Below are 55,371 nucleotides of genomic sequence, written 5' to 3'. Positions count from 1 at the left end.
CTGCGGGCTGCGGGCTGCGGGCTGCGGGCTGCGGGCTGCGGACGGACCGGGCACGGCGGTGGCACGTCGGCCCAGGATCAGCCGCCGGCCGGGGTGCTGGAGCGGGAGGTGGTGGACTGCCGCTCCGCCGAGGCCCGCGGGAGCGGGCTGCAGGAACCGGTCGCACGGGCGCTCCCCGGCAGGCCCCGCCCGGGACGGAGGTCCGGGAGGGGGCCGGAGGAGCCGTCCGACGCCGCCGGGGTGAGGCGTTCACCCGGGCGGCACGCCGGGTGCGCCCCCACGGCCGGGACACGCTGCGCGCCATGAGCGGAGCGGTGCGGAACGACGGGGTGGGCCCGGTCCGCGGCACGGGCTCCTTCGTGCTCGCGGTCGTCGTGTCCGCCGTCAGCGCAGTCCTGTCGATGTGCTGGCTCCTGCTGGCCCTGGCGATCTCTCTGGAGTCCTACGGCCTCGACTCCGGTGCGCCGGGACGACCGCACGGGCATGCCGCGCTCGCCTGGTCCGCGTGCGGCCTGCCGGCCTCCCTCGGGGTCATCTGGCTGCTCGGAGCCTCCCGGAGGGCCGCCGTCCGGCGGGTCGCCGACGGAGTCGTTGCGGCGCGGCTGCTCGCCGTCCTCGTCGTCACCGCGCTTCTCGCCGTCGACCTGCTCGACGGCTGACCCCCACCGGTCCGCGGTGCGCGCCGCGGGCGCCGGGTGCCCGCGAGCCCGCCGGGGACGCACGGAGGGGGCGCCATGGTGCCGTCCTCGCCGTGTCGACGCCCTCCCGGGGCGCCTGTCCCGGAGCGTGTCCCGGAGCCATCGGGACCGTCCTCATGGGGGGCGCGCGCACTCCGGCGACCGTAACTGTGGTGTCCCGCCATATACGCCTCTGATCTGCGCCTTCCTACGGTGTGCGACACGCATTCGTCCCCGTCAGACGCCAGGAAGTGGTGCCGATGTCCTCCCCCGCGACCTCCCCGCCGACGCCCGGGAGCCTGAGGCGCATCGTCGCCGCCTCCCTCATCGGCACCACCATCGAGTGGTACGACTTCTTCCTCTACGGCTCCGCCGCCGCGCTCGTGTTCAACCAGCTGTTCTTCCCCGGCTCCGACCCGCTCGTCGGGACCCTGCTGTCCTTCCTCACCTACGCGGTCGGTTTCGCCGCCCGCCCCCTGGGCGCCCTGGTGTTCGGGCACTTCGGGGACCGGCTGGGCCGCAAGAAGCTCCTGGTCCTGAGCCTGCTGATGATGGGAGGCGCGACCTTCGCCATCGGCCTGCTGCCCACCCACGCGGCCATCGGCAGCGCCGCCCCGGTGCTGCTGACCCTGCTCCGGCTGGTCCAGGGCTTCGCGCTGGGCGGGGAGTGGGGCGGCGCGGTGCTGCTGGTCTCGGAGCACGGGGACGCCCGGCGGCGCGGGTACTGGGCCTCCTGGCCCCAGACCGGCGCGCCCGCAGGGCAGTTGCTCGCCACCGGAGTCCTCGCCGCGCTCACCGCGCTGCTCTCGGAGTCGGCCTTCACCTCCTGGGGCTGGCGGGTGCCCTTCCTCCTCTCCGGGGTGCTGGTCGTCGTCGGACTGTGGATCCGGCTCTCGGTCGACGAGTCCCCGGTGTTCAAGGCCGCGCTGGCCCGGGCCGAACAACGCAGGGCGACGGAGGGCACGGAGGAACGGCTGCCGATCGTGGCCGTCCTGCGCGACCACTGGCGCGATGTCCTGGTCGCGATGGGGGCGCGCATGGCGGAGAACATCAGCTACTACGTCATCACCGCGTTCATCCTCGTCTACGCGACCACGGCCGTGGAGGCGAGCAGGCAGACCGCGCTCAACGCCGTGCTGGTGGCGTCGGCCGTGCACTTCGCGACCATCCCGCTGTGGGGCGCGCTGTCCGACCGGATCGGCCGCAGACCCGTCTACCTGATCGGCGCGGTCGGCGTCGGTGCCTGGATGTTCCCCTTCTTCCTGCTGGTCGACCAGGGGTCCTTCGGGCCCCTGCTGCTGGCCGTCACCGTCGGCCTGGTGCTGCACGGCGCGATGTACGCACCGCAGGCGGCCTTCTTCTCCGAGCTGTTCTCGACCCGGGTGCGGTACTCGGGGGCCTCCATCGGGGCGCAGTTCTCCTCGGTGGCCGCGGGTGCGCCCGCTCCGCTGATCGCCACGGCGCTGCTCGCCTCGTACGGGTCCTCCACCCCGGTGTCGCTGTACGTCCTCGCCGCGGTGCTCCTCACCGTGCTCGCCGTGGTGTGCGCGGCGGAGACCCGCCACCGGGACCTCGGCGACGCCGGTGCGGACGGGGAGCCTGCGTCCGGGGACCGCGGCGCGGTGCCGGGGCGGTCACCGCAGGACGGGCAGCCCGGGGGCTCCGCCGAAGCGGCGGACGTCGCGGCCCGGCCCGTCTGAGTCCCCGCCCGCGCTGTCCGAGTCCCCCGCCCGCCCCGACGCGCCCGCCGCGTCGGGGCGGCGGTGTCGGGGCGGCGGTGTCACGGCCTCCGGGGGGCGGCCGGGGCGGACATCGCGTGGAGCCGGAGGGCCAGGTGGATCTCCAGGGCGCGGGAGGGGTTCTGCCAGTCCTCCCCCAGCAGCCTGCCCACCCGCTCCAACCGCTGGGCCACCGTATTGACGTGCACATGGAGGTGCTCCCTGGTGCGGGCCGGGCTCATCCCGCTCGCGAAGTACGCCGCCAGGGTGCCGACGAGGTCGGTGCCGCGGCGCGCGTCGTAGGCGATGACCTCCCCGAGGGTCCGCTGCACGAAGCCGCCGACGTCCCCCGGGTCGGCGAGGAGCAGTCCGAGGAATCCCAGGTCCTGCGCCCCGGCCCCCTGCCCCCCGCGTCCGAGCAGGGCGAGGGCGTCCAGGCAGCGCCGGGCCTGCTCGTACGCCCCGGCCACCGGGGCCGGGTCGTCGGCGGGGGACGCGACCGGCGAGGACGCGCCCACCGTGACGGGTTCGCGCAGCGCGTCGGAGAGTTGGCGGGCCACCCGGCGGGCCAGCTCCCCGGGGGTGTCGCCCGGCCGCAGGGGAAGGAGCAGCACGGCGCCGCCGTCGCGGGCGGCGGCCAGTCCCGCGCCGGTGGCGGCGAGATGGGAGGCGGCCGACCACAGGCGGCGGCGGTCGGCCCCCTCCCGGGCGGACGGCTCCCCCGGGCCCGCGGGGCCGGCGGGCGAGGCGTCGCTCCGTGCGGCGAGGACCACCTGGGGGCCGTCGAGATCGGCGTCGAGGCGCAGGGCGCGCTCGCGCAGCGGGCCCGGATCGCGGCCGGGGGCGTCGAGCAGGTCGTCCAGCAGCTCGCCCCGGACGCGCCGCTCCGCGTCGTGCGCCGAGCGGCGTGCGAGCAGCAGGAGGGAGGTGACCATGGCGGCGCGTTCCAGCGTGCGCCGGTCCACGGGGTCGAGGCGGGGGCTCCCGTGCAGCACGAGGGCCCCGAGTGCCTCGCCGCCCGCGGACACCTCGGCCACCCAGTCGTCCCCGCGGCGCACGGCGCGCCCGTCCGCCCGGGGTCCGCCGGGCGGTTCGGAGGTGAACGCCACGGTGCCGTCCAGGACTTCGGAGAGCGCGGCGGCCACCTCGTCGACGCCGCCCCCGCGCAGGACGAGTTCGGTGAGCCGGTCGTGGACCTCGGAGGCGCGCTCGATGACGCCGCTGTGCGCCTGGATGATGCCGTTGGCCCGCTCCAGTCCGGTCAGGGCGGAGCGGGTCTCGGCGAGCAGGTTCGCGGTGTCGATGGCGACGGCGGCGTGGGCCGCGAACGAGGCCAGCAGGGCGATCTGCTCGCGCTCGAAGACCCGGGCCCTGCGGTCCGCGGCGAACAGCACCCCGATCACCCGGCTGCCCAGGGTGAGCGGCACGCCGAGGATGGCGGCCAGGCCCTCGTCGCGGACGGCCTCGTCGATCGGCCCGGTGTGCGCGAAGCGGGCGTCGTCGAAGTAGCTCTCGGTGACGTACGGGCGGGCGGTCTGGGCGACCAGGCCGCCGAGCCCCTCTCCCATGCCGAGGCGGACCTGCTGGAAGCGGGCGGAGACCGAGCCCTCGGTGACCTTCATATAGGTGTCCCCGGCGACCGGGTCGTTCAGGCTGAGGTAGGCGACCTCGGTGCCGAGCAGAGAGCGTGCCCGCTGCACGATGGCCCGCAGGACCGCGTCGAGGTCGCGGAGGCCGGCCAGGTCGTGGGCGGTCTCGAAGAGGGCGGACAGTTCCGCCTCCCGTCTGCGGCGCCCTTCGAGCTCGGCCCGGACGCGCAGGGCGAGTTGCTTGGCCTGCTCCAGGGCGGCGAGCGTGCGGGGGTCGGCTCCGCGCTCGCGCGCCTGCAGCACCGGTCCCTCGTAGGACTCGGCGTCGGCGCCGCGGGCCAGGAGCTCCAGGTAGACGGCGTGGTCGTGGGACATGGCCTCAGGAATACCCGTGCCCGGGCGCCGGGCGCCAGCCCTGTGGACAGCGCCCGGGCCCGGCGGGGCGCGGACCGCCCTCGCCCGGTGGGGCGGCCGCGTGGCGCGGTGGGACTGCGGCCGGGCGTGCTCCCGGTCCCCGGCCCGGGGCACGGCCGCGGCGGCAGCGGCAGCGACAGCGGCGGTTCAGTGCGCCGTCCAGCCGCCGTCGAGTGCCACCGAGGTGCCGGTGATGAAGGAGGCGTGCGGGCTGCACAGGTAGGCCACGGCCTCGGCGACCTCCTCCGGTTCGGCGAGCCGTCTGATCGCCGCCTCCCGCAGCATGACCTCGCTCAGCACCCGGTCCTCGGGCAGTCCGTGAGCCGCGGCCTGGTCGGCGAGCTGCCGCTCCACCAGGGGCGTGCGCACATAGCCGGGGTTCACACAGACCGAGGTCACCCCGTGGGGCGCCCCTTCGAGGGCGGCGGTCTTGGACAGCCCCTCCAGGCCGTGTTTGGCGGCCACATAGGCGGACTTGTAGGCCGAGGCGCGGATGCCGTGGACGGAGGAGATGTTGACGATGCGGCCCCAGCCGCGCGCGTACATGTGCGGCAGGGCGCCGCGGATCAGCCGGAACGGGGCCTCCAGCATCACCGTGAGGACGGTGTGGAACGCCTCCGGCGGGAACTCCTGGATGGGGCGGACGAGTTGCAGGCCCGCGTTGTTGACCAGGACGTCCGTACCGGCCGCCGCGGACTCGGCGGCGTCGAGGTCGGTGAGGTCGAGGGTGCGGGTCTCCACGGTGCCGCGGAGCCCCTCCGCCCGGCGGGCCAGGGCGGCGAGGCCGTCGGCGTCCCGGTCCAGGGCCCGGACCTCGGCCCCCGCGGCGGCGAGGCGGAGTGCGCAGGCGCGGCCGATGCCGCCTGCGGCACCCGTGACCAGGGCCGTCCGCCCGCCGAGGTCGAGGGAGACGGAGAGGTCGTGGGGGCCTGGTGGTGTGGGCGCGCTCATGCCTCGCACGCTAGGGAGCAATCAGCGGCGGCCCCATAGGGCCAGGGCCCACAGTTCAGCCGGAATCAGTGGGTTGGAACCATGCCGGTCCCTCGGTCAGGGCGTGCTTGATCCGGAAGAGGGCGTACTCCTGGAGCTCGGGCAGAGCGTCCACGGGGAACCACCCCACCTCCAGGGACTCCTCGTCGTTGACACGTGCCCGGCCGCCCACGGCGCGGCACCGCAGGGTGATGTCCATGTACTGGCAGCGGTCGCCGTTGGGATAGGTGACCGGCCGCGGCAGGGCCTGCACGAGGACCACCCGGTCGGCCACGCACCGCACCGCCGTCTCCTCCATGACCTCGCGCTCGGCCGTGGCGGCGGGCTCCTCCCCCGGCTCGCAGATCCCGCCGATGACCGACCACCGGCCGTTGTCGGCCCGCCGCCCGAGCAGCACCCGCCCGCGGTCGTCGAAGACGACGGCGCTCACTCCGGGCAGGTAGAGCAGCTGGTGGCCCGCGGTGGCCCGGATCTCTCGGATGAAGTCGGGGGTGCCCATGGAAGGGACCTTAGCCCCGGGCGGGGCCGGGGGCCGCCCGGGAAGGCGGCTCCCCGGGAGCAGGCCGTTGCCTGCCCCGGGCCCGGTACGGCCTGACGGGAGCGGGAGCGGCCCGTCAGCGGGCGTCCGCCCCGGCGGACCGGCGGCCGCGCTCCCGCAGGGCGCCGACCGCCACCGCACCGAGCGCGCCCGCGGCGAGCAGGACCACCAGGGCCTCGGGCAGCGCACCCACGCGGGTCGCCGGGGTGAGGGAGGAACGCAGGGGCACCTCGGCGACCAGGGCGTCCGGGGTGAACAGCTCCGTCTGCTGGACGACCCGGCCGTCGGGCATGATCACCGCGCTGACCCCGCTGGTGACCGGCACCACGACCGTCCGGCTGTGCTCCACGGCCCGCACCCGCGACATGGCGAGCTGCTGGTAGGTCATCTCGCTCCGCCCGAAGGTGGCGTTGTTGCTCGGCACGGTGATCATCTGCGCGCCGTGGGTCACGGTGTCCCGGGCGGCCCGGTCGAAGGCCGCCTCGTAGCAGGTCACCAGGCCCACCCGGGTCCCGGCGAGGTCGAAGACGCCGACCTCGTCGCCGGGCCCGAAGTCGCGCCGCACCCGGTCGACGTCGGAGCTGAACAGCCGGACGAAGGAGCGCATCGGAATGTACTCGCCGAACGGCTGCACGATGCGCTTCTCGTAGGTGTCGACGGGGCCCTGCCCGGGCCGCCACTCGATCAGGGTGTTGCGCAGCGGTCCGGTCTCCGGCGTGACCACGGCGCCGACCACCGTGGGGACGCCGATCGCGGCCACGGCCTCGTCGATCACCCGGCGGGCGTCCGCGTTGCGGTACGGGTCGAGGTCGGAGGAGTTCTCGGGCCAGAGCACGAAGTCCGGCCGGGGCTCCCGGCCGGCCGCCACGTCGGCGGCGAGCTGCTCGGTCCGCCGCGCGTGGTTGTCCAGCACCGCCCGGCGCTGGGCGTTGAAGTCGAGACCGAGGCGGGGCACGTTCCCCTGGATCGCGGCCACGGTCGCGGTGCCGTCCTCGGCCGCGGCGTCGACCAGCGGGCGGGCGGCCGCCGCGGCCGCGGGCGGAAGCAGCAGGGCGAGCAGGGCGGCGACGGCCCCGAGGCGGTGCACGGCCGCGCCCGCGCGCCGCGCGCGGGCGGCCTGGCGGACGGTCTCCAGCAGCCCGAAGCCGCACAGGGCGACGGCGAACCCCAGGACGGGCGTGCCGCCGAGGGCGGCCAGAGGCAGGAAGACGCCGTCGGCCTGCCCGAAGGCGATCTTGCCCCAGGGGAAGCCCCCGAAGGGCACCCGTGCGCGCAGGGCCTCCCCCGCGATCCACACGGCCGCGGCCCACAGCGGCCACCCCGGCAGGCGCGACACCGCCGCGATGCCCGTGCAGGTGACGGCGACGAACACGGCTTCCGCGACGGCCAGGGCCAGCCACGGTCCCGGGCCGACCTCCTCTCCCGTCCACTGCAGGAGCGGCAGCATGAAGGCGAGTCCGGCGAGCAGGCCGAGCCCCAGTCCGGCCCGCAGCCGGCGCCCGCGCAGCACCCAGCCGAGGAGGGCGAACGCCGGGACGGCCAGCCACCACAGCGGACGGGGCGGGAAGCTCAGGAAGAGCAGTGCCCCGGCGAGCAGCGCCGCCGCCGGTGGGACGAACCGGCCTGCGAGCGGGCGTCCGCCCGCCTTCGGGGGCCGGGACGGGTCGGCGGGAGCGATGGTCGTGGTCACCTGCCGGAGTCTACGGCGGAAGGGCGTGCGCACGGCAGGGCGGTCCGGGGAGCAGGGCCGGGAGCGGTCGGCAGGGCCCCCGGCGGGCCCGGGGTGCCCGGGTGCCTCCCGGGGCGGGGCAGCACCGCTCCGGGGCGGTGCGGAGGGAGCGGGTCCACCGGGGCGGGGGCGGGAGCGCGGGTGTCAGGACCGGGGCACGGTCCCCGGGCTCATACCGCCGCGTATCCGCTCGCGGATGACCCGTACCGCCAGCTCGGCGTCGTCCACGGTGACGGTGAAGGTCTTGCCGTCGCTGAGCGTGACGACGAGGCCCTCGCCCCGGCGCACCACGACGGCCGTCCCCCTGTCGGGGCGCCAGCGGAAGCCCCAGCCGCCCCACTGGTGCGGGGTGACCCTCGGTTCGAAGTCGGCACCGACCACCTGGTCCAGCGGGATACGCCGGCGGGGCAGCCCGATGTGGCCGCAGCGCACGTCCAGGGCCTCGCGGTCCACCGTGACGTCCACGTGGACGAAGGCCAGCGTGCCGTAGAGCATCATCAGGCCCGCGGCCACGCAGCCGATCACGGCCATGAGCAGGGCGGCGATACCGGTGGTCCAGTTGCCGTCGACGGCCAGCTTGACTCCGAGGGCCAGGCACGCCGCGCCCGCCGCGGCGAGGACCCACTGCATGCGGTTGCTCGCACGTCCGGTCCAGACCTCGGGAAGCGGGGTGCTCCCGGGACCGGTGCGGCGGAAGTGGTGCCTCATGTTGTGGAGGGTACCCACGAACGCGGGGCGGGGCACGGTCCACGCCTGACGCAGCGTGGTCGTCCCAGGCGGGCGCCCCGGCGGGCGGCATCCGGACGGGGCGGGCGGCATCCGGGTGGGCCGGGGCCGGGTGGGCCGGGGCCGCACCTAGGACACGGCGGCCCCCGCACCGAGCAGTCGGCCCTCCGCGTAGGCGAGCGCGGGGGCGGGGAGTTCCGCCTCCCGTCCGCTGAGCAGCACCGACAGCCGCCCGCTCGGCTCGGCGCCCGGCGCGGGTTCGATGCCGCCGCGCCGCAGCGCCTGGGCGGCGACGGCCTCCGCGGAGCCGTACAGCACGGGCGCGGGGCCGGTGCCCGCGACGGCGTCCCTGATCCGCCGTGCGACCAGCTCGTAGTGGGTGCACCCGAGGACGAGCGCCGCCGGGTGGGGCGGGGTCAGCGCGGCCGCCGCGGCGACGGCGCGGTCGATGGCCTGCTCGTCGGCCTTCTCCACGGCGTCGGCGAGCCCGGGGCAGGGCACCTCGGTCACCTCGACGCCCTGGGCGAAGTCCCTGATCAGCCCTCGCTGGTACGGGCTCCCCGTGGTGGCGGGCGTGGCCCAGATGGCGACCGGCCCGCCGCCGGAGGCGGCCGGCTTGATGGCGGGCACCGTCCCGATGACGGGGATGCCGGGCTCCAGCTCGGCGCGGAGCGCGGGCAGGGCGTGCACGCTGGCGGTGTTGCAGGCGACGATCAGCGCGTCGGGCCCCCTGGCGGCCACCGCCCGGGCGACGAGCAGTGCCCGCTCGGTGAGGCTTCGGGGCGTCCGGGGACCCCAGGGCATGCCGTCGGGGTCCGAGGAGAGCAGGAGATCGGCGTCCGGCCGCAGCCGGCGCACGGCGGCGGCCGCCGCGAGCAGCCCGATCCCGGAGTCCATGAGCGCGATCTTCACCCGGTCACCATAGTCGACCGCCCGGGCCGGGCCCCTGCCGTGCGGCAGACTGCGGCCCATGACCGCCCTCGCGTGGACCGCCGCCGCGTCCCTGGCCGCCTGGTGCTGGCTGCTGCTCTTCCAGGGCTTCTTCTGGCGCACGGACCAGCGGCTGCCCCCGCGGCCGGAGGGGGCCGCGGAGCCGGACCGGTGGCCGGATGTCGCGGTCGTGGTGCCGGCCCGGGACGAGGCGGAGGTGCTCGCCCTGTCCCTGCCCTCGCTGCTGGCCCAGAACTATCCGGGCCGGGCGGAGGTGGTGCTCGTCGACGACGGGAGCAGCGACGGGACGGCCGCTCTCGCACGCCGCCTGGGCGAGCGGTGCGGCGGACTGGCCCTGACGGTGGTATCCCCGGGCGAACCGGAGCCCGGCTGGACGGGCAAGCTGTGGGCGCTGCGGCACGGCATGGCGGTCGCCGGGGCCGGCGACCCGGAGTTCTGGCTGCTGACGGACGCGGACATCGCGCACGAGCCGGACAGCCTGCGCCGACTGGTCGAGGCGGCGCTGGGGCCGGGTGCGGGGCCCGCCGGCCCCGGCGGCGCCGCCACGGACCCCGGCGGGGGCTTCGACCTGGTGTCCCAGATGGCGCGGCTGAGGGTCGAGGGCCGCTGGGAGCGCCTGGTGGTCCCCGCCTTCGTCTACTTCTTCGCGCAGCTGTACCCGTTCCGGCGGGTGAACCGCGCCTCGGGGCGCACCGCCGCGGCTGCCGGGGGCTGTGTGCTGCTCCGGGCGGCGACGGCCCGCGCCGCCGGGGTGCCCGCCGCGATCCGGCAGGCGGTGATCGACGACGTGTCGCTGGCCCGTGCCGTGCGGGGCCGCGGCGGGAGGATCTGGCTGGGGCTCGCGGACCGGGTGCGCAGCGTGCGCCCGTACCCGGGTCTGGGCGGGCTGTGGGACATGGTGGCCCGCAGCGCCTACGCCCAGCTGCGGCACAGCCCGGTGCTCCTGGCGGGGACGGTGGCCGGGCTGCTGCTGGTGTACCTCGTCCCTCCGGTCGCGCTCGTCGCGGGGTGCTGCACCGGGGACACTGCGGCAGCAGCGGCCGGGGGCCTCGCCTGGACGGTGATGTCGGGGACGTACGCGCCGATGCTGCGCTACTACGGGCTTCCGGTGGCGGGGGCGCCGCTGCTGCCGTTCACCGCCGTGCTGTACCTGCTGATGACGGTGGACTCGGCGGTGCGGCACCACCGGGGCCGGGGTGCGGCCTGGAAGGGGCGCACCTATGCGCGCCCCGAGGCCGCACCGGGCGGGCGGTGAGCCGCCCGCCCGGTGCGGCCCCGGGTGCGCCCGGCGGTCACTTCCGGCCGGGCGTCCAGTTCATGCCCCAGCCGTAGGCGTGGTCGACGGTGCGCTGCGGGCTGACGCCGCGGTCGGGCACCAGGAAGTTGGCCTCCCGCTGGACGACGAGGTCGGAGCCGGTGTTGGTGATGAGGGCGAGGGCGCAGACCGTGGACGGGACGGTGCACTCGCCGAGCGAGAAGTCCACCGGCGCGCCGTGCTGCGGCTGGAGGGTGACGGTCGCGTCGAGGTCGGCGAAGCTCCGGGCTCCTTCGTAGATCGTGACGAAGACGAGGATGCGGCGCAGGGCCGCGGTGTGGTCCAGATTGACCGTCAGGTTCTCCCCGGAGGTGCCTCCGGTGCGGTCGTCGCCGTCGAGGTGGACGTAGGGCGGCTGGTGCAGGGAGCCGAAGGCATTGCCGAGCGCCTGGACGACGCCCTTGCGGCCGTCGGTCAGTTCGTAGAGGGCGCACAGGTCGAGGTCGAGGTCGCCGTGCATGGCCATCGCCCTGCCCAGTTTGGCGCCCCAGCCCTGGAACTGCTTGCGGACCTGCCAGCTGAGGTTCACGCGCAGGGTGCCGGAGGTACCGCCCTGCTTGACGAGGGAGACCGCGGGGGCCTCCTTGGTCAGGGTGACCTTGGTGAGGCGGACCGGCGCGGCGGGCGCGGGAGCCGCGGGCGCGGCGGGCGCGGGCGGGGCCTGGGGGGCGGTGGGCTGCGCCGCGGGGGCCGGTGCCTGCTGCGGCTCGTCGACCGTGATGCCGAAGTCCGTGGCGAGCCCTTCCAGCCCGGTGCCGTAGCCCTGCCCGACGGCGCGGAACTTCCAGGCGCCCTGGCGGAGGTAGAGCTCGCCGAGGACGAAGGCGGTCTCCACCGTGGCGTCCTGGCTGTCGTAGCGCGCCAGTTCCTCACCGGAGTCGGCGTCGAGCAGCCGGACGTGGAGTCCCGGGGCCTGGCCGAAGGTGCCGCCGTCGGCGGAGGCGGCGAGCACGATCCGCTCGATCGCCGGCTCGACGCGGTCCAGGTCGACGGTGAGGGTGTCCGCGGCGCCGCCCGCACCGGAGCCCTTGCCGTCGTGGCGGACGGCGCCGGAGGAGTGCGCGGGCTGGTTGTAGAAGACGAAGTCGGCGTCGGAGCGCACCCGGCCGTCCGCGAGCAGCAGGGCCGAGGCGTCGATGTCCGGCACTCCGGGCCCGGCGCGCCATCCGGTCTCCACACGGATCCGCCGCGCCCGGAGCGGGGTGTTGCCTCCCTTAACGAGCTGCACGGCGGCCCCCGTCCCGACGCGGCGCGCCCGGAAGCTCCGTTGTCGTCGACGTACGGTGCATACGTCCCCCTCCTCGGCCCCGACCCATCGGTAACCCTCTCTACGCTTGTCCTTTACACGATCACACCATGCCGCAGCGACCGATTTTCTCCAGTTCGCTCACATTGGGGATCCACGGTCACTCAGAGCTGCCGAAACAACCCACTTATCGGGCTCCCCAACCGGCACATCGTGGGCTTAACTTATGTGCCATGACCTCCCCCCGCGCCACCTATGGCGGCGGTTACTACTCCGCGCCGTCGTTCCCCGACACCCCGATCTACGACTCCCTGGTCGCGGAGCGGGGCACGCCTCAGATCGCCCCGATCCGAGTGCCCTCCGCCTACGACACCGGCAGCAGCCACCTGCCGGCGCTCCCCTCGGCCCTGCCCGCCCTCCCGGCGGCGCCCTCCCCGTCCGCCCCCGCCTACGGGTACCCGCAGCAGATGCCGCAGCCGGTACCGCTCCAGCAGGCCCCCGCGCCCTACATCCCCCAGCAGCCGGCCCCGCCGCGCGGCTACCCGGCGCCGCAGTACCAGGGCCAGCAGCCGCCCCGGCCCGCGGTCGGCGGCTACGAGTCCATGCGCCCGGCCGCCCGCCCGGCGCCCGCCCCGTACGAGGACCAGTACCACCGCCCGTATCCGGGCCGGGGGTACTGAGCCCGCACCCGCGGCCCGGACCGGTGCTCGGCAGCGCCGGTCCGCCGCGGTACGAGGTCGTACACGGCCGCGCGCCGGCGTGCGGCGGCGGCGCGCCGTCCGCCGTGCGGGGGGCGGCGCACGGCGGTGACGCCCTGTCGGCAGCGGTCGCCAGGTGCCCCGGCGCGGGGGCACCGGCGCGCCGCCGCCGCGCGGTCCGCCCGGACCGCTGCTCCCCTCGCCCGGCCGGAGGCTCCGGCCGGATTTCCGCACGTGCTGCGTGCTGCCCCGCCCTCTCCGTCCTCCCCGGCACCGGGCGCACCGGACCGGCCTGCCACATCCCGTCAACTCCGGCCCGCTCCGCGCGCTACGGTGGTGCGACGCCCTCTTCTGACGGGCGCGGAGGGCGCCCCCGTCGGCGCGCCCCGGTGCACGACACGGACCACGAGGTGGGGGCAGAGCAGCACGATGGCACAGGGCACGGTCCAGGTGACGCACACCGGCACATCGCGGTGGCGGCGCCGCACGGGCGAGTACCCCTCTCTCGCCGCCGCCCTGGAGGCCGCCGGGGACGGCGACGTCCTCAGCGTGGCCCCCGGCACCTACCGCGAGAACCTCGTGCTCGGACGCGCGGTCACCCTGCGGGGAGCCGACGGGGCGGCCGGTTCGGTGCGCATCGCGCCCGCCGACGGGGTGGCGCTCGTGGTGCGGGCGTCGGCGACGGTGCAGGACCTCCATGTGGAGGGCCAGGACGCGGCCGCTCCGGCGCTCCTGGTGGAGGACGGCGCCCCGGAGCTGACGGGGCTGCGGATCGTGACCCGGTCCGCCGCCGGGCTGGAGGTGCGCGGCGCCGCCCGCCCCACGGTGCGCCGCGTGAGCGTCGACAACCCGGCGGGGGTCGGCATCGCCGTGCTGGACGGCGCCGGCGGGGTGTTCGAGGAGTGCGAGGTGGTGTCGGCGGGCCAGTCCGGGGTGTCCGTGCGCGGCGGGGCGCGCCCCCGGCTGGAGCGGTGCCGGGTCCACCACGCCTCGGGGGCGGGGCTGTCGGTCACCGGTGAGGGCAGCGGCCTGGAGGCCCTCGGCTGCGAGGTCTACGAGATCAAGGGCGCGGGCGTGCAGATCTCCTCACGGGCGACGGCGCACCTGACCGACTCCTCGGTGCACCGCACCTCCTCCGACGGGGTCACCCTGGACACCGACGCCGTGCTGACCCTGTCGGACTGCGACATCCACGACGTCCCGGAGAACGGGATCGACCTCCGTTCCCGCGCGGTGCTGACGCTCACGCGGTCCTCGGTGCGCCGGTTCGGCCGCAACGGGCTGTCGGTGTGGGACCCGGGCACCCGGGTGGACGCCAACCGGTGCGAGATCCACGACAGCACCGGCGACTACCCGGCGGTCTGGGTCAGCGACGGCGCGACCGCCGTGCTGGACTCCTGCCGGGTGCACGACGTGCCGGACGCCCTGTTCGTGCTCGACCGCGGCTCCCGGGCCGACGTCGTGGACAGCGACATCTCCCAGGTGCGCAACACGGCCGTGTCGGTGAGCGACGGGGCGACCGCCCAACTGGACGACTGCCGGGTCCGCGAGGTCTCGACCGGCGCCTGGTTCCGCGACCACGGCAGCGGCGGCACCCTCAGCGGCTGCACCGTGGACGGGGCGCAGACCGGTGTCATCGTGACCAAGGGGGCCGATCCGCTGATCGAGCGGTGCACCGTCACCTCCCCCGCCGAGGCCGGCTTCTACGTCTCCGCCCAGGGGCGCGGCACCTTCCGCGGCTGCACGGTGTCGGGCAGCGGGGGCTACGGCTTCCATGTGATGGACGGCTGCCGCACCCTGCTGTCCCGGTGCCGCACCGAGCGCTGCGCGCGCGGCGGCTACGAGTTCGGGGAGAACGACGGTCCGGTCGCCGAGGAGTGCACCAGCGACGAGAGCGGGACGGTGCGCACGGCGGGCGCCGAGCGCACGGCGGCTCCCCCGCCGTCCGCGCCCGCGACGGTGGGTCTGCTGTCGGCCGTGCCCGTGCAGAGCCCGGCGCAGTCCCCGGTACCGCCGCGGGCCGCGGGCCCCGGGGCGCCGGACGCTCCCTCCCCCGCCCCGGACGCGCGCGGCGCCGACGAGGTGCTCGGCGAACTCGACGCCCTGGTCGGCCTCGACAGCGTCAAGCGGGAGGTCCGCACCCTCACCAACATGATCGAGGTGGGGCGGCGCCGCGTCGAGGCCGGACTCAAGGCGGCCTCCGTCCGCCGCCACCTGGTGTTCACCGGGTCGCCCGGCACCGGCAAGACCACCGTGGCGCGGCTGTACGGGGAGATCCTGGCCTCCCTGGGCGTGCTGGAGCGCGGCCATCTCGTCGAGGTCTCCCGGGTCGACCTGGTGGGCGAGCACATCGGCTCGACCGCCATCCGTACCCAGGAGGCGTTCGAACGGGCCCGCGGCGGGGTGCTGTTCATCGACGAGGCGTACGCCCTCTCCCCCGAGGACTCCGGCCGGGACTTCGGCAAGGAGGCCATCGACACCCTGGTGAAGCTGATGGAGGACCACCGGGAGGCGGTGGTGGTGATCGTGGCCGGGTACACCGCGGAGATGGAGCGGTTCCTGACCGTCAACCCGGGTGTCGCCTCCCGGTTCTCACGGACCATCACCTTCCGCGACTACCGGCCCGGAGAACTGCTGCGGATCGTGGAGCAGCAGGCCGAGGAGCACGAGTACCGGCTCGCGCCGGGGGCCGCGGAGTCCTTGCTGAGGTACTTCACCGCGCTGCCGAAGGGGCCCGCCTTCGGCAACGGCCGCACGGCCCGCCAGACCTTCGAGTCGATGGTCGAGCGGCACGCGGTGCGGGTGGCGGCGCTGCCGGAGGCGGGCACCGAGGAGCTGACCCTGCTCTACCCGGAGGACCTGCCCGAACTGCCCTGAGCCCCGCCGTCCGCCCTGGTGCCGCCGGAGGCGGGGCCCTGCCGGGGCAGGGGCGGTGCGAGGCGGGCGAGGAGCCGGGCGCGCTCCTCGGCGAACGCGGGGTCCGCCCGGTAGTCGGAGTGCCCGAGGATCGGCTCGGGCAGCGGGTAGCGGTCGCAGCGCCCGTAGACCAGCGGGTCGGCGAGGGCCGGCCGGTCGACCTCGCGACCGCGGCCCTGCGCGGGGAGCATCACCGGCCCGCCGATGGGGTCGGTGGGCCGCCACAGGTTCCGCCAGCAGTCGAGTTCCTCGTGGAGCCCGGCGAGCGCGGCCGGTCCGAAGTAGGCGGGGAACCAGCGCCCGTAGAGCCGCTCCAGCGGGGAGCCGTAGGTCAGCAGCGCCACCCGGCGGCGCGCCGCGGACGGCAGCTGCCACACCGCGGCGGCGGCCAGCACACTGCCCTGCGAGTGGCCGGAGATCACGAGCCGTCCCCCGGTGCGGTCCGTCCAGGTGCACATCCTCCAGGTGAGGTCGGGAACGGCGCGCTCCGCGTAGCAGGGCGGGGCGAAGGGATGGGCGGCGCGCGGCCAGAAGGTGCCCACGTCCCACAGGATGCCGACGGTACGGCGGGCGGAGGCGTCCCGGTAGGCGCGGCGCCCCATGGCGACGAAGAGGACGAAGCCCAGGCCGACCAGCCAGGAGCCGAGCGCCTGGGCCGCCTCGGCGGCCGTCGCGAGCAGCGGGCCGGAGTCGGCCAGGGTCCGGGCGGGAGGGCGGCCGCTCCTCCAGGCCCCGACGACCGCGGCGGCACCGAGCAGCAGGGTGGTCGCGGAGACCACGCCCACGATCACGGGGGCCGCGTCGGTGAGCCGCGCCCGCGCCCGGGTGCCGGCGATCCGCCGGGAGCGGGCGGCGTCGGGGCGGGCGGCGCCGTACTCCCGTTCGACGGCAGGGGCGAGGCGGCGGGCGGTGCGCCAGGTCCGCAGGGCGAGCCAGAGCGCGGGGACGAGCAGGACCGCGAGGAGGGCGGGGATGACCGAGGCCTGCCAGCTCAGCAGGACCGGCGGGCCGGGGATGACGCCGGGCCCGCCGAGCCAGTCGGCGACGCGCTGGGCGACGCCCCCGGTCATGACGCCGCCGAGTGCGCAGGCCAGCATCGCGACGGCCGGCCCGCCGAGGCCGCCCAGCACGGCCCGCGGATGCCGGGCCCTGCGGTGGAGGCGGCGGGCGGTGGCGGCGAGGGCCACCACCAGGGCCCCCTGGGCGAGGACGATCACGCGGAAGGACTCCTCTCCCGGCAGGCTGCCGGCGGAGACCCAGCCGGGACGGGACCAGCAGGCGTAGCCGAGGCCCGCGGCGAGCAGCAGGGCGGCCGCGCCGGGGAGCAGGCGCACCGCGGCGCGGTCGAGGCGGGCGTCGAGGCGGCGTTCGCTGCGGCCGCGCCGCAGGACGACGTAGAGCACGGCGCACCCGGCGAGCGCCAGGGCGGCCTCCAGGACCGCCCCGTACACCGCGGGTGCCGTGGCGCCCGCGGCGCGGTCGTGGCGGGCCGCGGCCCCGGTGACGGCCGCCGCCACGGTGAGCAGGCCCGCCGCGGTGTGCGCGGCGCGCAGCCGGGCGACGAGCCGGCGGCCGTACCAGAAGCCCGTGCGGCCGAGCGCCGGCCGGTGCGGGCCCTCGCCCTCGCCCTCGTCGCCGTCGCCGTCATCCTCCCCGCCGTCCGTGTCGGCACCGCCGTCCGCGGCGGCACGGGGGCCGGCCGGCGGGCGCTGGGACTCGTAGGCGCTCCATGTCCGGTTGGAGAGGTACCACAGCAGGGCCACCAGGGCGGTCGGGACGGCGGCCGCGAGGGCCAGGCGCCTGCCCGGCTGGGACCACCAGCCCCCGTGGGCGGGAGCCAGGAACTCCGGCCGGCCGCGTGCGCCGCCGCAGGCGTGGGTGCCCGCGCACTGCCAGGCCACCAGGTCGAGGGCGACCTCGCAGGCGGCCGCGGTCAGCAGCACGGTGAGGCTGAGGGCGACGAGGCGGACCAGCGCTCCGTAGACGCGGGTGGTGCGCCGGCTGCCGACCGCCCCGGGCCGCATCCAGTGCGCCAGGTTGGCCACCATGAAGGGCAGGAGCAGCAGCCACAGCGCGCGGGCCCCGTTCCCCGAGGTCAGGTTGGACCAGCAGTAGGCCTCGGGGACGGGCCGGCCGGCGTAGCGCTCGGGGTGGAGTTCGGCCTGCGCGTCCTCGGTGCGCCGGAAGACGGCGGCCTTCCCGTCGCCGGTGATGCGCACCGTACGGGGGTCCCCGAGGACCCCCTGGGCGGTGGCGCCGCCGACTCCGTGGACGAGCAGTTCGAGCGCGGGTCCCTCACCGCGCGGTGCCGGGTTCGCAGGGGTCACCGGTGACTCACTCCCTCCGTGGGCGGGCGGGCGTTCGGTGCGGTGCGGGGACGGGCCCGCCGGGCGGTGCGGGGCGCACGGCGACCCGTCCGGTGTGCGGCGGGTGACCGCGGGGCGGCGTTGCGTGACCAGGATCGCCGATGGCGGGGTGGCCGCGCACCGGATCCGGCCGGATCCGCACCGGATCTGGTCCAGACCTCGGCCGGGGCAGCGTGGGAGGATGGGGACCCTGTCAGCGGACGCGGTGCGGCTGGGCACGGTGTCGACACGGGAAGGGGCCGGCCGGGCGGTGGCGGACAACCGGAATCTGCTCGCGGAGCAGCGGCGCGCGCTCATCCTCGACGAGGTCCGCCGCCGTGGCGGGGTACGGGTCAACGAGCTCACCCGCAGGCTCAACGTGTCCGACATGACCGTGCGGCGGGATCTGGACGTGCTGGCGCGGCTGGGGATGGTGGCGAAGGTGCACGGCGGGGCGGTCCCGGTCGTCGAGGCGAGCGGCCACGAGCCCGGGTTCGAGGTGAAGTCCTCGCTGGAGCCGACCGCCAAGGAGGAGATCGGACGTGCGGCGGCCCGGCTCGCCGCGCCGGGGAGCGCCGTGGCCCTGTCCGGCGGCACCACGACCTGCGCTCTGGCCCGTCACCTGCTGGAGGTGCCCGACCTGACGGTGGTGACCAACTCGCTGCGTGTGGCGGACGTGTTCCACACGGCCCGGCAGGCGGCCGCGGCCGAGGGGCGGCCCGGCCCGGCCCCCGCGGTGCTCACCGGGGGGATCCGCACGCCCTCCGACGCGCTGGTGGGACCGGTGGCCGACCACGCCATCCGCTCCCTCCACGTCGACGTGGTCTTCGTCGGTGTGCACGGCGTCTCCGTGGAGGCGGGGCTCACGACGCCCAACCTGGCGGAGGCGGAGACCAACCGGCGGCTGCTGGAGGCGGCCCGGCGCGTGGTGGTGGTCGCCGACCACACCAAGTGGGGCACGGTGGGGTTGAGTTCCTTCGCCGGCCTGGAGGAGGTGGACACCCTGGTGACCGACTCCGGGCTGCCCGCCGGGGCCCGCTCCGAGATCGCCGAGCATCTTCCGGGCCTGGTGGTGGCCGGGGAGACCGGCGGCGGCGGACGGGACTGAGACGATGGCCGTGTTCCGTATCGGGCGCACGACGGCCCTGCCCGCCCCGGAGTGCTGGCGGCGGGTCACCGACTGGGAGGCGCACGGCGCCGGGGTCCCGGCGACCTCGGTGTCGGTGCGGGGCCCGCTGCCGGTGGGCGAGGGCAGCACCGTGGTGGCGCGCACCGGGCTCGGGGGCCGCCTGGGGTTCGACGACCCGATGGAGATCGTGCGCTGGAGCCCGCCGTCCCCCGGCCGCGCCGGGGTGTGCCGCCTGGAGAAGCGGGGGCGGGTGGTGACGGGGTGGGCGTCGATCGAGGTGCACCCGACCTGGAGCGGTTCGGTGGTGCTCTGGGTCGAGGGACTGCGGGTCAGGGGCGTGCCCGGGCTGCTGGACCCGCTGGTCGCGCACGCGGGCAGGGCGGTCTTCGGGCGGGCGCTCGACCGGCTGCTGGCCTCGCCGCGGCGGCCGGCGCCGGAGTGAGGCGCCGGGGGCCCCGCGCCCCCGGTGCCCCCGGGCGGTCAGGCGCCCAGGCGGGCGGTCCTGAGGAACCCGTCGATCGCGGCGCTGTAGGGGCCGATGTCCAGGCCCTGCTCCGCCAGCCACGCGTCCGAGTAGTACTTGTCCAGGTAGCGCTCCCCCCCGTCGCAGATCAGGGTGACGACGCTGCCCCGCTCGCCCCGCTCGACCATCTCCGCGACGATCCGGAACGCGCTCCACAGCCCGGTCCCCGTGGAGCCGCCCGCCTTGCGGCCGATGGCCCGCTCCAGCGCCCGTACCGCGGCGACCGACGCGGCGTCCGGCACCTTCATCATCCGGTCGATGGCCCCGGGGACGAAGCTGGGCTCCATCCGGGGGCGCCCGATCCCCTCGATGCGGGATCCGCAGTCGCTGCTCGCGTCCGGGTCGGCGTGCGTCCAGCCGTCGAAGAAGCAGGAGTTCTCCGGGTCGGGCACGCAGATGCGGGTGTCGTGCTGCATGTAGTGCACGTACCGGGCGATGGTGGCCGAGGTGCCGCCCGTCCCGGCGGTCGCGACGATCCACGCGGGTTCGGGGTAGCGCTCCCGTCGCAGCTGCTGGTAGACGGACTCGGCGATGTTGTTGTTGCCGCGCCAGTCGGTCGCCCGCTCGGCGTAGGTGAACTGGTCCATGTAGTGGCCGCCGGTGCGTTCGGCGAGCGTGGCGGACTCCTCGTACATGGTCCGCGGGTCGTCGACGAAGTGGCAGCGTCCGCCGTGGAACTCGATCAGCCGGATCTTCTCCGGGCTCGTGGTGCGCGGCATCACGGCGACGAAGGGGACGCCGATCAGCTTCGCGAAGTACGCCTCGGAGACGGCCGTGGAGCCGCTGGACGCCTCGATGACCGGCTTGCCGGGGCGGATCCACCCGTTGCACAGGCCGTAGAGGAACAGCGAGCGAGCCAGGCGGTGCTTGAGGCTGCCGGTGGGGTGCGTGGACTCGTCCTTGAGGTAGAGGTCGATCCCCCACTCCTCGGGCAGCGGGAAGAGCAGGAGATGCGTGTCGGCGGACCGGTTGGCGTCCGCCTGGACCTTGCGAACGGCGTCTTTCAGCCATGCGCGGTAGGCGGAGTCGCTGCGGTCGACGTCCGCCGTGGCCTGCGGGACCTCCGTCCGCGGCCTCACCCGGACGGCGGACGGCGCGCGTCCGCCGCCCTCCTCCTCGCTCCCGGCCCCGGGGCCCACGGCTTCCCCACTCGTCCTCATCGGTACCGCCCGCCGTTCTCTCCGTGCCGCCGTCCCGTCCGGCGCCTGCCTCCACAGTAAGCCCCTCACCTGCATAAACGTTCACTTTGGGGTTCCATAGGCCTGCCTTGTGGCCGGTCCTGGCGCCGGCTACTGGTGCACGGCGGGGCGAGTGTGCAGACTTCCGGTAGGAGCCATCGAGAAGGGGGCGGAGCCATGGCGGCGACGGAGTCGGACTTCAGTGCCACGGGCGTGCGGATCGAGCGCTGGCCCCGGTCCCTGACCCGGGCCGGGCAGGTGAGGATCAAGGACGGCCGGCTGGCCCTGATGACGAGCTACGGACGGGTCATCGACAGCGCGCCGGTGCGGGCCGTGACCGCGGGGCGGCCGTGGTTCGCCGGCGAGGACAGCACAGTGGCCACCGTCAACGGCAGGCGGTACCGGCTCACCATGGGGCAGCGGGGGGGCAGGCCGGACGCCAAGGGGCTGGCCGGGCGCTTCCTGGAGGCCGTGCGCGGTGCTTCCGGCGCGGGCGAGGAGGCTGCCGCGGGCGACGGCGCGGCGGGCTGAGAACGGGCGCGGCGCGGGCGCGAGTTGCGGTGCCCCGGGTGGTGGTTCACTCTGGTCCCACATCACTCAGGGTTCCCCGGCGGTCACACGGAGATCCATCCGCTCCGCCGGGCTCGTCCGGCGGGCACCGTCTGCCGGACACCGCTTGACTCGTCTTCTTCCGGACCTCATTTCGGGGAGTCGCAGCCGTGATCAGCCAGCCCAGCAGGCACTGCACGGTGGAGCTCCAGGCCCTGCCGTCGCGGATCTGTCAGGTCCGCAGAATCATCTCGGCGCAGCTGCGCTACTGGCATCTCGATCCCCTGATCGACCAGGCAGCGCTGGGTGTCACCGAGTTGCTCACCAACGTCCACCGGCACGCCCGGCCGGACAAGACGTGCACCGTGGACGTGGAGCTGCTGCTCGACCGCCTCACGGTATCCGTCCACGACCGCGACCCGCGGCTGCCCACGGTGTGCGAGGCCGACGCCTCGGCGACCCACGGGCGCGGGCTCGCGCTGATCGCCGCCGTCAGCGAGAGCTGGGGCGTGCGTCCTCGGGGGGAGGCGGGCAAGGTCGTCTGGTTCACGCTCCCCGCCTCGTCGCCCGCGGGCACGCTGCGGGCGTATCCCGCGTCGACCGTGTACGGCGCGACCACGACGGGGCCGTTCACCGACTCACCGCGGATCGTGATCGACTCCTCGGCGAAGCCCCGTTCGGCGGTGGCGGGCTGACCGTGGCGGGCTGACCGTGGCGGGCTGACCGTGGCGGGCTGACGGTGCCGCCCGGTGCGGCGCCGGGCGGCTCGTCGGCGGGGCGCAGGTGCGGCCCTGTGCGCCCGCGGGGCGGCGGCGCGCCCGGGGCGCCGGGCGGTGCGCCGGTGCACGGGGTGCGCCCGGCACCGCCGCGCACGTCCGGCCCCTGCGCCGCCCGCCGTCAGAGGGAGTCCTCCCGCAGCAGCCGCTCCACCCGCCGCCGGGTGCGCTCCTCGTGCGCGATCCGGCCGACCAGTGCACCGCCGTAGACGACGAAACCGGCGCCGACCAGCCAGGACTGCACGACGAGGACGGTGCCGAACGGCCCGTAGGTCACGGTGTTGGTCGCGATCAGCGGTGAGAACACCAGCTGGGAGAAGACCCTCAGTCCCAGCATGCCGAGCGTGGTGGCCACCGCACCGGGCACCAGGGCGCGCCACCGCACCCTGCCGCACACCAGCACCCGCTGCGAGGCCCAGAAGAACAGGAAGGTCCCGGCGAGGTCCCCCAGCGCACCGGCAAGGGCGACCAGCCCGGACTCCTGCTCGACGGGGATATTGGTGAACACCAGCAGGAACAGCACGAGCATGGCGAGCCACACCACATGGCGCCACATCGTGTGCCATCGGGCTGTCGGCAGGTCCCACACCTTCTCGTACCCGGTCTGCACGGCGGAACCGAAGGTCAGGCCGAAGACGGCGAGGGCGGCGAGCCCGAAGGCCGTGGTGCGCTGGAGTGCCTGGCCCGGCACGCCGAAGAGCTGCTCGACCTCCTGCTGGGAGGCGGCCGAGACCCCGAGCGCCTGACCGAGCCACCGGGCGAAGCCCTCGGCGCTGACCGGGTCGGCCGCCGCCACGACGACGAGCAGGGGCACCAGGGTGAGGAAGCCGAGGGCCGCGAACCCCATGGCACGGTGCATCAGCTCCATGGAGCGCCCGCGGTTCCACGCGAGACCGACCGGCGACTCGGCCACCCTGCGGCGCACCTCGTCGAAGCGGCGCGGGCCGCGCGGCCGGGAGGGCGTGTCGGTCATATGGCGTCGACTACCCGGAGCCGGGCCCGTCCCCCGCCGGCGCTGCGCCGGACGGGTGGCCGGGGGGCCGTTCGGGTGCGGTCGGCCACCCCGCCGCGGGCCCGCGGCGGGGTCAGACGAGAACCGTCAGGGGGTCGTCCAGGATGGGCTGCCAGGCCAGCTCGGCGGCGCCCACCAGGCTGTTGTGGTCCAGGGTGCACGGCAGGATGGGCACACCGCCGCTGCGGCCCCACAGGCTGCGGTCGGCGACCACGGCGCGCAGCCGGTCGGGGTCGGCCTGGAGCAGCTCCCGGTGGAGGCCTCCGAGGATGATGCGGTCCGGGTTGAGGATGTTGACCAGGCCCGCGAGTCCGAGGCCGAGGCGGTCGATGAGCCGCTCGGCCGCGGAGCGGACGGCCGGCTCCCCGAACTCGCCGCGGAGCATGTCCCGGGACTGCTGGAGCAGGGAGACCTCCGGGCCCGGGTCGCGCCCGGCCGCGGTCAGGAAGGCCAGCGGGTCGGCCTCGACGTCCAGGCAGCCGCGGCTGCCGCAGTGGCAGGGCCGCCCCTCGGGGTTCACGGTGAGGTGGCCGACCTCCAGGGCCAGGCCGGCGCTGCCGCTGTGGAGCCGTCCGTCCAGGACCAGCGCCCCGCCGACACCGCGGTGCCCGGTGGCGACGCAGAGCAGGTGCTGCGCCCCGCGGCCCGCCCCGTGGCGGTGCTCGGCGAGCGCGGCGAGGTTGACGTCGTTGCCGGTGAACGCGGGGCCGGCGATCCCCGCCTCGGCGACCTGCTCGGCGAAGATGCCGCGCACGGGCGCTCCGGGCTGCCAGGCCAGATGCAGCGGGTTCAGCGCGGTGCCCTCGGGTTCCGCGACGGCGGAGGGGACGGCGAGTCCGGCTCCCACGCAGCGCCGCCCCGTCTCGCGCAGGAGTTGCGCACCGGCGGCGACGACCTCCCCGAGCACCTGCGCGGGGTCGGCCTGGACGGTCGTGCAGCCGGGTGCCGTGGCAACGGTCCGGCCTCCGAGGCCGATGAGCGAGGCGCGGAAGCCGTCCGCGTGGATCTGGGCGGCCAGCACCACGGGGCCGCTCTCGTCGACGGCGAGCCGGTGCGAGGGCCTGCCCTGCGAACCGGCGGCCGCGCCGGGGCGGGAGTCGACGCGGATGAGGCCGAGCGCTTCGAGCTCGGCGGCGACGGCACCCGCGGTCGCCCGGGTGACGCCCAGTTCGGCGGTGAGCACGGCGCGCGTGGGCGCCCTACCGGTGTGAACCAGTTCGAGGGCCGGACCGAGAGCGCTGCGGCCCCTGTCCAGTCGCGTCCGGGTCGTCGTCGCCTTGCCGTTCATAGGGGCGAGTCTCCCATGGTCCTGCGGGGCGCCCGCCGTTGATCCCCGACGCCGGACGGGCCGGCGGCGGTCTCCCCGTCCCGGAGGGGGCCGCCGCGTTGTGCGGGACGGGGCCGACCCTCTACCCTTCTTTTGTGCCGCTACTAAACAAACCAACCCCGGCCGATCCGGAAGGGGCGGGCACCACCAGCGCCCGCAGCCCCCTGTCCCGCGTCCGTACCGCCCTGACCGTGTTCTTCGCCCTCGACGGCCTGCTCTTCGCCGGCTGGGTCGTCCGCATCCCCGCGATCAAGGAGCAGACCGGCGCCTCGGCGAGCGACCTCGGGATGGCGCTCCTGGGCGTCTCCGCGGGTGCCGTCGCCACCATGGCCCTCACCGGCCGCCTGTGCAGGCGGTACGGATCCCCCGCCGTGACCGTGGCCTGCGCCGCCGTGCTGTCGCTGAGCATGGCGCTGCCGCCGCTGGCCCACTCGGCCACGGCACTGGGGCTGGTGCTCCTCGTCTTCGGCGCGGGGTACGGCGGCATCAACGTGGCCATGAACAGCGTGGCCGTGGACCTCGTGGCCGCGCTGCGGCGCCCGGTCATGCCGAGCTTCCACGCCGCCTTCAGCCTCGGGGGCATGCTCGGCGCCGGACTCGGCGGGCTCGCCGCCGGAAGCGTTCCGCCGTCCGTGCACCTGCCGGCCCTCGGCCTGCTCGGGCTGGCCGCCACCGCGGCGGCGGGCCCCGCGCTGCTCCGCGCCCCCTCGGCACCGGCCCGACCCGCGGACACCGTCCGCAGCACCGCGCCCGCGGCCGGGAACCGCACGACCGGGAACCGCACGCGTGTGCCCGTGCTCCTGCTGGGCCTGATCGCCCTGTGCACCGCCTACGGGGAAGGCGCCATGGCCGACTGGAGCGCCCTGCACCTGCAGCAGGACCTGCACGCACCGCCCGGTGTGGCCGCGGCGGCGTACGCGTTGTTCGCGCTGGCCATGACGGCGGGCCGGCTGACCGGGGCCCGCCTGCTGGAGCGGTGGGGGCAGACCCGCACCCTGGTCGCGGGGGGCGCCGCAGCCGCGGCGGGCATGCTCCTCGGGGCACTCGCCCCGAACGCCTGGCTCGCCCTGGCGGGCTTCGCGGCGGCCGGGCTGGGACTGGCCAACATCTTCCCGGTGGCGGTCGGCCGGGCCGGGGAGCTGGCGGGACCCGGCGGCGTGGCGACGGCGTCCACCCTGGGGTACGGCGGCATGCTCGTCGGGCCGCCCGCGATCGGCTTCCTGGCGGAGTGGTCGACGCTGCCGACGGCCCTGACCACGGTGGCGGCCCTGGCCGCCGGCGCGGCGGTGCTGGCCTACGCCACGCGGAACGCGTCGGCGCCACCCGCCCCGCGGGCACCGGAGGGCGCGACACGGCGGAGCGGCGCCGCCTCTGTCGCCGCGGGCGCGCCGGGGGCGACGGGGCCCTAGCCAGCTGCTGAGACACCCCAGGAGGGCCCGACCGCCGGTCGGGCCCTCCCCTCCTCACGTCCTACCGCCCTGCCGTGTCCTGCTGCCCTGCCGTGTCCTGCTGCTGCGGGGCGTCCGCGGGGAGGGTGCAGTGGGCCGCCTCGTGGGCCCGCTCCGCGGCGATCTCGGCGAGGCGGCGGAGGTCGTCGAGACGATCGGCGGGGGCGGGGGCGCGGAGCTGGACGTAGGTGCTGAGGCCGGAGTCACCGTAGGGGACACAGGCGGAGAAGACCGCTCCGACCCGGAGGATCTCCGGGGTTGTGGAGAAGGCCCAGCGTCCGGCGTCGAAGGGCGTCGGCCGCCGCCCGTTGGTGTTGCCGAGCACCTCGTCCCGCCAGCTCTTCTCATTGCTCCAGCCGCCCATCTCCGTGCGCACGAGAAGCAGGCGCCGGCCGTCACCACTGATGGTGCAGCCAGACAGGTGGTGGAGGTCGGTGGGGCTCGGGCTGCGGGGGGTGCCCCCTTCCCGGGAGATCCGGTAACTGGTCGCGTAGGGCAGAAGCCGGTTCAGAATTCCCGCCACCTCCGGCGAGTTCCCGAAAGACGGACAGAGTTCGGCCACCTCGACGGTCCCCTTCGGCTTCTTGAAGGGCGGAGTGTTGGTGGCGTAACTGATGCCCGCCCAGGCGGCGACCAGCGCAAGGCACACCGAGAGCGCGATGATGGCCCGCTTCCTCGTCAGCTTCATGATCACTGGTCCTTCTCCAGTGCCTTCGGCACACCCACGCCGTCGACGAAGTCCCTGATCCTGTCCTGCGCGCCGCCGAACCCGATCTCGGCTTCGCGGCCGACCAGGGCCACGATGTGCGGCGAGGGCGTCCCAGCCTGGTCGCCGGCCGCCTGTGCGGCCTTCTCCACGAGGCGGAAGGTGGAGTCGCGGGTCGCCTGGATCTCCTCGCCGTTGCGGTAGATGACCTCGTCCGAGCTGTCGCGCATCAGCCCCTCGGTGAGGCTGCCGATGATCTCGCCCGCCACCGTTTCCGCCACGCCGCCCGCGACGACCGCGCCCGGGCCGACGGCCGACGCCGTGGCGGCGCCGACGCCGATGCCCACGAGGGACTCGCCGAGTTCACCCGCCTTCGTGATGGCGTCGTTGAACTCGGCGTCCTTGTTGCCCGCGTCCAGTTCGGCCGCGTATGCCCTGCCCGCGCCCAGCGTTCCCTGGATCTCACCCGCGTTCCGGGCGATGTCCAGGATGGCAATCTCCATGTTCTGGGTGGGCGAGTAACGGGAATCCCTCACGAAAGCCTCAGGATGAGCGAAGTGGTACTCCATCGCCGATGCTGTGTAGGCATGCTGACCCACGGTGAGTGCCGCGTACCCCTCGGGGTTCTGCCCGACCACGTACATGAAGCGGGTGAGGTCCTGTTCGCCGAGCTTGGCAGCCGCCCCCTGTACCGGGTAGAGCAGGTCCTCGTTCTTGTCGGCAGGGCGCAGCCCCCGATGGATGTCCGCCATGTACTCCGCCGAGATCTGGCCGAGGCTGTCCGACATGAAGCCGTTGTCGGTGAGGCGGGAGGGGACCTCCGAGACGGACTTGACGATCTCGCTGTAGAGCTTGGCCTGGTCCTCGGTGTGGGCGGCGGTCGCGGGGGTAGGGAGTTCGCCAGCCGGATGACCGGTGGTGGCCGCCTCCAGGGCTGCGGCGAGGTAGTTCTTGCCGGCGATGCTGTCCTCGCCCTCGGAGTCCTGGTCCGGCATCCAGTTCCGTTCCTCGAAGAGGTACTGGAAGTTGGAGAGACCGATGTGACCCTTCAGGCCATCGCCGTCCGTGTCGCGCTTGAAGGGGTTGTTCTCGGTGTCCTTGCCGATGAACTCGGCGTTGAAGAACGCGGTCGCGGCGTCCGGGCTGTTGGAGAGGGCCTTCATGTAGCCGGTCATCGGATCGAAGCCGAAGTCGGTGCCGGTGGAGTTCAGGTGGGGCCAGAGGCCGCCGCCGTGGTAGCCCCAGATCTGCTCGGGCCGGCGCCCGTCACGTACGCCCTCTTGCTCCCTGGCGAGCATGTTGCGGCCGTAGCTCTCGAGGAAGTCGTCCTCGTAGTCGCCGGCGCGCATGAGGTTGCTCATCACGACGTAGCCCAAGACGCCGGTGCCGGGGCCGATCGGCTTCTCCACGGCCCGGAGCATCTCGAACTCCCAGCGCGCCATGTCGGGGCTCGCGCTCTGCGTGGCGTTGGCGAGGGTCAGGCTCAGGTGCTTCTGGAGGTCCTTGTACTGGTCGAGGCGCTTGCCGTCGGCCGGCTGGTCCCGGCTGTTCGCGTCGTTGAGGCCGGCCCAGAAGTCGAGGGTGCCCTGGGCGCCGAGCCGGTGGGCGAAGGTGGAGGAGAAGAGGTCGTCGCCGTGATATTTGGTGAGGCCGGCGAGCAGCGTGTCGAACTCGGCCGCCGTCAGCTTGCCCGGGTCCCTCTTCGCCAGGGCCGCGAGGTTCTCGGCGGTCCTCATGGCGTCGGCGGCCTGGTCGCGGTCGGCGTACGCGGCGTCGCCGAAGCCCTTGTCCGTCTGGTCGACGAGGGCGCGCAGGACCTTGGCTGCAGAGCTGTCGCTCTCGGCGGCGGCGGCGATGATCCGGTCGATCCGGTCACGGACGCCGTCGACGGTCCTCTGCTCGACCTCCTTGCCGACGTCGCCGTCCATGGCCTTGGCGATGAAGCTCTTCCCGGAGGGGACGACGGAGACCAGCTGGAGCCGGGCCGTGGCGATGGCTCCGTCCAGGTCGTTCTTGGCCTTCTTCAGCTCGCCGAGAGTGTCGCGAAGGATGTTGCGGATGGAGGTGGCCTGGGTGTGCGCGTCGGCGAACTCTCCTGCCGTCTTGTCGATGAACTTCCGCCCGACCTGCGAGTTCACGCCCTGCCAGTCCGCCTTGCCGGCGGCGCCCTTCAGGCCCTCGGTCGCGTCCTTCTCCAGCTTCTCCAGGTTGGTGACGAGGGTGTTCCAGTCGGTCAGCGCCGCGTCGAGCGTGCCGAACTTCGCGTGCAGCAGGGTGTCGAAGTCCATCACTCGCCGTCCTTCTTGCCGCCCTTGCCGTCTTTCTCGCCGTACACCTCGTTCGGCTTGCCGGGTTCGGACGCCCGCTCGTCGAAGCCGGCGTCGAGCGTCGCGATGCCGCTCATGCGCCGTTCGATGAAGATCTCGTCGCCGGCGTGGGCGTTCTTCGTGTAGTCCATGTGGTTCGAGATGTGCGCGCAGGCGTCCATGAGGTCCGCCAGCGCGGACTCCCACCTGACGGAGACGCGGCCGAGCGCGCCGCCCAGGTCGAAGCCCTGGCCGGAGAGGTCGGAGGCGGCGGAGTCGGTGGCGGCCGCGGCGACCCGGGCCTCGCGCCACAGCCGGTTGTAGAGCCCGAAGGCGTGGTCGCCGATCTTGGCGAGGTGCTCGTTGACGACCTTGAGGTCGCCCTGACGGTTGGTGGACAGCGTCTTGCCGTCCGGTTCGTCCGGTACGCGGTTCAGCTGCGTCCGGGGCGAGGAGGCTCCGACGGCCTCCGCCTTGAGTTGGCCCCATTCGTCCCATGCCATGCCGGCTCCTCCCCTTCGAACCGCCGGATCGCCCAACCGCCGATGCGGTAGCAACACCACCCGTCACCCTAGTACTCCAACAGCAGTTCGCGGCCTGACCTGGGGAAACGAGCGGGTGGGTGTGGCGGGCGGAGTGCTGTCACGGACGGCTTCCACCCGCCCGCCCCTCGAAGGAGTGCCCGCGGTGACGATGTCGCCCGGGCCGGGGAAGCCTCGGGTCGTGATCACCGAACAGGCCGAGACCTGGGACCGCGACCTGGACCACCTCTTCACCACCATCGGGCACCGTTTCGGCCGCGTCGAACCTCGTCGCCGCATGCGGGATTACGTGCGCGCGCTGCTCGCCCCGGATAGCCCGCCAGAACAGCTGGCAGCTCGCCGAACACGCCAGCCACTCCACTCCCGACGGTCTGCAGCACCTGCTCTCCTGCGTCCGTTGGAACCCCGACAACATCCGCGATGACCTGCAGGCCTACATCGCCGAAGCGGCGACGCATCGAAGTTGGCGGCAGGGTAGTGAAGTCGGGTTCCTGGCCTTGCGAGCTGAACTCAGGTGAGGTCGAAGGTGATGCTCACGGAGCCGTCCCAGTCCGGTGCCTCCACGAGCGAAAGGGTTCCATCCTCGGCCTCGACGACTCGCACCGTGATCCCGCCGCGGTCCTCACCGGGAAACGCAATGGAGAAGTGGGGATCCATCTCCATGAGGAAGTCCCAGCCCTCGCGTTGGGTCGCGTCAAGGGCGTTGGCATGCCGACCGGTTGCCCGCCAGTTACCGACCGCGTCGACAGTGACAGTGCTGTCGATGTCGTACGTTTCGAGGCAAGTCGACCGGTTGGCCCACCATTCGAGGCGGCCCTGACCCACGAATCGATCCATGAGCACACTATGCAACTGTGCAGGCCGACCGGGCGAGCCTGCACGGCCGTCGGCCGTCGTGGGGCAGGCCGCGAGACAGGACTGCGCGACGCCTCAGCAGGTGCGTATCGTCTGGCTGTCGGGGACCTGTCCGAAGACGGTGGCGTCGTTGACGTTGCCGGGCGTGACCACCTGTCGGTGATCACGCCACGGACGACCACGCCCATCCACCCGAGGCAGCAGGGACCCTGCTCGCTCCCGCGCCGCACCCGTCAAGTCACCTCGATCTACCACAAGATCAATGATCAGAGTGCTCGTGCTCGGACTCCTGCGCGGGGTCCGTCACGAAACGGCTCAGCCGGTAGGTGGTCGGCTGCCCCTGTCGCCCGCACAGCCTGTCGATCCGGATCATCGACCCGTCGAATCCTGCCTCCCGAAGACGGCGCAGCCGCGTACGCATCTCCGCCTGGTCCGGTGTCTCAACGACTGCTTCCCAGTGTCCCGCGTCCGGCGCGACGCGAGGAGCAAGCCGCTGCCGTGCGTCGTCATGCCTCCGCCTTCTCTTCCCCTGCCCTGGCACCCGCCCAGAATCACTCACCGACATCAGAACGGGCAAGGCAGTCGGACCGGGCACGTACATAGGCACTCAGCGATCATTTGCCAGACAGACCTTGCTCGGGCCGCGGAGTGCGGTTCTGCGTCCGGGTTGGTGCGTGACCCGCCACGCCGCGGACCCACAGTCTCCCGATGCTTCCCGCCCCGCCCGGTGCCGCCGGTCCGCCCGGTCGTCGCCGGGCCTCCTGTCCCCACCGGGACACCCACGCGCGCCCACCCGCGCCTCCCTTCCGTGGTAGCCGCGCCAGTCACGGCGTCATCGTCCGTCCGGGGGATTGTGACGTCCGGTCAGCTTCGATGCCGTTGGTGCGGAATACGATCAGGGGATGCGAGCTTCAGGAACGTTCACCGTTGCCGACTTCACGCCTGCGCAGGTACCCGGCCCGCAGATCGAGACTGCGGTGCCCGTGGGGGTGTCCACGATGGAGAAGAAGTTCGAAGGCGAGGTGACCGGGCGTTCGACGACGCTGTTCACCGCTGCCTTCGACCAGTTCACCGCGACGGGCACGTATCTCGCGATGGAGTCCTTCGAAGGGACACTCCGCGGCCGGGCGGGCTCCTTCAACTTCGCTCATGCCGCGACCACCCTGGGCGACGGTGGCCGTACGGACGAGTTCTTCGTCGTCGCTCCGGGCAGCGGTACGGGTGAACTGGCCGGGATCTCCGGCACCGGGGGTATGAAGGTCGAGGCGGACGGCACGCACCGGATCTGGTTCGACTACGACCTCGGCCAGTAGCGCTGCACGTCAAGCACCCACGGTGCACGGCCGAAGTCGCCCGCCGACCTGAGGCGGTGGTGCACCTGCTGCGCCGGGTTCCAGGGCAAGAGCGAGCCCAGCGCCGCCCCGGGTCGTCGGGAGCGGGGCGACCGGTCTCCGCACGGACCGGTCGCGGTCGTCCGCGGCCCTCGCGGCGCTCCGGTGCCGGGGGGTGCCCGCCCGGCGGGCGGCGGCGCCCCGGAGGCGTCAGTCGGGGGGTGCCACCGGTTCGAGCAGGCCGATCTCCGCACCGAGGCGCCCGGCGGCGTGGGCGAAGAACACCTCGCGCTCCTCGACGAGCCGGTGGAACTGGCCGAAGAGCTCGAACGAGATCAGGCCGAAGAGCTGGGCCCAGGCGGCGACGAGGGCGTTGACGACGGCGGGCGGCAGGTCGGGGGCGAGTTCGCCGCCGATCCTGCGGGCCTCGTCCGAGAGCGTGCCGGGCAGTCGCGGCGGGGCCAGGCCCTCGCCGCGGTGGGCGTCCTGCGCGATGGTGATCAGGACGCGCCCGACCCGTGACGCGGGTCCGATGGTGTCGGCGGGGGCGGAGTACCCGGGCACCGGGGACCCGTAGATGAGGGCGTACTCGTGGGGATGTGCGAGGGCCCACCGTCGGACGGCCGTGCAGACGGCGGTCCAGCGCCGCAGTTGGAGGCCCCGCGCCGGCCCCGCGGCGGAAGCGGGCTCCACCCGCAGGTCTGCCGCGGCCTGCTCCGCCGCGGCGCCGATCGCGTCGTAGGCGTCGATGATCAGTGCGGTGAGGAGGTCGTCGCGGCTCGGGAAGTAGCGGTAGAGGGCCGAGGAGACCATGCCCAGTTCGCGGGCGACGGCTCGCAGGGACAGCTTGGCGGCGCCCTCCGCGCCAAGTCGTCGGCGCGCCTCCTCCTTGATGGCTGCGGTCACTTCGATACGGGCCCGCTCCCGGGCCCCGCGGACGGTGGTCATGCGAGACAGGCTCTCACGTTTCAGAGCAATGACCCAAAAGGAGAGCACCGCTCTTGCTTTGGAGCACTCGACTCGTGCACACTGCTCACAAGCGAGAGCACTGCTCTCGAATCGGAGCAGATCGAGGTGGGCCACCCATGTCGCAGCAGCAGCCGTACTACCGCGAGGCCGGAGCCGTCGCCCGCCGCTTCAACCGGGCCGTCGGCTGGCTGGCACGCCATGGGATCAGCCTCCTCGGCACCGCCGAACTCTCGGTCCGGGGCCGCAAGAGCGGCACCATGCAGCGCGTCCCCGTCAACCAGCACATCCACGAGGGCGTCCCGTACCTGGTGTCGGCCCGGGGGCACTCGCAGTGGGTCCGCAACATGCGTGCCGCGGGCGGGGGCGAACTCCGCGTCGGCCGCACGGTCCGGAGCTTCACCGCCGTGGAGGTGGGCGACGACGAGAAGCCCGCGATCCTGCGTGCCTACCTGAAGAAGTGGGGCTGGGAGGTCGAGCAGTACTTCCAGGGCATCACGGCGGCCTCGTCCGACGAGGACATGCGTGCGGCCGCGCCCGACCACCCGGTCTTCCGGCTCACGGTCAGGGGGTGAGGCCCTGCGGGCGCCCACGACCCGGCCGGGCGGCAGCAGGGCAGGGCCGCGCCGACCGCTGCCCCGGCCCGGCGCGGGCGCGGCGTCCGACCCGGCGCCGCCCCGGCGGGTGACCCGGCTGGTGACCCGGCGGGGGACGCCCATGGACGGCCGACCGCGGAAGGGGACGGCCGGGGGGCCGCGCATACCGCGCTGCCGGTCACCCGGCACACCGACCGGCAGGGCCCACGTTCGGCGCCGTTGGCCCCGGCGCTCCTGACACTCCCGGCACCCCTGGCGGTGCGGGGACACACGGGTCGGGCCGCACCGCCTGCCCCCGCACCGCCCTCCGTTCGACCTCGACCGCACCCGGTTGGACGTGCCAGGTGCCGGGGTGCCCGCGGGCATCGCGGCGCGGGGCGGGCCGCCCTCCGCGGCCTGCACGGACTCCGAACGCACAGCCGACCGCGCACGTCGGCCGGCACCGAGCCCCCTCGCCTGGCAGGCCGCCGCATCCACGGGGCACCTGGCACCCCCGCGCCCTCCCCTACCGCCACGGGCAGGGACGGCCGGGCGGCGGCTCCGCCCGACGGCCCGCCACGGATCACCGCGGATCGCTGCGGCTCCGCCCAACGGCCCACCGCGGCCCACCACCGCCCACCGCAGATCACCGCGGGGTCCGCCGGCCGCGGGGCGTGACCCGCAGGACGGCCCCCCTATCCGCGCCTGCCGTCCAGCAGGTCCAGGGCACGCCGCGCCAGGGGACGGGTGCGCACCAGGCCCGCGAGGGTGGTCGTGCCGCGGGTGATGTCCGCGAAGGCCGTCCAGGCCGGCCGGAAGCCGGTGAGCACCGCGTGCAGCAGCCCCGGCCGGCGTTCGAAGAGGGCCAGCATCCGCCGTCCCACGGCCATCTCCACCCCGAGCCCCGCCTTGATCGCGAAGGCGTAGTTGAGCGCCTGCCGACGCGCGTCGACGGCGTCGTGCGCCTCCGCGATGCGGACCGCCCACTCCCCCGCGAGGCGCCCCGAGCGCAGGGCGAAGGAGATCCCCTCCCTGGTCCAGGGCTCCAGCAGCCCCGCGGCGTCGCCGCAGACCAGCACGCGGCCCCGCGAGAGCGGGGAGTCGTCGCTGCGGCAGCGCGTCAGATGCCCCGAGGAGACGGACGGTTCGAAGCCCGCGAGGCCCAGACGGGCCACGAAGTCCTCCAGGTAGCGCTTGGTCGCGGCGCCCTCGCCGCGGGCCGAGATCACGCCGACCGTCAGGGTGCGCCCCTTGGGGAACACCCAGCCGTAACTGCCGGGCAGCGGCCCCCAGTCGATGAGGACCCGGCCGGCCCAGTCCTCCGCGACGGTCTCGGGGACGGGGATCTCCCATTCGAGGCCCAGGTCCACCTGGTCGAGCTTGACGCCCACATGGGCGCCTATGCGGCTGGCGCTGCCGTCGGCGCCGACCACGGCCCGCGCCAGGACCCTCTCCTCGCGCTCCTTGCCCTCTCCGGCCCGGGCCAGCACCACGGCGACCGTCCGCCGGTCCGGCACGCCCGGCCCGTGCTGCTCCACACGGGAGACGGCGACGCCCGTGCGGACGACGGCCCCCGCCTTCTCCGCGTGCTGGACGAGCTGCGCGTCGAACTCCGGCCGGTTGATCAGCCCGAAGAGCATCCGCCGCGAGCGCCTGGTGCGCGCCATACGGCCGCCCAGCGAGAAGGTGACGGCATGGACCCTGTCCTGGAGCGGCAGTTCGAAGCCGGGCGGGAGGCTGTCGCGGGAGGGACCGATGATGCCTCCACCGCAGGTCTTGTACCGGGGCAGTTCGGCCTTCTCCAGCAGCAGGACCCGCCGTCCGGCCACCGCCGCCGCATAGGCCGCCGAGGCTCCCGCCGGGCCCGCGCCGACCACGACGACGTCCCACACCGAGCTGTCGTCAAGCTCATCTGCCGCCGCTGCTCCGGTGGCATCGTTCTCGCTGCTCACGATGTACTTCTGCTCCCGATCCGACCTGTGGCCCTAGCTCTCGACGGCATCCTACGGCGCGGTACACCCCTACCCCCTGTGGGAGGATCGACCACACATTCGCTGTACACACATCGCACAACGTCGCACCCACAAGGAGCGTGCCCATGACCGCGAACCCGATCGCCGAGAGCGTCGCCTCCCTGATGCCCCGCGCCCGCGCGGAGCTCGCCGAGCTGGTGGCCTTCGAGTCGGTCGCGGACGAGGCGGTGGCCCCGCGCAGCGAGTGCGAGGCAGCCGCCCGCTGGGTGGCGGACGCCCTGCGTGCGGAGGACTTCCGGGAGGTGGCCCTGCTGGACACCCCGGACGGCTCCCAGTCGGTGTACGGCGTGCTGCCGGGCCCGGCGGGCGCCCCGACGGTGCTCCTCTACGCCCACTACGACGTGCAGCCGAAGCTGAACGAGGCCGCCTGGCTCAGCCCGCCGTTCGAGCTGACCGAGCGCGACGGGCGCTGGTACGGGCGGGGTGCGGCGGACTGCAAGGGCGGGTTCATCATGCACCTGCTGGCCCTGCGTGCGCTGAAGGCGAACGGCGGGGTGCCGGTGACGGTCAAGGTGATCGTGGAGGGATCCGAGGAGCAGGGCACCGGAGGGCTGGAGCGCTACGCCGAGGCGCACCCGGAGCTGCTGGCGGCTGACGCGATCGTCATCGGCGACACCGGCAACTTCCGGGTGGGCCTGCCGACGGTGACCGCGACGCTGCGCGGCATGACCATGATCCGCGTCCAGGTCGACACCCTGGAGGGCAACCTGCACTCCGGGCAGTTCGGGGGTGCGGCGCCGGACGCGCTCGCGGCGCTGATCCGCGTACTGGACTCGCTGCGGGACGAGCACGGCTCGACGGTGGTCGACGGCCTGCCGGCCCGTGCGGAGTGGGAGGGTCTGCAGTACCCGGAGGAGGACTTCCGGCGGGACGCCCGTGTGCTGGACGGTGTCGCCCTGCCGGGCTCCGGCACGGTGGCCGACCGGATCTGGGCACGTCCCGCGGTGACCGTGGTCGGGATCGACTGCCACCCGGTGGCGGGCGCGACGCCGTCGATCCCAGCCACCGCCCGTGCGCAGATCAGCCTGCGCGTGCCGCCGGGCCAGGACGCCGCCGAGGCCACCGAGCTGCTGTACGCCCACCTCCAGAAGCACACCCCGTGGAACGCGCGGGTGACGATGGAGCAGGTGGGCCAGGGGCAGGCGTTCCAGGCGGACGTCACCAGCCCGGCGTACACCTCGATGGCCGAGGCCATGCGGGTGGCGTACCCGGGTGAGGAGATGCAGAGCTCCGGCATGGGCGGCTCGATCCCGCTGTGCAGCACGCTGGCCGCGCTGTACCCGCAGGCGGAGATCCTGCTGATCGGGCTGAGTGAGCCGGAGGCCCAGATCCACGCGGTGAACGAGAGCGTGTCCCCCGAGGAGCTGGAGCGGCTGTCGGTCGCGGAGGCGCTGTTCCTGGGCAACTACGCCCGCTCGCGGCACGCCTGACGCCCCGCGGGCCCTCCCGGCACCGGAGCGCAGGCGGCCGCACCGCCGGTGCCGGGAGGGGCCCGTGGGCGACGCTCCCCCGCGCCCCGCGTCGCGTGACCGGCCCGGCACGCGGTGCGGGGCGCCGTACGGGACCGGACGGCCGCCCGGCCCCGTACGGCGTGCGCCGGGGCCTATCCCGGAAGGACGTCCTTCAGGAACAGGATGCCGTCGGCGCCGGACAGGCCCTCCGGGTCGAGCGGGGCGTAGCCGAACCAGGGCGAGCTGCGGGGCCGGAGCCGGGCGGGGCCGAGGGCGGCGGCGAGCCGCGGGGTGCCGGCCAGGCAGCGCTCCTCCGGGAGTGCGTAGAGCAGTCCTTCGAGGGTGTCCGGCGGCGGGGTGTCCACACCCCGGTGGCGGATCGTGCCGAGGGCGGTCGCGAGGAAGGCGTACTCCTCGCCGAGCCGGGCGCTCACCAGCGCGCCGGCGCTCCACCACTCCAGGGGCCGCCCGCCCATGTTCATGCTGCTCTTCTCCCGCTGGAGATGGGAGTTGTGGGCGTGGACGAGCGCAGGGCCCCGGGCCGCGAGGGCGAGAAGGTTGCGGGCCATCATGCGGTCGCGCAGGCCCACCAGCCGCGTCATGCGGGCGGGTGAGGTGTCGGCCATCCAGTGGTGGTAGCGCAGCAGGCCGGTGGCGGTGCGGCCGTACAGCCGCGCCCGGTCCCAGTCCTCGCGGGAGGTGGCCGCGAGCAGGTGCGGCGTCTGCTCGTCGAGCAGCGCCACCAGGTCGTCGGCGAGCACCTGGAGGCGGACGGCCTCGGCCGAACGGCCCACGGACCGGGCGGGGTCGGTCATCGCCGCGGGCTCGGTCCACCGCTCGTCGGGGCCGAGCAGGGAGGCGAGTTCCCCGCCGGTGCAGGGGAGCAGATCCGCCTCCACCCGGGCGGCGAGGTAGCCGTGGAGTGCGGCGAGGGCCCATCCGGGGCTCGCGGCCCCGGTCATCTCCAGAGGGCCGTCGACACCGGCGAAGCGGACCCGTTCGGGGGCGGGTCGGCCGTGGTTGCGGGCCCGCATCCAGCGCACGAGGTCCCGGTTGGCCGCGGAGGCCCCCCAGCCGTGGCTGAATCCGTGCTCCATGGCCCGGTCCAGGGTGCCGGTCCCCGTGGTGACGTAGTCGTCCACGACGAGAGCGCGCAGGCAGTCGCTCTCGACGGCGATCGTCCGGTAGCCCTCCTCCTCGACGAGGTGCCGGAAGAGTTCGTTGCGCAGGTCGAGCAGCGCCTCCTCACCGTGGGTGGGCTCGCCCAGGGCGAGCAGCCGCGGCCGTACGGGGAGCAGCCCCAGGGCCGCGGTCGCCTCGAAGGCGTGGACGAGGTGTGTGACGCCGATTGCCATGCCTCAACGGTATCGTTGAACATTCGGTTGAGACTTTTCCCGAAGAGCGGCGGCTTCATGGGGCGAAACCTTCAAACGGGCGGACGGCTCAGGCCGATCGATCTGGCGCGTGGTCACGGCCTGTCCACACAGGCGGTCAGGAACTACGAGGAGGCCGGAGTCCTTCCGGCCGCCGCCCGAACGGCCCACGGACACCGGATCTACACCCCGCTGCACGCGGCGGCGCTGCGCGCGTTCCTCGCCCTGCTGCCGGGCCACGGCCACTCCGCCGCGGCGTCGATCATGCGGGCCGTCCACGGGGGCGCGACCGGCGAGGCGTTCCGGCTGATCGACGAAGGGCACGCCCGGCTGCTGGAGGACCGCAGGACCCTGGACGCCGTGGAGAGGGCGCTGCGCGACCTGGACTCCTCCGGGCGCGGTGCGCAGGACCGTGCCGGTGGACCGCCCGGGCACGGCGGGGTGTTCATCGGGCCGCTGGCCGGGAGCCTCGGTGTGCGGCCGGCGACGCTGCGCGTATGGGAGCGTGCCGGGCTGGTGCAGCCCCGCCGGGAGCCGCGGACGGGCTACCGCGTCTACGACGAGGCCGCTGTGCGCGACGCCCGGCTCGTCCACCAACTCCGGCGGGGCGGCTACCTGCTGGAGCAGATCGCACCGCTGATCGCCCGGGTGCGGACGGCCGGGGGTCTGGAGCCCCTGAGGGGTGCGCTGGACGACTGGCGCGCCCGCCTCGCGGGCCGGGGACGGGCGCTGCTGGCCGGGGCCGCCGAACTGGACGCGTACCTGCGCGAGCGCGGATGAGCGCCGCCGGCCCGGGCGGCCGCCCGACGGCCCGGCCGGGGCAGGGCTCAGCCCACGGGGACGCCCGCCTCCAGGTTGAACACGATGCCCTGCTCCCGGGCCCGCAGGGCCCAGCGCAGGCGCTCGTAGCGCCCGGGCGGGAGGAGGCCGGCGGCCTCGTCCTCGCCGACGAAGCGCCAGGCGCGCAGTTCCGGCCCGGGGAGACGGACGCGGGCGGCCTCCGGGGCCGGGAGCAGTCCGCCGTCGAAGAGGAGCCGCAGGCCGCCGAAGCGGGGCGGGACCGGCGCTTCCCAGTCGACCACCAGCAGGCGCGGTGGCCGGGGCAGTTCGATGCCGAGTTCCTCCGCCACCTCGCGCACCCCGGCGCGGGCGGGCGCCTCGCCGCGCTCCACGACGCCGCCGGGGAACTCCCAACCGGGTTTGTAGGTCGGGTCCACGAGCAGCACGCGGCCCGCCTCGTCGAAGAGCAGGACCCCGGCCGCGAGGGTCTCGGCGGTGGGTTCGGGCGTCTGGACGATGTCGCAGGGTGCGGCGCGCCCGGTGCTGACCGCCTGCGCGATGCGCTCCGCGGCCTGGCGCGGCGAGATCCGGCCGGTGTCGACGACGTGGGCGTCGGCGGTCAGCCAGGGCAGCGCCGCCCGGTAGGGCTCGATGTGGTCGTAGGCCCACCGGCGGATCCGCTGCTCCCCGTCGGGGGTGCCGGACACGTCGCGTGCGGCGATCCGTGCACGCAGGATCGTTTCATCAGGGGCCAGGAGCACATGCCGCACGGTGATCCGGCGGGCGGCGAGCGCGCCGAACACCTCGTCGCGGTACTCCTGCCGCAGCAGGGTCATCGGGACGACGAGGACACCGCCCAGCTCCGCGAGCAGCGCGGCCGCCGTGTCGACCACCAGGCGGCGCCAGATGGGCAGTTCCTGGACGTCGGGGACCTCCTCCCACCGCTTCTCGGGCAGCAGGTGCCGCAGGGCACCACCGACGAGTTCCGGGTCGAACAACGTGCTGTTCGGGATCAGATCGATCAGTTCGCGCGCGGTGCTGGTCTTGCCCGCTCCGAATGAACCGTTGATCCAGACGATCACGAGTCCCCCTCATCACTAGCCCGTACCGGCCCGTAGTGGTTGCCCGCACCACCCTGCCACGGAAACCCGCCATCGGAACCGGATGGCCGGACCGTGGCCAAGTGTGGCCGGGAGCGGCGCGCGCCGCCGCCGCGTCCCGTGACACCCGGGGCGCGGCGTCGTTGAGCGGGAGAGACAAGGGGGTGCGCCCATGCGCCGCACGGTGTTGGAGAAGTTCCCGGCGGGAGACCCGCGGGGAAGCCGGCAGGCAGAGGAGTACGCCCGGCACCGCCGGAGCGAGGGCCTGGCGGCGGAGGTGGTGATGGACCTGGACTCCGACGCCTTCCTCGTCGTCGTCCCGCAGCAGCAGACCGGGGAGCGCCCCTGGTGAGACCGGCCGGCGCACGGGCTCGGGCAGCGCGCGGCCGGCCCCGTCCCGCCCGCGCCCCGTCCCTCCCGCGCCCCGGCGCCGCGCCCCGGTCCGCCGCGCCAACGCCCCCGCCGGGACGCCGTCTCAGCGGGGGCAGGCGTGCCCGTCGGTGCGGTGCCCCATCCACACGGCCACGTCGCAGACCCGCAGCGCGCTCACCGTGTCCGGCAGCCCTGCCGCCTCCCGCAGCTCCAGGAGCCGGTGGTGGAGGGCACCGCCGCCGTGGCCCAGCGCCGCCCTGAGCGTCGACCAGAAGGACGGGGGGCGGCCCAGGGCGCAGCGCACCACCGTGTCGTAGACCGGGAGGAGCCTGGGGCGCTTGCGGGCGAGCGTCTTGCCGGCGATCACCCAGCCCACGCCCTGCTGCTCGGTCAGCAGCTTCCACGCCCGGGCCGCCGGCGAACCGTCGGCCACTGCCTGTGCAGGGGCGTCCGCCAGGTCGACACCGCTCGGCACCTCCCGCAGCAGGGCCGACAGCCGCTCCCCCACCGGCCCCTCCAGCAGGTCGAGTTTCAGTTCGACGGGGATCCTCACCGAGAGCGTCTCGACCGCGACCAGATCGGTGGCGGTGACGGTGTCGGCGGTGCCCGCGCCCTCCCCTCCGCCACCGAGGTGCTCGAAGCGGGCGCCGGAGAACGCCTCCTGCCCCGGGCGGAGGCCGATTCCGAAGTAGCGCCGCAGGTCGTCGATGGGCCGCGGGCCGGTGAGACGTTCGTCCAGTCGCTGCACCAGCACGGCGACGTCGTCGGGGCGGGGTGCCTGCATCGGGTGTTCCGTTCTGCTCGGGGTCGGGCGGACGGGCCACGGATACCGAAGGACCACGGTCCGCGCAAGTACCGGGCGCCCCAGGGGACTCCGCACCCTGGCGGCGCACGGCGCGCACCCCGGGGCGCGGGCGGCGATCGGGCCGTCGGCCCGGCGCACGGCGGTCGTTGTGCGCGCCGGAGGCGCCCCTGCGCGGGGACGTCGGACGTCCGCAGCACCGCGCCCCGGTCAACCCGCCGCTGCGGAACCCGTCCCGTGCACGCGGGGAACACGGGATCCGGCAGGGCCGACCCGGTCCCCGGACCACGGAGCCACCCGAGGCGCCCCGGGGACCGCCGCCCGCTCGGGGGACCCGCCCTCGCTCCGCGGGGCGGGCCGGGGTCCGGAAGCCGGCGCGGGCCGGGCGCCCGGGGCCCCGCCCTGCGGGAAGCCCGGCTCCCTGGCCCCCGGGAGCGACAGGAGTTCCAGCTGCTCGGCTCCCCGGCTTCCGGGCGGCGCGGTGAACCACAGCAGGCGCTGGCGTCCGTCCTCGCTGAGAAGGTTGTGGCAGTCGAGCGCGATGGCACCGAGGACCGGGTGGACGATCCTCTTGTGGTCCATACGGCGGACCGCGACCTCGTGGGCGTCCCAGAGGGTTGCGAACTCAGCGCTGCGGCGGCGCAGCACGGCGACCATCGCCGCGACCTCCGTGTCCCGGCCGCGCCGGGCGACCGCCGCCTGGAGGTCGGACACGAAGACCCGGGAGTGGTGCGGGTGGTCCTCGGGCGGGTGGATCCCGCGGGTCCGCGGGTCGGTGAACCAGCGGTACACGAAGCTCGCCGCCGGGCCGCGGTCGGCCGGGGAGCCGCCGAGCAGGGCCCGGGCCAGGTCGTTCTCCGCCAGGGTTGCGTGCAGGTCGGTGATGACGCGCGCGGGAGTGCCGGACAGCCGGTCCAGGAGTCCGAGGAGCTCGGGCCGCACCGGGGCCGACGGTCCGTCAGCGGACGGCGGGACGGGCCGGTCGGCGAGGTGGAACAGGTGGTCGCGCTCGTCGCCGTGCAGGCGCAGGGCACGGGCGAGGGCCGCCAGGGTCTGGGCCGAGGGCTGCACGCCGTTCTTCACGCTGCCGCGTTCCAGCTCCGTGTAGTAGTCGGCCGACAGACCGGCCAGGTGGGCGACCTCCTCGCGGCGGAGTCCCGGCACGCGTCGGCGGGTGCCGGGGGGCAGGCCGGCCTCGGCGGGGCGGATCCGGTCGCGGCGTGTCCTGAGGAAGGCACCGAGTTCTGGGAGGTTCACCGCTCCATGGTCGCCCGCGCACCGGCGCCCATCCAGGGGGTGGCGCCCCCCGGGTCGGCGCAGCCCTGGCAGCGGACGCCGGACCGGCCGATCGTGGAGGCTCGGCAGGGCGGCGGCGCGGACGCGGCCCGCCCTGCATCCACCGCAGGAGACTCCACCACAGGAGCCGGAGGAAGGACCAGCCATGCCCTTCGCGAACTTCAAGGTCCCCGAGAAGACCCTGACCCCGCGGCAGAAGGAGGAGATCGTCACCCGCACCACCGAGCTGTACGTCGAGATCTACGGCGAACGCGCCCGCGGCACCACCCTGGTACTGGTCGAGGAGGTCGCCGACGGCGGCTGGGGCGTCTCCGGCGAGGTGCTGACGCTCGCCGCGCTCGGCGGGGCGGCACCGGCCGGCACCGGCGACGCCTGACCGCACGGTGGCCGTCCGGGGCAGGGCGGCCGTCCGAGGCAGGGCGGCACCGCGCACGCGCCCCTGCCCGGCGGCCGGCCTCGTGCCCGGCGAGAGGGACCGCCCGGAGCCGCCGCCGGCCGGGGCGGGGCGCCGCCTCGGCCGGGGCCCGGTGCGGGCCTGACTACACCGGGGCCCGGTGCGGCCGCGGGGCCGTCAGGGCCGCGGAGGCGGCTCCGATGAGGCCGGCGTCCGTCCCCGTCCGGGCCGGGGCCACCGTGAGTCCGCGGACGAAGGAGAGCGTCGCGTAGCGGTGCAGCGCCCGCCGCAGCGGCGCGAACAGCACCTCGCCCGCCCCGGCCACGCCGCCGCCCACGACGGCGATGTCGATCTCGACCAGGGTCGCCGTGGCGGCGATCCCGGCCGCAAGCGCCTGGGCCGCGCGCTCGAAGGAGGCCACCGCCGCGGGGTCCCCCTCGCGGGCGGCGGCGGCCACCGCGGCGGCCGAGGCGTCGGCGCCGGGGCCCGGGCGCCAGCCGTTCTCGGCGGCCCGGCGGGCGATGTTGGGGCCGCTCGCGATCCGTTCGACGCAGCCGCGTGCTCCGCAGGGGCAGGCGTCGCCGTCCAGGTCGACACTGATGTGGCCGATGTGGCCGGCGTTCCCGGTGGGGCCGGTGTGCAGGCGGCCGTCCAGCACCAGGCCGCCGCCGACTCCGGTGGAGACGACCATGCAGAGCGCGTTCCGGTGGCCGCGGGCGGCTCCGCGCCAGTGCTCGGCGGCCGTGACGGCCACTCCGTCGCCGACGAGTTCCACCGGAAGCCCGCCGGCCGCCTCCGAGACCCGGGAGACGAGCGGGAAGCCGCGCCAGGCCGGGATGTTGACCGGGCTGACCGTGCCCACCGAGCGGTCCACCGGCCCGGCGCTGCCGATGCCCACCGCCGTGACGGCGGGCCACAGGGGCGAGGCCGCGAGGTCGGCAAGGACCTCCGCGACCGCCGCCATCACGGTGTCGGCGTCCTCCCGCGCGGGCGTCGGGCGCCGGCTGCGCAGCAGCAGCGCCCCCTCGCCGTCCACCAGCGCTCCGGCGATCTTGGTGCCGCCGATGTCGAGCGCGGCGACGAGGCTGGTCTGCATCGGTGTGCGATCCCCCGGGAGGCTGTCGGACGTGGAGCTCTGCGCCCAGTCTCCCCCGGCATGACAACGTTGTCCAGGCACTATGCCGGATGTCCCAGCTTCCCATACCATCGGTAGCCGTCCGCCCGCCCCCGACCCGAAGGCGCATCGTGGCCGATCCGACCCGCCCGCTCCCGTCAGCAGGCAGCCCCAGGGGCCCCGAACCGCGGTACGGGAACCGGCCGACGATGAAGGACGTCGCGGCGCATGCCGGTGTCGGGCTGAAGACCGTCTCACGGGTGGTCAACGGGGAGCCGGGCGTCACCCCGGACACCGAGCGCCGGGTCCAGGAGTCGATCGAGTCGCTCGGATTCCGCCGCAACGACAGCGCGCGGGTGCTCAGGAAGGGCCGCACGGCCTCCGTCGGACTGGTGCTGGAGGATCTGGCCGACCCGTTCTACGGACCGCTCAGCCGCGCGGTGGAGGAGGTCGCCCGGGCCCACGGGGCGCTGCTGATCAACGGTTCCAGCGCGGAGGACCCGGGCCGCGAGCAGGAGTTGGCCCTGGCCCTGTGCGCGCGGCGGGTCGACGGGCTGATCGTGATCCCGGCGGGTGACGACCACCGGTATCTGGAGCCGGAGATCCGGGCGGGCGTGGCCACGGTCTTCGTCGACCGCCCCGCCGGGCGCATCGAGGCGGACGCGGTGCTCTCCGACAGCTTCGGCGGTGCCCGCGCGGGCACCGCGCACCTCCTCGCCCACGGCCACCGCCGCATCGCCTTCATCGGCGACCAGCCGCGGATCCACACGGCCGCCGAGCGTCTGCGCGGCTACCGTGCGGCGATGGAGGACGCCGGAGCGCGGATCGACGACTCCTGGGTGTCGCTCGGCTCGACGGCACCGGAGCGGGTCCGCGGGGCGCTCGCCGCGATGCTGGACGCGGCCGAGCCGGTGACGGCGGTCCTCGCGGGCAACAACCGGGTGACGGTCACCGTGGTCAGGCATCTCGCCGCGCGCGACCGCCCGGTGGCGCTCGTGGGCTTCGACGACATCGAACTGGCGGACCTGCTCGGGATCACGGTGATCGCCCAGGACGCGGCGGCGCTGGGGCGCACGGCGGCGGAGCGGCTGTTCCGCCGCCTGGACGGGGTCAGGGAGGCCCCGGCTCGGGTGACGCTGGAGACGCGGCTGATCCCGCGCGGCTCCGGGGAGCTGGCCCCCGCCGACTGAGGGCGCCGCCGGGGCCCGCCGAGGGGCCCCGCAGCCCGCCGGAGGGCTCGGGGCCCCGGTCCGGGCGGGACCGGGACCCCGAGCGGTCCACAAGCCGATGCGGTGGCCCCTTCCGGGCACCCGGAGCGGCCGCGGCAGGGTGACACCGGGGCGACGGGGCGACGGGGCGACGGGCACAGAACCGGACCACGCAACAGCGCGAACACCGGGGCGCCCGCGGACCCGTGGCTCGCGCTCGACCGCCTGGCCCTGCCTACAGCCGGTCCCCCCTGCCGGGCGGTTCCGGAGGATGCATCCCGCCACCGTCCTTGACGTCCCTTTCACAGGTGGGGCGGTCGTAGGACTGGTCGTTGGGGATCAGCAACACTCCGGCAACCTGCTCGGGGCGGTCGACGGCGAGCCAGTGGTCGCCGGTGAGGGGATCGTCGGCCGGCCCGAAGGCCTCGGAGGAGGAAACCGTCTGACACCCCAGCACCACACGCCTCCTGTCGACCGCGCAGGCGTCCACTGCGGGGTCGGAGGAGTATGCGTCGGCGCCGTCGAAGCGGAAGCGGAAGTGGACCCGGTCGCCTTCGGCGGGCACCTGCGGGTGGGGCTCGAGGCGCCAGTCGACGACCGAGGCCGTGACGCGGAGAGGCTGCCCGTACGTGTCAACGACCTGCACCCGGACAGCGGCCTTGCCGCGCTCCGCCGTCGTGTCGGTGCAGACCCAGGACGAGCAGCCGGACAGGGCGAGAACCGCCAGAGCCGGCGGGGCGAGGGCGAACGCCCTTGCAGACAACACCGAGAGGACCTCCGGTCGGGGTGGGGCGGGGCAGCGTATCCCGGGGTCCGGCAGCTGCCGGTGACGGCGGCGAGCGCCCGCGGGGGCGAAGCCGACGCGCGGAGGAACCCGGTGAACCGGGCGGGTGGCCAGGGATACGCAGCGGCCTCCGGCAGGCGCCCTTCTCAGCGGGAGGTGGCGGTGAGGTCGCCGCGGCGCGGGGCGGCGAAGGCGTCCAGCTGGGCGCGGGTGAGCCCGGTGGCCCGGGCGACCTCCGGGGCGTCCAGGGCACCGCAGTCGATGCCCCGCAGCAGGTAGGAGCCGAGGGCCTTGGCGGTGGCCGGCTCGTCCATCACGTCGCCGCCCGCGCGCCCCGCGTACGCCGACAGCCGTGCGGCGGCCTGCTCGAAGCCCTCGCGGTAGAAGGCGAAGACGGCGGCGTAGCGCGTGGGCAGGTGCCCGGGGTGCATGTCCCAGCCCTGGTAGTAGGCGCGGGCCAGGGCGCGGCGGGTGAGCCCGTAGTGGAGCCGCCAGGCCTCGTGCACGCGCTCGGTCGGGCCCACCGGCAGCACGTTGGTGGAGCCGTCGCTCACGCGCACCCCGGTACCGGCGGCGGCGACCTGCATCACGGCCTTGGCGTGGTCGGCGGCGGGATGGTCGCCGGCCTGGTGGGCGGCGCTGACACCGAGGCAGGCGCTGTAGTCGAAGGTGCCGTAGTGGAGTCCGGTGGCCCGGCCCTCGGCCGCGTCGATCATGCGGGCGACCGTGGCGGTGCCGTCCGGGCCGAGGATCGCCTGGCTGGTCTCGATCTGGATCTCGAACCCGATCCGCCCGGCGGGCAGGCCGCGGGCCTTCTCGAACTCCTCGACGAGCCGCACCATCGCGGTGACCTGCTCGGTGTAGGTGACCTTGGGCAGGGTGAGGACCAGCCCGTCGGGAAGGCCGCCCGCGTCCATGAGACCGGTGAGGAACACGTCGAGGGTGCGGATGCCCCGCTCCCGGACCGCGGCCTCCATGCACTTCATGCGGATGCCCGCGTAGGGCGGGGCGGTGCCGTCCGCCCATGCCCTTGCCAGCAGGCGGGCGGCGCGGGCGGCGTCGCGGTCCTCGTCCGTGCCTCCGTAGCCGTCCTCGAAGTCGATGCGCAGATCCTCGACGGGCTCGCGTTCGAGCTTGGCGCGGACCCGCGCGTGGACGGGCTCGGCGAGATGGCCGGGGAGGCCCAGGACGCGGGCGAGGGCGGCGGCGTCGGGGGCGTGCTCGTCGAGGGCGGCGAGCGCCGACTCCCCCCATGTGCGGACGGTGTCGGCGGCGAAGGACTCGGCCGGGACGTAGACGGTGTGGACGGGCTGGCGGGTACCGGGGTCCCCGGGGTAGCGGCGTGCGAGTTCGGCGTCCACCGCCGCGAGGGAGGCGCCGACGCCCTCGACGACCGCACCGGCGAGACTCGTCGCCACCGTCTCCTGCTGACCCATTCCCGCACCCTCCGCACATCCGCGACCTCCGGAAGAGGTCGTTTTCCGCTGACCGGAATCGAGATTCCATTGCAACATTCTGTTGAATGAAGGTAGTCCGCGGCCGCGACCTGCGTCAATGGTGTCCCGCAACCGGCAGGGGCCGCACGGTGGATCTCCACCGTGCGGCCCCTGCGCGGGAGGATGCGGTCAGCCCTTGCGGGTCCTGACCTCCTCGGTCAGCTGCGGGACGACGTCGAACAGGTCGCCGACCACGCCGTAGTCGACCAGCTCGAAGATCGGGGCCTCGGCGTCCTTGTTGATGGCGACGATGGTCTTCGAGGTCTGCATGCCGGCGCGGTGCTGGATGGCGCCGGAGATGCCGGACGCGATGTACAGCTGCGGCGACACGGACTTGCCGGTCTGACCGACCTGGTTGGTGTGCGGGTACCAGCCGGCGTCGACGGCGGCGCGGGAGGCGCCGACGGCGGCACCGAGGGAGTCGGCGAGCGCCTCGATGACCGCGAAGTTCTCGGCGCCGTTGACACCGCGGCCGCCGGAGACGACGATCGCGGCCTCGGTCAGCTCCGGGCGGCCCGTGGACTCACGGGGGGTGCGGGAGACGATCCGGGTGCCGGTGGCCTTCTCGGAGAAGGACACGGACAGCGCCTCCACGGCGCCGGCGGCGGGAGCAGCCTCGACGGCGGCCGAGTTGGGCTTCACCGTGATGACCGGAGTGCCCCTGCTCACCCGCGACTTGGTGGTGAAGGACGCGGCGAAGACGGACTGGGTGGCGACCGGGCCCTCGTCACCGGCCTCCAGGTCCACGGCGTCGGTGATGATGCCGGAACCGATGCGGACCGCGAGACGGGCGGCGATCTCCTTGCCCTCGGCGGAGGAGGGGACCAGCACGGCAGCCGGGGAGACGGCCTCGTGGGCGGCCTGGAGCGCGTCCACCTTCGGGACGACGAGGTACTCGGCGAACTCCGGGGCGTCGGCGGTGAGCACCCTGACCGCACCGTGCTCGGCGAGCGTGGCGGCGGTGTCGGCGGCACCGGCGCCCAGGGCGACGGCGACCGGCTCGCCGATACGGCGGGCCAGCGTCAGCAGCTCCAGGGTGGGCTTGCGAACGGCGCCGTCCACGTGGTCGACGTAGACGAGAACTTCAGCCATGGGACTTCTTCTCTCCTGCTTGCGAGGTTGAAGGGGGCGGTGGGTGGCCGAAGCCTCAGATGAACTTCTGGCTCGCGAGGAACTCGGCGAGCTGCTTGCCGCCCTCACCCTCGTCCTTGACGATCGTGCCGGCGGTGCGGGCCGGACGCTCGGCGGCCGAGTCGACCGCGGTCCAGGCGCCGCCGAGGCCGACCTCCTCGGCCTCGATGTCCAGGTCGGACAGGTCCAGGGACTCGACCGGCTTCTTCTTGGCGGCCATGATGCCCTTGAAGGACGGGTAGCGGGCCTCGCCCGACTGGTCCGTCACGGACACGACGGCCGGCAGGGACGCCTCCAGCTGCTCGCTGGCCGTGTCGCCGTCGCGGCGCCCGGTCACCTTGCCGTCCTCGACCGAGACCTCGGACAGCAGCGTGACCTGCGGAACGCCCAGACGCTCGGCGAGGAGGGCGGGCAGCACGCCCATGGTGCCGTCGGTGGAGGCCATGCCGGCGATGACCAGGTCGTAGCCGGTCTTCTCGATCGCCTTGGCCAGGACCAGCGAGGTACCGAGCGCGTCGGTGCCGTGCAGGTCGTCGTCCTCGACGTGGACGGCCTTGTCCGCGCCCATGGACAGCGCCTTGCGCAGGGCGTCCTTGGCGTCCTCGGGGCCGACGGTGAGCACGGTGACCTCGGCGTCGTCCGCGTCCTCGGCGATCTGGAGCGCCTGCTCGACCGCGTACTCGTCCAGCTCCGACAGCAGGCCGTCGACGTCGTCGCGGTCGACGGTCAGGTCATCGGCGAAGTGCCGGTCGCCGGTGGCGTCGGGCACGTACTTCACACAGACAACGATCCTCAGGCTCACGCCGGCTCTCCTACTGCATCGTCTCTACTGGAATGCCTTGTGAACGCAGCATAGGCGTCCGAAGGGGCGGATCCCGGTCGGGGCGGGCCTGCGCTCCGACCAAAATATTACTCGCCAGTACACCCGTTCCGTTACCGCTAAGCAAGCGCTTGGGCTGTGATCTCGGCAACGGAACACCTGGTCAGTCCCGCAGGGCGGTGAAGCGGCCCTGGTGGTAGACCAGGGGGCGCAGCCCGCTGTGCCCGACGTCCCCGGCGAGGACCTCGGCCAGCACCACACGGTGGTCCCCGGCCGGGACGCGCGCCGTGATGCGGCAGACGAGGAAGCCCATGGCCCCCTCCAGGAGCGGCACGCCCTGCGGCCCCCTGCGCCAGCGGGTGGGCGGGGCGAAGCGGTCGGCCCCGCTGCGGGCGAAGGTGGCGGCGAGCTCCTCCTGGCCCTCGGCGAGGAGGTGCACCCCCACGTGCCCGGCCTCGGCCAGGACCGGCCAGCTGGAGGAGCCGGTGCCGACACCGAAGGAGATCATCGGGGGCTCGGCGGAGACGGAGGTCACCGAGGTGGCGGTGAACCCGACGGGGCGCTCCCCGCGGGCCGTGATCACCGCGACCCCGGCCGCGTGGCGGCGGAAGACGGAGCGGAGCAGCTCCGGCCCGCCGGATACGGGGGCGCCGGTGGCGGAGCGCTGGGGCGTGATGGCGGCGGGTGCGGTGCGCGGGACGGAACGGAGGTCGGCCGACGCGGTCATGGAGGTGTCCTTCTGCGGTGGAGGCGAACTAGGCGGCAGCGGCGGCAGCCTGACAGAGCGCGCTCGCGACACGGCGGAGGTCGACATGAACCCGGCCGTGGAGAAGGATTTCCTGGTGCACGGGGATCAGCCTGACGATGATTGCGGTGTGCAGTCAAGCGCGCACCGGGCAATGGGACCCACCTCACGGCGCGTCACAGGATCCGCCCGAGCGCGGCGATGACGTCCGCGGTACGCGGGGCTCCGGCGGCGCGGGCGGCGACACGCCCCCGGGCGTCCAGCACGAGGACCGTCGGCGTGCGCTCGATCCCGAGGCGGCGGACCAGGTGCAGCCGCGACTCGGCGTCGATCTCCACATGCGCCACGCCGTCGACCATGGCCGCGACGGAGGCCAGGGTGCGGCGGGTGGCACGGCACGGCTGGCAGAACGCCGTGGAGAACTGCACCAGGGTGGCGCGCGCACCCCGCGGGGCGCCGAGTTCCGCCTCCCCGAGCGCGCCCACCGGTGCTCCGGGGGCGTGCTCCCGGCGTGCGCCGCGCGCGCCGGCGGCGCCGTGCGGGAGCCCGCCCGCCCCGGTCCCGTCCGCGGGCCGGGGCCCGCTGCCTTCCTGGTCGGCCACCGTGCGATCCTCTTCCTGTCGTGTCCGGGCACCCCCGTCAACCACGAGCGGGCGGGTGGGGATTCCCGGCAGCGTGATCCCTCGGCGGCGGAACGTGACGAGAATCTCGCCGGGCCGCGCCCCGGGGGCTGGTCTGCGGCCCGCTCATGGGGCACGATCGGCCAGACGGCCAAAACCTACGGCCGCGTAACTTCTACCGGGAGACCCCTCCCCGGGTACGACGAAAGGGTCCTCCCCAGATGGCAGAGCTCGTCTATCGGCCGGTCGTCGGCGCCGCCCTCACGATGTTCAAGGCGCTCGACCTGAAGATCGACACTCAGGGTTCCGAGCACATCCCCCGCACCGGGGGCGCCGTCCTGGTGAGCAACCACATCAGCTACCTGGACTTCATCTTCACCGGCCTCGCCGCACTGCCGCAGAAGCGCCTGGTGCGCTTCATGGCGAAGGACTCGGTCTTCCGCCACAAGGTCTCGGGACCGCTGATGCGCGGCATGAAGCACATCCCGGTGGACCGCAAGCAGGGCGAGGCCGCGTACCGGCACGCCCTCGACGCGCTGCGTGCGGGGGAGATCGTGGGCGTCTTCCCCGAGGCGACGATCTCGCAGTCCTTCACCCTGAAGTCCTTCAAGTCGGGCGCCGCCCGCCTCGCCCAGGAGGCGGGGGTGCCGCTGATCCCCATGGCCCTGTGGGGGACCCAGCGCCTGTGGACCAAGGGGCGCCCGCGGAACTTCAAGCGCTCCCACATCCCGGTGACCATCCGCGTCGGCGAGCCGCTGGAGGCCCCGGCGGACCAGTACGCGGGGGCGATCACGCGCCGGCTGCGCGAGCGGGTGCAGGAGCTGCTGGAGGCCGCGCAGCGCGCCTACCCCGTCCGCACGAAGGACGCCACCGACACCTGGTGGATCCCCGCCCATCTCGGCGGCACCGCGCCCACCCCGGCCGAGGTGCGCGAGAGCCGCTGAGGACGCCGCGGGCGGTGCGGAGCACCGCCCGCGCACCCGGGCCGCGACCGCCGGGCGGGACGGCACGTCAGGAGGCCGGGCCCGCGAGGGTGATCCGGGCGCCCGGGCTGAGGCGCTCCAGGTGCCCGGCGAGCTCCTCGGCGGCGGCCTGCAGCGCCCCGTCGGCCGGGGACATCCCCTCCAGCAGGAAGAGCGCGTTCCCCGACTCCGCGGTGAGGCGGGTGCGCACGCCCTGGCGCCAGTTCCAGCGCCGGCAGGTCACGCCCCGGTCGTCGCACCAGACGACCTCGCCGGGCTCGGGCCGCTCCTCGACGGGCCTGCCCTCCGCGGTGGTGGCGAAGGGCTCGTCCCCGCGGGCGCGGACCAGGCGCATGCCGCCCTCGATGCGGTCGGCGTCCTCGCCGCCCAACGGAACGAGGTGGGCGACGCTGACGGCGTTGTAGAGGTCCACCAGCGGGTTGATCCGCGGGAGCCCGCCGTCCGCGAGCGCGCGCCGGGCGAGCGCCTCGGCGGAGTTGCGGGTCCGGGAGGGCTTGGCACCGAACGCGCTGTACGCCCGGCGCCAGGCGGCCATGTGCGGGTCCTCGTGGGGCGGGCGGCCGCCGAGGCGGTCGGCGAGCCTCCGTGCGGCGTCGTCGAGGAGGGCGGCGGTCGCGTCCCCGCCCCCGAGGGTGCCGTCGAGGCCGCGGGCCTCGACGGCCACGTACAGGAAGCCGGGCGCGAGCGCCCGCACCTCGTCGGCGACGGTGAGCGAGAGGGGCATGGCAAGCCGTTCGGTCGTAAGGAGGGCGGCCCACCGGGCGGGACGCACCACGGGGCCGGGCGGTCGGGTTCGGCGGGCGGAGCCCGCGGACCGCCCCCTCATAGTGCCATACAAAGAACCATCCAGTGCAGTTCGTTGGACTCCCGCGGTGGGGGCCCCGCCCCCCGGCGGCTCCGCACCCGCCGGGGGGCGGGGCACCCGATGCGCTGCGTGCCGCTGGGAGGCGGGCAGGCCGGGCGCCTCCTCGGTGCCGACGGCCGGGCGGGCGCCCCGGGGCCGCCGGCACCGCCCGCGGCGGGCCCGGCACAGGCCCGGCGGGCGCACCGGAGTGCCTCCACACGCCCGTGCGCCCGGTGGGACGTCGATCGACGTCCCACCGGGCGCACGGTCCGGGCGGTGGTGCGTACGCGCGACCACCGCGTGGCGCTCAGGCGGCCGACTCCTCCTTGAGGGCCTGGACGAAGGCGTCCACGTCCCCCTCGGTGGTGTCGAAGGAGCACATCCAGCGCACGTCCCCGGCCGCCTCGTCCCAGAAGTAGAAGCGGAAGCGCTTCTGCAGGCGGCGGGTCACCTCCTGGGGAAGGCGCGCGAAGACCGCGTTGGCCTGCACGGGGTAGAGGATCTCCACACCGTCCACCCCGCGCACGCCCTCGGCCAGCCGCTGCGCCATGGCGTTGGCGTGGCGCGCGTTGCGCAGCCAGAGGTCCTTGGCGAGCAGGGCCTCGAACTGCACCGACAGGAAGCGCATCTTGGAGGCGAGCTGCATGGACATCTTGCGCACGTGCTTCATGTGGCTGACCGCGTCCGGGTTCAGCACCACCACGGCCTCGCCGAACAGCATGCCGTTCTTGGTGCCGCCGAGGGTGAGCACGTCCACGCCGGCCGCGTTGGTGAAGGCCCGCATGGGCACGTCCAGCGAGGCCGCGGCGTTGGCTATGCGGGCGCCGTCGAGGTGCACCTTCATACCGAGTCCGTGGGCGTGCTCGACCAGGGCGCGGACCTCGTCCACCGTGTAGACGGTGCCCAGCTCGGTGTTCTGGGTGAGCGAGACCACCTGGGGCATGGCCCGGTGCTCGTCCTCCCAGCCCCAGGCCTGGCGGTCGACGAGCTCGGGGGTGAGCTTGCCGTCGGGCGTCGGCACGGTGAGCAGCTTCAGGCCGCCCATGCGCTCCGGCGCCCCGCCCTCGTCCACGTTGATGTGCGCGGACTCGGCGCAGACCACGGCGCCCCAGCGGTCGGTGAGCGCCTGGAGGGCGGTCACGTTGGCGCCGGTGCCGTTGAAGACGGGGAACACCTGCGCGGAGGAGCCGAAGTGGCTGTGCATGATCCGCTGGAGGTGCTCGGTGTACTCGTCCTCGCCGTAGGCGACCTGGTGCCCCTCGTTGGCTACCGCGAGGGCCGCCAGGACCTCGGGGTGAACTCCGGCGTAGTTGTCGCTGGCGAAGCCGCGTACGGCCGGGTCGTGGTGACGCCGGGCGTCGGTCTTCACGGGGCGGGGGTCAGCCACAGGCGCTGTCCGTTCACTTCCTCGGCGGGCCGGTCCCACACTCCGGCGATGGCGTCGGCCAGTTCCTTCACGTCGGTGAAGCCCGCGAACTTCGCATTGGGCCGCTCCGCGCGCATGGCGTCGTGGACCAGTGCCTTGACCACCAGGATCGCAGCCGCCGCCACGGGCCCCTGCTCGCCCCCCGCCTTGCGGAAGGAGTCGGCCACGGCCAGCGTCCACGCCTCGGCGGCCGCCTTGGCGGCGGAGTAGGCCGCGTTGCCCGCGGTGGGCTTGCTGGCACCCGCCGCGCTGATGAGCAGGTAGCGCCCGCGGTCGCTGCGGGCGAGGCCGTCGTGGAAGGCGAGGGAGGTGTTCTGCACGGTGCGGATGAGCAGCTTCTCCAGCAGGGTCCAGTCCGCGGGGTCCGTCTCGGTGAACCCCTTGCTGCCGCGCCAGCCGCCGACCAGGTGCACCAGGCCGTCGATGCGCCCGAACTCCTTCTCGGTGCGTGCGGCCCACTCGCGGGTCGCCCCGAGGTCGAGCAGGTCGACGGTGTCACCGGTGACGGTGGCGCCTCCGTGTGCGTAGCGGGCCGCGTCCACGGCCTCGGCCAGGCGCTCGGCGTCCGCGTCGGAGGCCACCACGGTGGCCCCCGCCTCGGCCAGGCGCAGCAGCGTGGCCCGGCCCGCGGGGCCCGCGGCTCCCGCCACGGCGATCACGGCACCCTCGAGTGCCCCGTTGCCGTTGGTGTCCATGCTGGTCGCCTCCTGGGTCGTCGACGTCACGCGGCAGCTCCGGAAGCCTGCCCGATGCCGGCCGTCCCGACGCCCGCGGCGGCGGAGGCGGCGGTGATCCCCTTGGTGGAGGCGATCACGTGCTTCAGCTTCTTGGAGAGCGCCTCATAGAACATGCTCAGGGGAAACTCGTCCGCGAGCACATCGTCGACCAGCTTGCGGGGCGGCAGGCCCAGGTCCAGGGCGTCGGGGCCCTTGGCCCAGCGGGAGCCGGGGTGCGGGGCGAGGTAGGTGGAGACCAGCTCGTAGGCGGCGAACCAGTGCACCAGCTTGGGACGGTCGATGCCCTCGCGGTACAGGGTCTCGATCTCGGCGCAGAGCTGGTTGGTGACCTGCGGCGCGCGCTCCCAGTCGATCTTCAGCGTGTTGTCGGTCCAGCGCACCACGTCGTGCTTGTGGAGGTAGGCGAAGAGCAGCTGGCCGCCGAGCCCGTCGTAGTTGCGGACGCGGTCGCCGGAGACCGGGAAGCGGAACATCCGGTCGAAGAGCACGGCGTACTGCACGTCGCGGCCGTGCTCGTTGCCCTCGGCCTCCAGCGCGACGGCCTCCTTGAAGGCGGTCAGGTCGCAGCGCAGCTCCTCCAGCCCGTACATCCAGAAGGGCTGGCGCTGCTTGATCATGAAGGGGTCGAAGGGGAGGTCGCCGTGGCTGTGGGTGCGGTCGTGGACCATGTCCCACAGGACGAACGCCTTCTCGCAGCGCTCCTGGTCGCCGATCATCTCGCGGATGTCCTCCGGCAGCTCCAGCCCGAGGATGCGCACGGCCTCCGAGGTCACGGCGCGGAAGCGGG

Annotated in this window: 50 protein-coding genes and 3 pseudogenes (1 of these 53 running past the window's edge); 19 read left to right on the top strand and 34 right to left on the bottom strand. The window is 74.6% G+C overall.

The window, feature by feature from the left end; translation table 11 throughout:
* Positions 1–302: 302 nt before the first annotated feature.
* Complete coding sequence (locus ACGF15_RS15780; protein ID WP_392799403.1) at positions 303–659, top strand: hypothetical protein; 357 nt, start codon at positions 303–305, stop codon at positions 657–659.
* Positions 660–937: 278 nt separating this feature from the next.
* Positions 938–2,377: an MFS transporter gene (locus ACGF15_RS15775; protein WP_392799400.1), complete on the top strand. Its 1,440-nt coding sequence runs from the start codon at positions 938–940 to the stop codon at positions 2,375–2,377.
* An 80-nt stretch (positions 2,378–2,457) separates the two neighbouring features.
* On the opposite strand, the gene ACGF15_RS15770 is transcribed toward ACGF15_RS15775, so the two are convergent.
* The 6 genes from ACGF15_RS15770 to ACGF15_RS15745 all read right to left on the bottom strand — a co-directional run bounded on the left by ACGF15_RS15770 (position 2,458) and on the right by ACGF15_RS15745 (position 9,353).
* On the bottom strand, positions 2,458–4,359 hold the full coding sequence (locus ACGF15_RS15770; RefSeq protein WP_392799397.1) for a helix-turn-helix domain-containing protein: 1,902 nt from the start codon (positions 4,357–4,359) through the stop codon (positions 2,458–2,460).
* 186 nt (positions 4,360–4,545) lie between these two features.
* Positions 4,546–5,349 (bottom strand): 3-hydroxybutyrate dehydrogenase, encoded by an 804-nt coding sequence (locus ACGF15_RS15765; RefSeq protein WP_362608854.1) that lies wholly within the window; start codon positions 5,347–5,349, stop codon positions 4,546–4,548.
* A gap of 55 nt (positions 5,350–5,404) precedes the next feature.
* Complete coding sequence (locus ACGF15_RS15760; protein WP_345615934.1) at positions 5,405–5,887, bottom strand: NUDIX domain-containing protein; 483 nt, start codon at positions 5,885–5,887, stop codon at positions 5,405–5,407.
* Positions 5,888–6,002: 115 nt separating this feature from the next.
* Complete coding sequence (lnt, locus tag ACGF15_RS15755) at positions 6,003–7,616, bottom strand: apolipoprotein N-acyltransferase (RefSeq protein ID WP_392799393.1); 1,614 nt, start codon at positions 7,614–7,616, stop codon at positions 6,003–6,005.
* A gap of 183 nt (positions 7,617–7,799) precedes the next feature.
* The gene (locus ACGF15_RS15750; protein ID WP_345615936.1) at positions 7,800–8,363 is read right to left on the bottom strand and encodes a hypothetical protein; all 564 of its coding nucleotides are present in this window, start codon (positions 8,361–8,363) and stop codon (positions 7,800–7,802) included.
* Positions 8,364–8,510: 147 nt separating this feature from the next.
* Positions 8,511–9,353 (bottom strand): aspartate/glutamate racemase family protein, encoded by an 843-nt coding sequence (locus tag ACGF15_RS15745; protein ID WP_345615937.1) that lies wholly within the window; start codon positions 9,351–9,353, stop codon positions 8,511–8,513.
* Between ACGF15_RS15745 and ACGF15_RS15740 the strand changes: the two genes are divergently transcribed.
* Positions 9,352–10,587 carry a glycosyltransferase gene (locus ACGF15_RS15740; protein WP_392799389.1) on the top strand — a complete coding sequence of 412 codons (1,236 nt, stop codon included), beginning with the start codon at positions 9,352–9,354 and terminating at the stop codon, positions 10,585–10,587. The genes ACGF15_RS15745 and ACGF15_RS15740 overlap by 2 nt on opposite strands.
* Positions 10,588–10,624: 37 nt before the next feature.
* On the opposite strand, the gene ACGF15_RS15735 is transcribed toward ACGF15_RS15740, so the two are convergent.
* Positions 10,625–11,875 carry a TerD family protein gene (locus tag ACGF15_RS15735; RefSeq protein ID WP_392799386.1) on the bottom strand — a complete coding sequence of 417 codons (1,251 nt, stop codon included), beginning with the start codon at positions 11,873–11,875 and terminating at the stop codon, positions 10,625–10,627.
* A 251-nt stretch (positions 11,876–12,126) separates the two neighbouring features.
* On the opposite strand from ACGF15_RS15735, the gene ACGF15_RS15730 reads away from it, so the two are divergent.
* Both ACGF15_RS15730 and ACGF15_RS15725 read left to right on the top strand, forming a co-directional pair.
* Positions 12,127–12,573, top strand: a complete 447-nt coding sequence (locus ACGF15_RS15730) for a DUF6643 family protein (protein ID WP_256524930.1) — start codon at positions 12,127–12,129, stop codon at positions 12,571–12,573.
* Positions 12,574–13,020: 447 nt separating this feature from the next.
* Complete coding sequence (locus tag ACGF15_RS15725) at positions 13,021–15,468, top strand: right-handed parallel beta-helix repeat-containing protein (RefSeq protein WP_392799383.1); 2,448 nt, start codon at positions 13,021–13,023, stop codon at positions 15,466–15,468.
* Here the strand turns inward: ACGF15_RS15725 and ACGF15_RS15720 are convergent.
* Positions 15,438–17,834 (bottom strand): hypothetical protein, encoded by a 2,397-nt coding sequence (locus tag ACGF15_RS15720; protein ID WP_392799380.1) that lies wholly within the window; start codon positions 17,832–17,834, stop codon positions 15,438–15,440. The two genes, ACGF15_RS15725 and ACGF15_RS15720, sit on opposite strands and share 31 nt — an antisense overlap.
* 289 nt (positions 17,835–18,123) lie before the next feature.
* Between ACGF15_RS15720 and ACGF15_RS15715 the strand changes: the two genes are divergently transcribed.
* Both ACGF15_RS15715 and ACGF15_RS15710 read left to right on the top strand, forming a co-directional pair.
* Entirely contained in the window at positions 18,124–18,960 is an 837-nt protein-coding gene (locus ACGF15_RS15715) for a DeoR/GlpR family DNA-binding transcription regulator (RefSeq protein ID WP_362608865.1), read from the top strand.
* Positions 18,961–18,964: 4 nt separating this feature from the next.
* Positions 18,965–19,423, top strand: a complete 459-nt coding sequence (locus ACGF15_RS15710; RefSeq protein ID WP_345614755.1) for an SRPBCC family protein — start codon at positions 18,965–18,967, stop codon at positions 19,421–19,423.
* A 38-nt stretch (positions 19,424–19,461) separates the two neighbouring features.
* On the opposite strand, the gene ACGF15_RS15705 is transcribed toward ACGF15_RS15710, so the two are convergent.
* Positions 19,462–20,664, bottom strand: coding sequence for a PLP-dependent cysteine synthase family protein (locus tag ACGF15_RS15705; RefSeq protein ID WP_362608841.1), 1,203 nt, complete (start codon positions 20,662–20,664; stop codon positions 19,462–19,464).
* Positions 20,665–20,859: 195 nt separating this feature from the next.
* Between ACGF15_RS15705 and ACGF15_RS15700 the strand changes: the two genes are divergently transcribed.
* Positions 20,860–21,213 carry a hypothetical protein gene (locus ACGF15_RS15700; RefSeq protein WP_345614757.1) on the top strand — a complete coding sequence of 118 codons (354 nt, stop codon included), beginning with the start codon at positions 20,860–20,862 and terminating at the stop codon, positions 21,211–21,213.
* A 188-nt stretch (positions 21,214–21,401) separates the two neighbouring features.
* Positions 21,402–21,926, top strand: a complete 525-nt coding sequence (locus ACGF15_RS15695) for an ATP-binding protein (RefSeq protein ID WP_345614758.1) — start codon at positions 21,402–21,404, stop codon at positions 21,924–21,926.
* 202 nt (positions 21,927–22,128) lie between these two features.
* On the opposite strand, the gene ACGF15_RS15690 is transcribed toward ACGF15_RS15695, so the two are convergent.
* Together ACGF15_RS15690 and ACGF15_RS15685 are read right to left on the bottom strand one after the other, a co-directional pair.
* Positions 22,129–22,980, bottom strand: a complete 852-nt coding sequence (locus ACGF15_RS15690) for a YhjD/YihY/BrkB family envelope integrity protein (protein ID WP_376427838.1) — start codon at positions 22,978–22,980, stop codon at positions 22,129–22,131.
* 112 nt (positions 22,981–23,092) lie between these two features.
* The gene (locus tag ACGF15_RS15685) at positions 23,093–24,307 is read right to left on the bottom strand and encodes an ROK family protein (RefSeq protein ID WP_345614759.1); all 1,215 of its coding nucleotides are present in this window, start codon (positions 24,305–24,307) and stop codon (positions 23,093–23,095) included.
* A gap of 134 nt (positions 24,308–24,441) precedes the next feature.
* Here ACGF15_RS15685 and ACGF15_RS15680 point away from each other — a divergent pair, with 134 nt between their 5' ends.
* Complete coding sequence (locus ACGF15_RS15680) at positions 24,442–25,755, top strand: MFS transporter (protein WP_392799373.1); 1,314 nt, start codon at positions 24,442–24,444, stop codon at positions 25,753–25,755.
* A gap of 61 nt (positions 25,756–25,816) precedes the next feature.
* Here the strand turns inward: ACGF15_RS15680 and ACGF15_RS15675 are convergent, their stop codons facing one another.
* Genes ACGF15_RS15675 through ACGF15_RS15665 form a run of 3 tightly spaced genes read right to left on the bottom strand, consistent with a single transcriptional unit; the run spans position 25,817 to position 29,309 of the window.
* Positions 25,817–26,482, bottom strand: coding sequence for a hypothetical protein (locus tag ACGF15_RS15675; protein WP_362608834.1), 666 nt, complete (start codon positions 26,480–26,482; stop codon positions 25,817–25,819).
* Between the two features lie 2 nt (positions 26,483–26,484).
* Positions 26,485–28,788: a hypothetical protein gene (locus ACGF15_RS15670; RefSeq protein WP_392799369.1), complete on the bottom strand. Its 2,304-nt coding sequence runs from the start codon at positions 28,786–28,788 to the stop codon at positions 26,485–26,487.
* Positions 28,788–29,309: a hypothetical protein gene (locus tag ACGF15_RS15665; RefSeq protein WP_362608830.1), complete on the bottom strand. Its 522-nt coding sequence runs from the start codon at positions 29,307–29,309 to the stop codon at positions 28,788–28,790. The genes ACGF15_RS15670 and ACGF15_RS15665 overlap by 1 nt, the downstream gene beginning before the upstream one ends.
* 220 nt (positions 29,310–29,529) lie before the next feature.
* Here ACGF15_RS15665 and ACGF15_RS15660 point away from each other — a divergent pair.
* Positions 29,530–29,794, top strand: a pseudogene (locus ACGF15_RS15660) (transposase); the annotation flags it as partial.
* 64 nt (positions 29,795–29,858) lie between these two features.
* Here the strand turns inward: ACGF15_RS15660 and ACGF15_RS15655 are convergent.
* Positions 29,859–30,185 carry a hypothetical protein gene (locus ACGF15_RS15655; protein WP_392799366.1) on the bottom strand — a complete coding sequence of 109 codons (327 nt, stop codon included), beginning with the start codon at positions 30,183–30,185 and terminating at the stop codon, positions 29,859–29,861.
* Between the two features lie 165 nt (positions 30,186–30,350).
* Positions 30,351–30,458: pseudogene (locus ACGF15_RS15650) on the bottom strand (IS5/IS1182 family transposase); the annotation flags it as partial.
* 647 nt (positions 30,459–31,105) lie between these two features.
* Between ACGF15_RS15650 and ACGF15_RS15645 the strand changes: the two are divergent.
* Positions 31,106–31,516: a DUF3224 domain-containing protein gene (locus tag ACGF15_RS15645; RefSeq protein WP_392799363.1), complete on the top strand. Its 411-nt coding sequence runs from the start codon at positions 31,106–31,108 to the stop codon at positions 31,514–31,516.
* 228 nt (positions 31,517–31,744) lie between these two features.
* Here ACGF15_RS15645 and ACGF15_RS15640 read toward each other — a convergent pair whose 3' ends face one another.
* Positions 31,745–32,482 (bottom strand): TetR/AcrR family transcriptional regulator, encoded by a 738-nt coding sequence (locus tag ACGF15_RS15640; RefSeq protein WP_392799360.1) that lies wholly within the window; start codon positions 32,480–32,482, stop codon positions 31,745–31,747.
* A gap of 137 nt (positions 32,483–32,619) precedes the next feature.
* Between ACGF15_RS15640 and ACGF15_RS15635 the strand changes: the two genes are divergently transcribed.
* Positions 32,620–33,075, top strand: a complete 456-nt coding sequence (locus tag ACGF15_RS15635; RefSeq protein WP_345614769.1) for a nitroreductase family deazaflavin-dependent oxidoreductase — start codon at positions 32,620–32,622, stop codon at positions 33,073–33,075.
* Positions 33,076–33,770: 695 nt separating this feature from the next.
* Here the strand turns inward: ACGF15_RS15635 and ACGF15_RS15630 are convergent.
* Positions 33,771–35,027: a geranylgeranyl reductase family protein gene (locus tag ACGF15_RS15630; protein ID WP_345614770.1), complete on the bottom strand. Its 1,257-nt coding sequence runs from the start codon at positions 35,025–35,027 to the stop codon at positions 33,771–33,773.
* A gap of 146 nt (positions 35,028–35,173) precedes the next feature.
* On the opposite strand from ACGF15_RS15630, the gene ACGF15_RS15625 reads away from it, so the two are divergent.
* Positions 35,174–36,538 carry a dipeptidase gene (locus ACGF15_RS15625; RefSeq protein WP_345614771.1) on the top strand — a complete coding sequence of 455 codons (1,365 nt, stop codon included), beginning with the start codon at positions 35,174–35,176 and terminating at the stop codon, positions 36,536–36,538.
* Between the two features lie 173 nt (positions 36,539–36,711).
* Here ACGF15_RS15625 and ACGF15_RS15620 read toward each other — a convergent pair whose 3' ends face one another.
* The gene (locus ACGF15_RS15620; RefSeq protein ID WP_392799355.1) at positions 36,712–37,914 is read right to left on the bottom strand and encodes an erythromycin esterase family protein; all 1,203 of its coding nucleotides are present in this window, start codon (positions 37,912–37,914) and stop codon (positions 36,712–36,714) included.
* Positions 37,915–37,971: 57 nt separating this feature from the next.
* On the opposite strand from ACGF15_RS15620, the gene ACGF15_RS15615 reads away from it, so the two are divergent.
* Complete coding sequence (locus ACGF15_RS15615) at positions 37,972–38,712, top strand: TioE family transcriptional regulator (RefSeq protein ID WP_362613358.1); 741 nt, start codon at positions 37,972–37,974, stop codon at positions 38,710–38,712.
* A 47-nt stretch (positions 38,713–38,759) separates the two neighbouring features.
* On the opposite strand, the gene ACGF15_RS15610 is transcribed toward ACGF15_RS15615, so the two are convergent.
* Positions 38,760–39,794 carry an NUDIX domain-containing protein gene (locus tag ACGF15_RS15610; RefSeq protein ID WP_345614773.1) on the bottom strand — a complete coding sequence of 345 codons (1,035 nt, stop codon included), beginning with the start codon at positions 39,792–39,794 and terminating at the stop codon, positions 38,760–38,762.
* A gap of 190 nt (positions 39,795–39,984) precedes the next feature.
* Between ACGF15_RS15610 and ACGF15_RS15605 the strand changes: the two genes are divergently transcribed.
* Positions 39,985–40,164, top strand: a complete 180-nt coding sequence (locus ACGF15_RS15605) for a hypothetical protein (protein WP_256524949.1) — start codon at positions 39,985–39,987, stop codon at positions 40,162–40,164.
* Between the two features lie 123 nt (positions 40,165–40,287).
* Here the strand turns inward: ACGF15_RS15605 and ACGF15_RS15600 are convergent, their stop codons facing one another.
* Entirely contained in the window at positions 40,288–40,968 is a 681-nt protein-coding gene (locus tag ACGF15_RS15600; protein WP_392799351.1) for a DUF6308 family protein, read from the bottom strand.
* 381 nt (positions 40,969–41,349) lie between these two features.
* Positions 41,350–42,243: pseudogene (locus ACGF15_RS15595) on the bottom strand (helix-turn-helix domain-containing protein); the annotation flags it as partial.
* A gap of 184 nt (positions 42,244–42,427) precedes the next feature.
* On the opposite strand from ACGF15_RS15595, the gene ACGF15_RS15590 reads away from it, so the two are divergent.
* Positions 42,428–42,658 (top strand): tautomerase family protein, encoded by a 231-nt coding sequence (locus ACGF15_RS15590; RefSeq protein ID WP_345614775.1) that lies wholly within the window; start codon positions 42,428–42,430, stop codon positions 42,656–42,658.
* A gap of 163 nt (positions 42,659–42,821) precedes the next feature.
* Here ACGF15_RS15590 and ACGF15_RS15585 read toward each other — a convergent pair whose 3' ends face one another.
* Positions 42,822–43,772 carry an ROK family protein gene (locus ACGF15_RS15585; RefSeq protein WP_392799348.1) on the bottom strand — a complete coding sequence of 317 codons (951 nt, stop codon included), beginning with the start codon at positions 43,770–43,772 and terminating at the stop codon, positions 42,822–42,824.
* A 227-nt stretch (positions 43,773–43,999) separates the two neighbouring features.
* Between ACGF15_RS15585 and ACGF15_RS15580 the strand changes: the two genes are divergently transcribed.
* Positions 44,000–44,980, top strand: coding sequence for a LacI family DNA-binding transcriptional regulator (locus ACGF15_RS15580; RefSeq protein WP_345614777.1), 981 nt, complete (start codon positions 44,000–44,002; stop codon positions 44,978–44,980).
* 253 nt (positions 44,981–45,233) lie between these two features.
* Here ACGF15_RS15580 and ACGF15_RS15575 read toward each other — a convergent pair whose 3' ends face one another.
* From ACGF15_RS15575 to ACGF15_RS15545, 7 genes are all read right to left on the bottom strand, one after another.
* Entirely contained in the window at positions 45,234–45,764 is a 531-nt protein-coding gene (locus ACGF15_RS15575; RefSeq protein WP_362613367.1) for a hypothetical protein, read from the bottom strand.
* Between the two features lie 164 nt (positions 45,765–45,928).
* Complete coding sequence (locus ACGF15_RS15570; RefSeq protein WP_392799344.1) at positions 45,929–47,218, bottom strand: DUF6986 family protein; 1,290 nt, start codon at positions 47,216–47,218, stop codon at positions 45,929–45,931.
* Positions 47,219–47,407: 189 nt separating this feature from the next.
* Positions 47,408–48,370: an electron transfer flavoprotein subunit alpha/FixB family protein gene (locus tag ACGF15_RS15565; RefSeq protein WP_345614780.1), complete on the bottom strand. Its 963-nt coding sequence runs from the start codon at positions 48,368–48,370 to the stop codon at positions 47,408–47,410.
* 55 nt (positions 48,371–48,425) lie between these two features.
* On the bottom strand, positions 48,426–49,211 hold the full coding sequence (locus ACGF15_RS15560; RefSeq protein WP_345614781.1) for an electron transfer flavoprotein subunit beta/FixA family protein: 786 nt from the start codon (positions 49,209–49,211) through the stop codon (positions 48,426–48,428).
* A gap of 181 nt (positions 49,212–49,392) precedes the next feature.
* Entirely contained in the window at positions 49,393–49,956 is a 564-nt protein-coding gene (locus ACGF15_RS15555) for a flavin reductase family protein (protein ID WP_345614782.1), read from the bottom strand.
* A gap of 28 nt (positions 49,957–49,984) precedes the next feature.
* Positions 49,985–50,077: a putative leader peptide gene (locus ACGF15_RS15550; protein WP_360647165.1), complete on the bottom strand. Its 93-nt coding sequence runs from the start codon at positions 50,075–50,077 to the stop codon at positions 49,985–49,987.
* A 73-nt stretch (positions 50,078–50,150) separates the two neighbouring features.
* On the bottom strand, positions 50,151–50,459 hold the full coding sequence (locus ACGF15_RS15545; protein ID WP_392799434.1) for a thioredoxin family protein: 309 nt from the start codon (positions 50,457–50,459) through the stop codon (positions 50,151–50,153).
* Positions 50,460–50,815: 356 nt separating this feature from the next.
* On the opposite strand from ACGF15_RS15545, the gene ACGF15_RS15540 reads away from it, so the two are divergent.
* Entirely contained in the window at positions 50,816–51,538 is a 723-nt protein-coding gene (locus ACGF15_RS15540) for a lysophospholipid acyltransferase family protein (RefSeq protein ID WP_345614783.1), read from the top strand.
* A gap of 67 nt (positions 51,539–51,605) precedes the next feature.
* On the opposite strand, the gene ACGF15_RS15535 is transcribed toward ACGF15_RS15540, so the two are convergent.
* From ACGF15_RS15535 to ACGF15_RS15520, 4 genes are all read right to left on the bottom strand, one after another.
* Positions 51,606–52,301, bottom strand: a complete 696-nt coding sequence (locus ACGF15_RS15535) for a phenylalanine--tRNA ligase beta subunit-related protein (protein ID WP_362613377.1) — start codon at positions 52,299–52,301, stop codon at positions 51,606–51,608.
* A 427-nt stretch (positions 52,302–52,728) separates the two neighbouring features.
* On the bottom strand, positions 52,729–53,808 hold the full coding sequence (locus ACGF15_RS15530; RefSeq protein WP_392799338.1) for a threonine aldolase family protein: 1,080 nt from the start codon (positions 53,806–53,808) through the stop codon (positions 52,729–52,731).
* On the bottom strand, positions 53,787–54,542 hold the full coding sequence (locus ACGF15_RS15525) for an SDR family NAD(P)-dependent oxidoreductase (RefSeq protein WP_345614916.1): 756 nt from the start codon (positions 54,540–54,542) through the stop codon (positions 53,787–53,789). The genes ACGF15_RS15530 and ACGF15_RS15525 overlap by 22 nt, the downstream gene beginning before the upstream one ends.
* Positions 54,543–54,568: 26 nt before the next feature.
* On the bottom strand, positions 54,569–55,371 hold the 3' portion of the coding sequence (locus ACGF15_RS15520; RefSeq protein WP_345614786.1) for a DUF6421 family protein. The gene runs 631 nt beyond the window's last position; 803 of the gene's 1,434 nt are visible here — the last part of the coding sequence; the start codon falls outside the window, past its right edge; it ends in the stop codon at positions 54,569–54,571.

Origin of the sequence: Streptomyces sp. NPDC048001 (genome assembly GCF_043203115.1) — a bacterium.
GTDB classification, from domain to species: domain Bacteria; phylum Actinomycetota; class Actinomycetes; order Streptomycetales; family Streptomycetaceae; genus Streptomyces; species Streptomyces sanyensis.
Note: the sequence above shows the minus strand (reverse complement) of the source record. Positions and strands in the feature narration are given on the sequence as shown.

Excerpts from the sequence above, each read along its gene's own strand:
- ACGF15_RS15780 (WP_392799403.1), top strand. The coding sequence starts at position 303 with ATGAGCGGAGCGGTGCGGAACGACGGGGTGGGCCCGGTCCGCGGCACG.
- ACGF15_RS15775 (WP_392799400.1), top strand. The coding sequence starts at position 938 with ATGTCCTCCCCCGCGACCTCCCCGCCGACGCCCGGGAGCCTGAGGCGC.
- ACGF15_RS15770 (WP_392799397.1), bottom strand. The coding sequence starts at position 4,359 with ATGTCCCACGACCACGCCGTCTACCTGGAGCTCCTGGCCCGCGGCGCC.
- ACGF15_RS15765 (WP_362608854.1), bottom strand. The coding sequence starts at position 5,349 with ATGAGCGCGCCCACACCACCAGGCCCCCACGACCTCTCCGTCTCCCTC.
- ACGF15_RS15760 (WP_345615934.1), bottom strand. The coding sequence starts at position 5,887 with ATGGGCACCCCCGACTTCATCCGAGAGATCCGGGCCACCGCGGGCCAC.
- ACGF15_RS15750 (WP_345615936.1), bottom strand. The coding sequence starts at position 8,363 with ATGAGGCACCACTTCCGCCGCACCGGTCCCGGGAGCACCCCGCTTCCC.
- ACGF15_RS15740 (WP_392799389.1), top strand. The coding sequence starts at position 9,352 with ATGACCGCCCTCGCGTGGACCGCCGCCGCGTCCCTGGCCGCCTGGTGC.
- ACGF15_RS15745 (WP_345615937.1), bottom strand. The coding sequence starts at position 9,353 with ATGGGCCGCAGTCTGCCGCACGGCAGGGGCCCGGCCCGGGCGGTCGAC.
- ACGF15_RS15730 (WP_256524930.1), top strand. The coding sequence starts at position 12,127 with ATGACCTCCCCCCGCGCCACCTATGGCGGCGGTTACTACTCCGCGCCG.
- ACGF15_RS15725 (WP_392799383.1), top strand. The coding sequence starts at position 13,021 with ATGGCACAGGGCACGGTCCAGGTGACGCACACCGGCACATCGCGGTGG.
- ACGF15_RS15710 (WP_345614755.1), top strand. The coding sequence starts at position 18,965 with ATGGCCGTGTTCCGTATCGGGCGCACGACGGCCCTGCCCGCCCCGGAG.
- ACGF15_RS15705 (WP_362608841.1), bottom strand. The coding sequence starts at position 20,664 with ATGAGGACGAGTGGGGAAGCCGTGGGCCCCGGGGCCGGGAGCGAGGAG.
- ACGF15_RS15700 (WP_345614757.1), top strand. The coding sequence starts at position 20,860 with ATGGCGGCGACGGAGTCGGACTTCAGTGCCACGGGCGTGCGGATCGAG.
- ACGF15_RS15690 (WP_376427838.1), bottom strand. The coding sequence starts at position 22,980 with ATGACCGACACGCCCTCCCGGCCGCGCGGCCCGCGCCGCTTCGACGAG.
- ACGF15_RS15685 (WP_345614759.1), bottom strand. The coding sequence starts at position 24,307 with ATGAACGGCAAGGCGACGACGACCCGGACGCGACTGGACAGGGGCCGC.
- ACGF15_RS15675 (WP_362608834.1), bottom strand. The coding sequence starts at position 26,482 with ATGAAGCTGACGAGGAAGCGGGCCATCATCGCGCTCTCGGTGTGCCTT.
- ACGF15_RS15670 (WP_392799369.1), bottom strand. The coding sequence starts at position 28,788 with ATGGACTTCGACACCCTGCTGCACGCGAAGTTCGGCACGCTCGACGCG.
- ACGF15_RS15665 (WP_362608830.1), bottom strand. The coding sequence starts at position 29,309 with ATGGCATGGGACGAATGGGGCCAACTCAAGGCGGAGGCCGTCGGAGCC.
- ACGF15_RS15655 (WP_392799366.1), bottom strand. The coding sequence starts at position 30,185 with ATGGATCGATTCGTGGGTCAGGGCCGCCTCGAATGGTGGGCCAACCGG.
- ACGF15_RS15645 (WP_392799363.1), top strand. The coding sequence starts at position 31,106 with ATGCGAGCTTCAGGAACGTTCACCGTTGCCGACTTCACGCCTGCGCAG.
- ACGF15_RS15640 (WP_392799360.1), bottom strand. The coding sequence starts at position 32,482 with ATGACCACCGTCCGCGGGGCCCGGGAGCGGGCCCGTATCGAAGTGACC.
- ACGF15_RS15635 (WP_345614769.1), top strand. The coding sequence starts at position 32,620 with ATGTCGCAGCAGCAGCCGTACTACCGCGAGGCCGGAGCCGTCGCCCGC.
- ACGF15_RS15625 (WP_345614771.1), top strand. The coding sequence starts at position 35,174 with ATGACCGCGAACCCGATCGCCGAGAGCGTCGCCTCCCTGATGCCCCGC.
- ACGF15_RS15620 (WP_392799355.1), bottom strand. The coding sequence starts at position 37,914 with ATGGCAATCGGCGTCACACACCTCGTCCACGCCTTCGAGGCGACCGCG.
- ACGF15_RS15615 (WP_362613358.1), top strand. The coding sequence starts at position 37,972 with ATGGGGCGAAACCTTCAAACGGGCGGACGGCTCAGGCCGATCGATCTG.
- ACGF15_RS15605 (WP_256524949.1), top strand. The coding sequence starts at position 39,985 with ATGCGCCGCACGGTGTTGGAGAAGTTCCCGGCGGGAGACCCGCGGGGA.
- ACGF15_RS15600 (WP_392799351.1), bottom strand. The coding sequence starts at position 40,968 with ATGCAGGCACCCCGCCCCGACGACGTCGCCGTGCTGGTGCAGCGACTG.
- ACGF15_RS15590 (WP_345614775.1), top strand. The coding sequence starts at position 42,428 with ATGCCCTTCGCGAACTTCAAGGTCCCCGAGAAGACCCTGACCCCGCGG.
- ACGF15_RS15585 (WP_392799348.1), bottom strand. The coding sequence starts at position 43,772 with ATGCAGACCAGCCTCGTCGCCGCGCTCGACATCGGCGGCACCAAGATC.
- ACGF15_RS15580 (WP_345614777.1), top strand. The coding sequence starts at position 44,000 with ATGAAGGACGTCGCGGCGCATGCCGGTGTCGGGCTGAAGACCGTCTCA.
- ACGF15_RS15570 (WP_392799344.1), bottom strand. The coding sequence starts at position 47,218 with ATGGGTCAGCAGGAGACGGTGGCGACGAGTCTCGCCGGTGCGGTCGTC.
- ACGF15_RS15565 (WP_345614780.1), bottom strand. The coding sequence starts at position 48,370 with ATGGCTGAAGTTCTCGTCTACGTCGACCACGTGGACGGCGCCGTTCGC.
- ACGF15_RS15555 (WP_345614782.1), bottom strand. The coding sequence starts at position 49,956 with ATGACCGCGTCGGCCGACCTCCGTTCCGTCCCGCGCACCGCACCCGCC.
- ACGF15_RS15540 (WP_345614783.1), top strand. The coding sequence starts at position 50,816 with ATGGCAGAGCTCGTCTATCGGCCGGTCGTCGGCGCCGCCCTCACGATG.
- ACGF15_RS15535 (WP_362613377.1), bottom strand. The coding sequence starts at position 52,301 with ATGCCCCTCTCGCTCACCGTCGCCGACGAGGTGCGGGCGCTCGCGCCC.
- ACGF15_RS15525 (WP_345614916.1), bottom strand. The coding sequence starts at position 54,542 with ATGGACACCAACGGCAACGGGGCACTCGAGGGTGCCGTGATCGCCGTG.